Annotated in this window: 33 protein-coding genes; 7 read left to right on the top strand and 26 right to left on the bottom strand. The window is 70.8% G+C overall.

Going from position 1 to position 41,234, the window contains the following annotated elements; all coding sequences use genetic code 11:
* The 15 genes from ACWEFL_RS32400 to ACWEFL_RS32330 all read right to left on the bottom strand — a co-directional run.
* Window positions 1-176, bottom strand: a 176-nt coding sequence (locus ACWEFL_RS32400) for a flavodoxin-dependent (E)-4-hydroxy-3-methylbut-2-enyl-diphosphate synthase (RefSeq protein ID WP_451719669.1), incomplete at its 3' end; no start/stop codon positions are given.
* A 4-nt stretch (window positions 177-180) separates the two neighbouring features.
* Window positions 181-1,203 carry an adenosyl-hopene transferase HpnH gene (gene hpnH / locus ACWEFL_RS32395; RefSeq protein ID WP_451719642.1) on the bottom strand — a complete coding sequence of 341 codons (1,023 nt, stop codon included), beginning with the start codon at window positions 1,201-1,203 and terminating at the stop codon, window positions 181-183.
* Window positions 1,204-1,208: 5 nt separating this feature from the next.
* Window positions 1,209-1,862, bottom strand: coding sequence for a phosphorylase family protein (locus ACWEFL_RS32390; RefSeq protein ID WP_451719639.1), 654 nt, complete (start codon window positions 1,860-1,862; stop codon window positions 1,209-1,211).
* On the bottom strand, window positions 1,862-3,886 hold the full coding sequence (shc, locus tag ACWEFL_RS32385) for a squalene--hopene cyclase (protein ID WP_451719637.1): 2,025 nt from the start codon (window positions 3,884-3,886) through the stop codon (window positions 1,862-1,864). The genes ACWEFL_RS32390 and shc overlap by 1 nt, the downstream gene beginning before the upstream one ends.
* 181 nt (window positions 3,887-4,067) lie before the next feature.
* Window positions 4,068-5,135, bottom strand: coding sequence for a polyprenyl synthetase family protein (locus tag ACWEFL_RS32380; protein ID WP_451719666.1), 1,068 nt, complete (start codon window positions 5,133-5,135; stop codon window positions 4,068-4,070).
* A gap of 65 nt (window positions 5,136-5,200) precedes the next feature.
* Window positions 5,201-6,586, bottom strand: coding sequence for a hydroxysqualene dehydroxylase HpnE (hpnE, locus tag ACWEFL_RS32375; protein ID WP_451719634.1), 1,386 nt, complete (start codon window positions 6,584-6,586; stop codon window positions 5,201-5,203).
* 112 nt (window positions 6,587-6,698) lie between these two features.
* Window positions 6,699-7,637, bottom strand: coding sequence for a presqualene diphosphate synthase HpnD (hpnD, locus tag ACWEFL_RS32370; RefSeq protein ID WP_451719631.1), 939 nt, complete (start codon window positions 7,635-7,637; stop codon window positions 6,699-6,701).
* Between the two features lie 8 nt (window positions 7,638-7,645).
* A complete protein-coding gene (gene hpnC, locus ACWEFL_RS32365; RefSeq protein ID WP_451719628.1) occupies window positions 7,646-8,632 on the bottom strand; it encodes a squalene synthase HpnC in 987 nt (328 codons plus the stop codon).
* A gap of 463 nt (window positions 8,633-9,095) precedes the next feature.
* Entirely contained in the window at window positions 9,096-9,887 is a 792-nt protein-coding gene (locus tag ACWEFL_RS32360) for an ABC transporter ATP-binding protein (RefSeq protein ID WP_451719626.1), read from the bottom strand.
* A complete protein-coding gene (locus ACWEFL_RS32355) occupies window positions 9,880-10,809 on the bottom strand; it encodes an ABC transporter permease (protein ID WP_451719623.1) in 930 nt (309 codons plus the stop codon). Before ACWEFL_RS32355 ends, ACWEFL_RS32360 begins: the two co-directional genes overlap by 8 nt.
* A 101-nt stretch (window positions 10,810-10,910) precedes the next feature.
* Window positions 10,911-11,756, bottom strand: coding sequence for a glycosyltransferase family 2 protein (locus ACWEFL_RS32350; RefSeq protein WP_451719663.1), 846 nt, complete (start codon window positions 11,754-11,756; stop codon window positions 10,911-10,913).
* 35 nt (window positions 11,757-11,791) lie between these two features.
* Complete coding sequence (locus tag ACWEFL_RS32345; RefSeq protein ID WP_451719620.1) at window positions 11,792-12,571, bottom strand: CDP-alcohol phosphatidyltransferase family protein; 780 nt, start codon at window positions 12,569-12,571, stop codon at window positions 11,792-11,794.
* Window positions 12,549-13,610, bottom strand: coding sequence for an iron-containing alcohol dehydrogenase family protein (locus tag ACWEFL_RS32340; RefSeq protein WP_451719617.1), 1,062 nt, complete (start codon window positions 13,608-13,610; stop codon window positions 12,549-12,551). Before ACWEFL_RS32340 ends, ACWEFL_RS32345 begins: the two co-directional genes overlap by 23 nt.
* Window positions 13,598-14,335, bottom strand: a complete 738-nt coding sequence (locus tag ACWEFL_RS32335; RefSeq protein ID WP_451719614.1) for a phosphocholine cytidylyltransferase family protein — start codon at window positions 14,333-14,335, stop codon at window positions 13,598-13,600. The genes ACWEFL_RS32340 and ACWEFL_RS32335 overlap by 13 nt, the downstream gene beginning before the upstream one ends.
* A complete protein-coding gene (locus ACWEFL_RS32330) occupies window positions 14,332-16,215 on the bottom strand; it encodes a DUF5941 domain-containing protein (protein ID WP_451719660.1) in 1,884 nt (627 codons plus the stop codon). The genes ACWEFL_RS32335 and ACWEFL_RS32330 overlap by 4 nt, the downstream gene beginning before the upstream one ends.
* 225 nt (window positions 16,216-16,440) lie before the next feature.
* Here ACWEFL_RS32330 and galE point away from each other — a divergent pair, with 225 nt between their 5' ends.
* The 3 genes from galE (at window position 16,441) to idi (ending at window position 19,860) form a co-directional block, all read left to right on the top strand.
* A complete protein-coding gene (gene galE / locus ACWEFL_RS32325) occupies window positions 16,441-17,424 on the top strand; it encodes a UDP-glucose 4-epimerase GalE (RefSeq protein WP_451719611.1) in 984 nt (327 codons plus the stop codon).
* 635 nt (window positions 17,425-18,059) lie between these two features.
* Window positions 18,060-19,013, top strand: coding sequence for a cation diffusion facilitator family transporter (locus tag ACWEFL_RS32320; RefSeq protein ID WP_451719609.1), 954 nt, complete (start codon window positions 18,060-18,062; stop codon window positions 19,011-19,013).
* A 253-nt stretch (window positions 19,014-19,266) separates the two neighbouring features.
* Window positions 19,267-19,860: an isopentenyl-diphosphate Delta-isomerase gene (gene idi, locus ACWEFL_RS32315; RefSeq protein ID WP_451719606.1), complete on the top strand. Its 594-nt coding sequence runs from the start codon at window positions 19,267-19,269 to the stop codon at window positions 19,858-19,860.
* On the opposite strand, the gene ACWEFL_RS32310 is transcribed toward idi, so the two are convergent.
* Together ACWEFL_RS32310 and ACWEFL_RS32305 are read right to left on the bottom strand one after the other, a co-directional pair.
* Window positions 19,826-20,380 carry an ATP-binding protein gene (locus ACWEFL_RS32310; protein ID WP_451719603.1) on the bottom strand — a complete coding sequence of 185 codons (555 nt, stop codon included), beginning with the start codon at window positions 20,378-20,380 and terminating at the stop codon, window positions 19,826-19,828. The genes idi and ACWEFL_RS32310 overlap by 35 nt on opposite strands.
* Before the next feature lie 281 nt (window positions 20,381-20,661).
* Complete coding sequence (locus ACWEFL_RS32305; RefSeq protein ID WP_451719657.1) at window positions 20,662-21,228, bottom strand: HdeD family acid-resistance protein; 567 nt, start codon at window positions 21,226-21,228, stop codon at window positions 20,662-20,664.
* A gap of 67 nt (window positions 21,229-21,295) precedes the next feature.
* Here ACWEFL_RS32305 and ACWEFL_RS32300 point away from each other — a divergent pair, with 67 nt between their 5' ends.
* On the top strand, window positions 21,296-22,072 hold the full coding sequence (locus ACWEFL_RS32300) for an enoyl-CoA hydratase/isomerase family protein (protein WP_451719600.1): 777 nt from the start codon (window positions 21,296-21,298) through the stop codon (window positions 22,070-22,072).
* Between the two features lie 237 nt (window positions 22,073-22,309).
* Window positions 22,310-24,673 (top strand): Tex family protein, encoded by a 2,364-nt coding sequence (locus ACWEFL_RS32295; protein WP_451719597.1) that lies wholly within the window; start codon window positions 22,310-22,312, stop codon window positions 24,671-24,673.
* A gap of 49 nt (window positions 24,674-24,722) precedes the next feature.
* Here ACWEFL_RS32295 and ACWEFL_RS32290 read toward each other — a convergent pair whose 3' ends face one another.
* From ACWEFL_RS32290 to ACWEFL_RS32265, 6 genes are all read right to left on the bottom strand, one after another.
* Window positions 24,723-26,360, bottom strand: coding sequence for an ABC-F family ATP-binding cassette domain-containing protein (locus ACWEFL_RS32290; protein ID WP_451719594.1), 1,638 nt, complete (start codon window positions 26,358-26,360; stop codon window positions 24,723-24,725).
* 64 nt (window positions 26,361-26,424) lie between these two features.
* Window positions 26,425-28,149 (bottom strand): BCCT family transporter, encoded by a 1,725-nt coding sequence (locus ACWEFL_RS32285; protein ID WP_451719592.1) that lies wholly within the window; start codon window positions 28,147-28,149, stop codon window positions 26,425-26,427.
* 84 nt (window positions 28,150-28,233) lie between these two features.
* Window positions 28,234-29,514, bottom strand: a complete 1,281-nt coding sequence (locus ACWEFL_RS32280; protein ID WP_451719590.1) for a M14 family metallopeptidase — start codon at window positions 29,512-29,514, stop codon at window positions 28,234-28,236.
* A complete protein-coding gene (locus ACWEFL_RS32275; RefSeq protein ID WP_451719587.1) occupies window positions 29,511-31,490 on the bottom strand; it encodes a Xaa-Pro dipeptidyl-peptidase in 1,980 nt (659 codons plus the stop codon). Before ACWEFL_RS32275 ends, ACWEFL_RS32280 begins: the two co-directional genes overlap by 4 nt.
* A gap of 213 nt (window positions 31,491-31,703) precedes the next feature.
* Window positions 31,704-32,198 (bottom strand): F0F1 ATP synthase subunit B family protein, encoded by a 495-nt coding sequence (locus ACWEFL_RS32270; protein ID WP_451719585.1) that lies wholly within the window; start codon window positions 32,196-32,198, stop codon window positions 31,704-31,706.
* Between the two features lie 214 nt (window positions 32,199-32,412).
* Window positions 32,413-33,456: an AraC-like ligand-binding domain-containing protein gene (locus ACWEFL_RS32265; RefSeq protein WP_451719583.1), complete on the bottom strand. Its 1,044-nt coding sequence runs from the start codon at window positions 33,454-33,456 to the stop codon at window positions 32,413-32,415.
* Between the two features lie 569 nt (window positions 33,457-34,025).
* Between ACWEFL_RS32265 and ACWEFL_RS32260 the strand changes: the two genes are divergently transcribed.
* Together ACWEFL_RS32260 and ACWEFL_RS32255 are read left to right on the top strand one after the other, a co-directional pair.
* Window positions 34,026-35,039 carry an AraC-like ligand-binding domain-containing protein gene (locus tag ACWEFL_RS32260; protein ID WP_451719581.1) on the top strand — a complete coding sequence of 338 codons (1,014 nt, stop codon included), beginning with the start codon at window positions 34,026-34,028 and terminating at the stop codon, window positions 35,037-35,039.
* Window positions 35,040-35,181: 142 nt separating this feature from the next.
* A complete protein-coding gene (locus ACWEFL_RS32255) occupies window positions 35,182-35,949 on the top strand; it encodes a MerR family transcriptional regulator (RefSeq protein ID WP_451719579.1) in 768 nt (255 codons plus the stop codon).
* A gap of 247 nt (window positions 35,950-36,196) precedes the next feature.
* Here ACWEFL_RS32255 and ACWEFL_RS32250 read toward each other — a convergent pair whose 3' ends face one another.
* Genes ACWEFL_RS32250 through ACWEFL_RS32240 form a run of 3 tightly spaced genes read right to left on the bottom strand, consistent with a single transcriptional unit; the run spans window position 36,197 to window position 40,839 of the window.
* Window positions 36,197-38,374, bottom strand: a complete 2,178-nt coding sequence (locus tag ACWEFL_RS32250) for a 3-hydroxyacyl-CoA dehydrogenase NAD-binding domain-containing protein (RefSeq protein ID WP_451719576.1) — start codon at window positions 38,372-38,374, stop codon at window positions 36,197-36,199.
* Window positions 38,375-38,426: 52 nt separating this feature from the next.
* The gene (locus tag ACWEFL_RS32245; RefSeq protein ID WP_451719573.1) at window positions 38,427-39,662 is read right to left on the bottom strand and encodes an acetyl-CoA C-acetyltransferase; all 1,236 of its coding nucleotides are present in this window, start codon (window positions 39,660-39,662) and stop codon (window positions 38,427-38,429) included.
* A gap of 37 nt (window positions 39,663-39,699) precedes the next feature.
* Window positions 39,700-40,839 carry a CaiB/BaiF CoA transferase family protein gene (locus ACWEFL_RS32240; RefSeq protein ID WP_451719570.1) on the bottom strand — a complete coding sequence of 380 codons (1,140 nt, stop codon included), beginning with the start codon at window positions 40,837-40,839 and terminating at the stop codon, window positions 39,700-39,702.
* Between the last annotated feature and the right edge of the window lie 395 nt (window positions 40,840-41,234).

The following is a 41,234-nucleotide window of genomic DNA, read 5'->3' as shown; positions in this document are numbered from 1 at the left end:
TGCAACGTCGCCCCCACATCGGACGTACGCGTCGTCGTCATCGACTGCACCGACACCGGCGCATCCCCACCCACAGCCACCGACCCGACCTGGATGCGCCGCGAGGGGCGGCGCATCGCGAGCGGCCGGGGCGGCGGCACGGGGAGACCCAGTGAAACCGGCTCTCCGACCCCCATCACGTCACCCTCGGTTTCCTGAGACGGTCTCACGGGCCGCCCTGATGGACTCCTTGAGAGATCCCATCGTGGCGAGGACGGCGGTGGGCTCGTAGCCGCAGTGCGCCATGCAGTTGGCGCAGCGCGGGTCCTTGCCGCGGCCGTACTTGCTCCAGTCCGTCTTCTCGATGAGCTCACGGTAGGTGGGCACGTATCCGTCGCTCATCAGATAGCAGGGGCGCTGCCATCCGAACAGGGAGTAGTTCGGGATCGCCCACGCGGTGCAGGGGAAGTCCGCCTTGCCCTCCAGGAAGTCGAGGAAGAGCGGGGAGTGGTTGAGCCGCCAGCGTCGCCGGTTGCCTCCGGCGAAGGACTTCTTGAACAGTTCACGGGTCTGTTCCACGCCGAGGAAGTGCTCCTGGTCGGGCGCCTTCTCATAGGCGTACGCGGGCGAGATCATCATCTCGTCCACCTTGAGGTCGTCGTTGAGGTAGTTCAGCACCTCGATGACGGTCTGCGGGGTGTCCGTGTTGAAGAAGGTCGAGTTGGTGGTGACCCGGAAGCCACGGCTCTTGGCCTCCTTGATCGCCGCCACGGCCTCGTCGAACACGCCCTCCTTGGCGACCGACTCGTCGTGCCGCTCCCGCAGTCCGTCGATGTGCACGGCGAAGGCGAAGTACGGGGAGGGGGTGAATTTCTCGATCTTCTTGCGGAGCAGCACGGCGTTGGTGCAGAGGAAGACGTATTTCTTCCTGGCCACCAACTGCCTGACGATTTCGTCGATCTGAGGGTGCATCAGCGGCTCGCCGCCGGCGATGGAGACCATCGGGGCACCGGACTCCAGCACCGCCCCGACGGCTTGTGCGACCGGCATCCGCTGCTTCAGCACCCCGGCCGGGTGCTGGATCTTCCCGCAGCCCTCGCATGCGAGATTGCAGGCGTAGAGGGGTTCCAGCTCGACGATGAGCGGGAATTTCTCGCGCCTGCGCAGCTTCTGTTCGAAGAGGTAGGTCCCGACCCGGATGGTCTGACGGAGCGGCATGGCCATCTAGCTCACCTCCTGGGGAGCAGCAAAGAACGGTGCCATTCATGGAAAGCGGGAAGTACGGCACGAAGAACGCGGAAAGCCGATATTCCACCGCGCACCGTGCCGATACGGACCAGTTCATGCTCTGGAGCGTCCACGACCACCCGTACGGCCGCAACCGGACGGGGTCCGGTCTCCAGCGCGCAGCGGAGGGTGACGGCGGATTCCATGTCGACCGCGATCGCCCCGGTGGCGCGCAGTTCGGCCCGCTCGGGGCCGCGGACGACATGGTCCGAGCCGGTCAGCGGACCGGTGTGCACGGTACGGCCGGGCACGGCCCGTGAGACGGCTTCGGCCAGCAGTTCCGTGTCCGTGCAGCGGGTGGATCCGCCGCCCAGCCGGGTCTCCCCGGCGATCACCAGATCGCCCGGGTGCATGCCGGGTGCGAGTCCGGCGCAGAAGCCCGACGCGACGACCGTCGCGTGGCGCAACGGTTCGCCCCGCAGCGCATCCCGTACGGCGCGCTCCGCGTTCCGCGGGCCCATGCCGGTGCGAAGCACGGTCACGGGGCCGTGCGCCGCGCTCCGGTCGCCGCCGCGCAGGGCCAGCTTCTCGATGCCGAGCGCACAGGCGATCAGGAGCGGTGCGGTGGGGACCGGAGGCCCCGAGGAGGCGTCCATCAGCTCCCCTTGCCGCTGCGGCCGATGGAGGGTTCCCCGTACACGTAGCGGCCGAGCGCGGTGAGGGGGAAGACCTGTCGGTAGAGGTGGTAGTTGATGGAGAAGTCCCAGGGGAAGCCGGTCCCGGTGAAGTAGGGCTCGTCCCAGGAGCCGTCCGCGCGCTGGGTCTCGGCCAGCCAGGCGACGCCTCGCTCGACCGCCTTGTTCTCCCGCTCCCCCGCCGCGAGCAGGGCGATCAGGGCCCAGCCGGTCTGCGACGCGGTGGACGCGCCGTGCCCGATCCAGTCGTCCTGGTCGTACGAGCGCAGATCCTCGCCCCAGCCGCCGTCCGCGTTCTGCACGGATTCGAGCCAGCGGACCGCGCGGCGGATCGCGGGGTGGGTGGCGGGGATCCCCGCGGCGGTCAGGGCGGGGAGCACCGAGCCCGTGCCGTAGATGTAGTTGACGCCCCAGCGTCCGAACCAGGCGCCGTTCGGCTCCTGTTCGGCGAGCAGCCACTCGATGCCGCGCCGGGTGCCGACGTGATGGGCCCGGCCCTCGTGGGCGAGCATCTCGACGACGTGCGCGGTGACATCCGACGACGGCGGGTCCACGACCTTGCCGAAGTCGCAGAACGGCAGCCGGTTGGGGAACTTGCTGGTGTTGTCGGCGTCGAAGGCGGCCCAGGCCCCGTTCCCGGACTGCATGCCCAGCGTCCAGCGTCCGGCCCGTGCGACGGCGGCGTCCACACGCGACGGATCGGGGTGCCTGACCCTGCGCAGGGCGAGGATGACCTCGGCGGTGTCGTCGATGTCGGGGTAGTTGTCGTTGTGGAACTCGAACGCCCAGCCGCCGGGGGCGAGACGGGGCCTGCGCACGGCCCAGTCGCCGGGTCGTACGATCTCCTCCCCGAGCATCCAGTCGGCGGCCCTGACCAGCGCCGGATGGTCGGCGGGGAGGCCCGCGTCGGCGAGCGCGATGGTGGTGAGACAGGTGTCCCAGACGGGTGACTGGCATGCCTCGATCATCCGGACGGGGGTGCCGGCCGGACCGTCGTCGCGCCAGACCGCGAACCGGTCCAGGGACTCCAGACCGGCCCGCATCACGGGGTGATCGAGGTCGTAGCCGAGCAGGTGCAGCGCGATGATCGAGTACACGGCGGGCGGCTGGATGCCACCCCAGCAGCCGTCGTTCTCCTGGCGCTCGACGATCCAGCGCGCGGCCGAGTTCATCGCGGCCTCGCGCACCTTGCGCGGTGCGACGCGGTGGTAGAGGTGGAGCGCCTTGTCCGCGCGCTGGAAGAAGCCGTCCCAGCTGGCGGCGGGCGCGGTCGGCCGGGGCGGGTTCGGGTTGCGGGGGTCGGTGTGCAGTTCGTCCAGGGTGAACGGCGCGGGTCGTACGGGCCGCTTCGCGGAGACGACGGTGAGCGGCACGATGGTCTGCCTGGCCCAGCAGCCGAAGTCGTAGATGTTCAGCGGGAACCACTTGGGCAGGAAGATCATCTCGGGCGGGAGTTCGGGGAGGTCGTCCCACTTCCACCAGCCGAAGAGCGCGAGCCAGATCCTGGTGAAGACCCGGCTCGCCGCGATACCGCCCCGCTCCCTGACCCAGGCGGAGGCCCGGACCATATGCGGATCGTCGGGGCGGTCGCCGGCCAGCCGGAGGGCGACATACGCCTCGACCGTCGCGGAGAGGTCGCCCGGTCCGTCGTAGAAGGTGGCCCAGGGGCCGTCGTCGCTCTGCTCGCCCCTGATGAAGCGGGCCGCGGCGTCGGTGGTACGGGGGTCGCTGATGCCGAGGAACTGGCGGAGCAGCAGATCCTCGGCGTCCATCGTCACATTGGTCTCGAGGTCGCCCTTCCACCAGCCCTGGGCGTCCTGTCTGGCGAGCAGATACTCCACGGAGCGTTCCGCGGCCCGCCGCGCGATCGCCGGTGGATCGCTCGCGGAGGTGCTTCTCGGTGTCGGTTGGATGAATGTTGTCTCACTGGCCGCGGCGGTGCGGGCCCTGACGGGCCCGCTGCTTCCGTCGGTCGTCGCTGTCATGGCTTCCCCTTTGGTGCAGGTGGACGTGCTCTGCTGTGCTGGGGTCTCCGTCGACTGGTGAAACGGTTATCCGGTCACCAGTCGGCGACTGCGATGCGTATCGAGGACGCGATAGCGATCATCTCTTCCATAGGGGTCCCGCTGTCGGCGGCGGGACGGGCAGGGGAACTTCCGGGGAGGGTCATCTCTTCCGTACGACGACGAAATCGGCGAGCGCGACCAGCTGCGCCCGGACCCGCTCCGGCATATCGATGCCGTTCAGGGCATCGACGGCGATGGTGTGCTGACGGCGGGCCTCCTGGGAGGTCCACTCCCGGCCGCCCGCCTGTTCGATGAGTGCCGCCCTCGCGGCGAACTCCTCCTCGGAGAAACTGTCGAAGTCGGTGCTCTTCGCGTCGGCGGCGAGCAGTTCCCCGAGGCGTCGGGAGGCCGGTCCGCCCGCGGCGAGCGCGGCGACGACCGGAAGGGACTTCTTGCGCTGACGCAGATCGCTCCAGGTCTGCTTGCCGGTGGCCCCGGGGTCGCCCCAGATGCCGAGGAGATCGTCCACGGCCTGGAAGGCGAGCCCGAGGTGGTAGCCGTACTTCTCCAGCGTGTCGGCCACGCGGTCGTCGGCTCCGCCGAGGACCGCGCCGATGGAGACGGCACAGGCCAGCAGTGCGCCGGTCTTGTTGCCCTCCATCTCCAGGCACTCCTCGACGGTGACCCGCTCACGGTGCTCGTAGGCGATGTCCTGGGCCTGGCCGTCGATGAGCTTGCGGCTCGCCGTGGTCAGCCTCCGCGTGGCGCGCCCGGCCTCCACGGTGCCCAGTTCCAGCAGGACTTCGCTGGCCAGCGCGAAGAGCGCGTCGCCGACGAGAATCGCCTGGGCGGGGCCGTGGACCTTCCAGACGGTGTCGCGGTGGCGGCGCTGCTCGTCGCCGTCCATCAGATCGTCGTGCAGAAGCGAGAAGTTGTGGACCAGTTCCACCGCGACCGCGCCGGGGATCCCGGCCTCGGGACCGGCTCCCGCCGCCTCGGCGGACAGCAGCGCGAGCGCGGGGCGCACGGCCTTGCCGCCGTCGCCGTCGGCGGGCCGGCCCTCGGCGTCGATCCAGCCGAAATGGTAGGCGGCGACGGTGTTCATGGGAGGAGCGAGGCGGTCGACGGCGGCACGGAGCACCGGTGTCGACAGGGTCCGCCCGCGCTCCAGCAGCGCGGTGATGTCCACGCTGTTGGCGATGTCGTCTGCCGGTTTCGCCGAAGGCACAGTCGGCACGGTCTCTCCCATTTTTTCGATTGCTCCGATTGCTCCGGTTACTCCGGTACTGAGGCTCACGCCGCCTCCTTGAGCGGATGTTCATGGGGGCGTCCGAGGGCGGAGAGCGCGGCGCCCGCGGCGGTGAAGCCGCTGCGTACGGCGCCCTCCATGGTGGCGGGCCAGCCGGTGGCGGTCCATGCGCCGGCGAGATACAGGCCGGGCGCGCGGGTGCGCGCGCCGGGACGCAGCCTGCCGACGCCCGGAGCGGGCGCGAAGGTGGCCGTGCGCTCGCGGGTGACGAAGAAGTCGCGTACCCGGGCGTCGCGGACAGGAGGCAACAGCCGCTCCAGCTCGGGCAGATACCGCTCGCGCAGTTCGGCGACGGGTGCGTCGATCTCCTGCTGGGCGGCGGACTGGGAGAGGGCCAGATACTGGCCGTCCTTGAGCCCGGACGCCTCCGTACGGTCGAAGACCCACTGGACCGGGGAGCCGAGCGCGGCGAAGAAGGGCCGGCGCAGCACCTTGCGGTCGAGGACGACGTGCATGTTGAGGATCGGGGCGGTGCCGATCTCCAGGAGCCGGTCGGGAGCGTCGAGCGCTCCTTCCGGCAGGAGGGAGTGGGTCTCCCGCTGGGCGGTGGCGAGGACGACGGTGTCCGCCCGGAGCAGTTCGCGGTCCGTCTCGACGTGCCAGTCTCCGTGCTCCGCGCGGGAGACGGTCCGTACGCGGGAGGAGACCTCGATCCGCACGCCCGCGGAGTCGAGGGCCTTCCGGGCGAGGGTGTCGTGGAGTTCGCCGAGCGGAACACGGGCCCAGCCGATGTCCGCGGCTCCCGGGGAGGAGAGCAGCCCGGTCTTGAAGACCATGGCGGCGAGCCCCGTGGACGCGTTGGGCGCGGTGGCGTTCAGGGTCGCCACGCCGACGAGGTCCCAGAGGGCCTCGATGGCGCGTCCCGACTGGCCGTGGCGGCCGAGCCAGGTCGCGAAGTCGATGCCGTCGAGTGCCGGATCGGCGGGGTCCAGTCCGCCGAGCGCGAGGGCGGCGCGCCCCACGGACGCGCGCTCGGCGAGGGAGAGATGCGGATAGCCGGCGAGGCTGGCGGCGAGATGGAGGGGTACGGGCAGGGCCGTGCGACGGAGCCGCCCGAGGCGGGCCCGGCCGGGCCGGGCGACATCGAGTACGGGAACGTCCAGCCGGTCCTGCACCGGGGCGAGGTGCGCCCCGCCGATCCGCTCCAGGAACCACCGGTAGGCGGTGCAGCAGCGCAGATACACGTGCTGGCCGTTGTCGACGGTGAGGCCGCCGCGCTGGAAGGAGAAGGCGAGGCCGCCCAGTCGCGGGCGGCCTTCGACGAGCGTGACGCCGACTCCGGCGTCGGCGAGCTGGAGTGCCGTGGTGACGCCGGCGAGGCCGCCGCCGACCACGACCGCGTGCCTGGACCGCATACCGTCGTCCGTCATGCGACCTCCCCTCGGGCCGTCGGGTTCTGGGACGCCGTGTCAGGACGAACGGTTGCGCGCCCGTCATTTGTGTACGGATGGTGCATCGGTCGCACGGTGTGCGCTCGGGTCATCAGGCACGCCCCCTGAGTGTCTGCCGGGTGATGTGCCGGGCGTCGAGACCGGAGAGACCGCGGACCGCGACGTACGCCTTCTCCCTGCCGGGCAGGGAGACCCGGCCGCGCAGCACCGCCTCGGGGTCGCGTTCGATGCGGTCGAGCAGCCGTCGGTAGATGCCGGCCATGGCGGCGACGCACGCTCCGCTGCGGCGGTCGAGCATGGGCAGCAGCCGGTATCCCTCGGCGAAGAGGGCGCGGGCGCGCCGCACTTCGAAGTGGACGAGCCCGGCGAAGTCGGAGCCGCGCGGCGGGGTCGTGGTGTGGAAGCCCTCGGAGCAGCCGAACTTGGCGAGGTCGTCGGCGGGCAGATAGGTGCGCCCGTTGGCCGCGTCCTCACGAACGTCCCTGAGAATGTTGGTGAGTTGCAGGGCGAGGCCGAGGGTGTCGGCGTACTCGGCGGCGCGTTCGGTGCCGCCGGCTCCGTCGTGGGTGCCGAACACGCCGAGCGAGAGCCGCCCGATCGCGCCCGCGACGCACCGGCAGTACGCCTTGAGGTCGTCCCAGGTCTCGTAGGTCTCGCCGCGGACGTCCATCAGGACGCCGTCGATGAGTTCGTCGAGTCCGTCGAGCGGGATCGGGAAGCGGTGTGCCGCGTCGGCGAGTGCCACGGCGACGGGGTCGGTGTCGTCCTCGGCGACGGCGCCCCCGCGGACGCGCTCCAGCAGTTCGCGGGTCGCTTCCAGCCGTCCGCGCTTGGCGTCCGCGGTGAGCGTGCCGTCGCCGATGTCGTCGACCCGGCGGGAGAACGCGTACAGCGCGGACATGGCCTGCCGCTTCTCGGTGGGCAGCAGCCGGATGCCGTAGGCGAAGTTACGGGCCTGCCGGCCGGTGACGGCCTCGCAGTAGCTGTACGCGGCCTGCACCGGCGCCGATACGTTGCTCGGTCCCTCCATCGTCCGGCTCACACCTCTCTACGCGCTTTTCGCAAGACGGCCGCGGCTTCCCGCAGCAGGATCGCCTTGGCAGGTTTGGGTGGTCCGGGCAGTACGTCGTGTCCGGCGGCGGTGATCGCGGCGAGGGCGGCCCGCCCGCCGCCGACGAAACCGGCGAGCAGGAGCCGCAGTCTGCCGTGGACGCTGCCCACCAGCGGTGTGCCCTCGTCCAGCAGCAGGCGGGCGCGTTCTGCCTGGAAGGCGATCAGGGCGCGTACGGACGCGCCCGCGGTCGGGGCCGACAGATCGGCCTCGGTGACGTGGAATCGGCGCATGTCCTCGGCGGGCAGATAGATACGGTCGCGGGCGAGATCCTCGGTCACGTCCTGGAGATGCTCGATGATCTGGAGCGCGGTGCACACGGCGTCGGAGCGGCGCAGTCGCTCGGGAGTGGCGGTCCCGGTGACCTGGAGCACCAACTGTCCCACGGGGTTGGCGGACAGCTCGCAGTAGGCGGCGAGTTCTCCGTAAGTCTCGTAGCGCCGCACCAGCTGGTCCTGGCGGTTCGCCTCGATCAGGCCGAGGAAGGGGCCGGGGGTGAGCGCGCGGCGGCGCACCGTCGGTCCGAGCGCGCGCAGCAGCGGGTGCCGCGGCGGCCCGTCGCCGGAGGCGTCGAACACACGGCGCAGATCGGCCTCGAAGGCATCGAGCAGAGCGAGCCGGTCGGCCGGGGCGGCCGCGTTGGCCGGGTTGGCCGGGTCCGCTTGGGCCGCTGGATCCGTGGGAAGCAGCGGATCGACGCCGAGATAGCGGGCGTCCGCGCCGCCGGGCGCCAGATCGCCGTCGCCGATGTCGTCGACGAGGCGCGCGTACCCGTACAGGGCCATCAGATCGTCTCGCCAGGCACGCGGCAGGAAGAAGGGCGCCACGGGGAAGTTCTCGTGCGCCGCTTTGCCGAGGGTGGCGCGCGCGGGATCCGCCGGGGACGACGCGCGCTGCTGTCGGATGCCGGTCATGCGGGTCCGCCTGGCACGGGGACGGCAAAAGCCTCGCGGAGCTGGAGATTTTCGATCATTGCCGTCACATCTCCCGTTCTACACTGCCGATCCAATCCATCCTATTTCGGACACGCCGCCGGTGTTCCCGACTGCACGGGGACCGGCCTCCCGACCGGGCGGACGCCCGCCCATGGGGATATCGCCCCACATGCCGCGATTCGGCACCGCTACAGCTTACGTTGTACAACGCCCGCTGATACGTCAGGGTGTTCCGGTCATTACAAGAACATCGCATCGGTGGTCAACATTCCCTCCAGGGGCGGGTCTTGACGTCGGTTCGACGCCCCGGGCCCGTCGCCCGGTCATCACGCCCTCGTCCAGCAGGACGCGGCGAGGCCCCCGTCCGGATGCCACGGCGGGGGCCTTGATCGGGGCCGGATCGCTCTCGGACCCCGATCGTCACTGCGTGCCGGTCGCTGTGTTACTTGCGCGACTCTTCCTCGTACGCCTTGATGACCTGGTCGGTGGGGCCGTCCATCTGCAGGACGCCCTTCTCCAGCCAGAGGACGCGGTCGCAGGTCTCCTTGATGGAGCCCATGCTGTGACTGACCAGGAAGACCGTGCCCGCCTCCTTGCGCAGTTCGCGGATGCGCTGCTCGGAGCGGCGCTGGAACTTGCGGTCACCGGTGGCCAGCGCCTCGTCGATCATCAGGACATCGTGATCCTTGGCGGCCGCGATGGCGAATCTGAGCCGTGCGCCCATGCCCGAGGAGTAGGTGCGCATCGGCAGGGTGATGAAGTCGCCCTTCTCGTTGATGCCGGAGAAGTCGACGATGCCCTGATACCGCTCGCGGATCTCCTCGCGTGACATGCCCATCGCCAGGCCGCCGAGGATGACATTGCGTTCACCGGTCAGATCGCCCATCAGCGCGGCGTTCACACCGAGCAACGACGGCTGACCGTCCGTGTACACCTTGCCCTTCTCGGTGGGGAGCAGCCCGGCTATGGCACGCAGCAGTGTCGACTTGCCGGAGCCGTTGGTGCCGATCAGGCCGATCGCCTCGCCGCGGTACGCGGTGAAGCTGACGCCGCGCACGGCGTGCACCGTACGGACACCGCGCTCGTCCTCCTTGCCCCGGCGCCGCTTGAGGATCCGGCTGAGCGCCGCGGTGGCGCTGCCCTTGCCGCCGGCCGCGCCGCGCACTCGGTAGACGATGTGCACATCGTCGGCGATGACGGTGGGGGTCCGTCCGGGATTGATGTCCTCAGCCACGCCCGTACCGCTCCTCAGCCTTCCAGAAGTACACGAAGCCCAGAACGCCGAACAGGATCGCCCAGCCCAGGGCGAACGCCCAGACGTGCGGGGGCAGGTTCTCGGAGCCGTAACCGTCGATCAGCGCGAAGCGGATCAGGTCCATGTAGATCGCCGCCGGGTTCCACTGGAGCAGATCGGCGATCCACGCCGGTTTGCCCTCCAGCATCACCGGGATGGAGAACATCACGCCGGACGCGTACATCCAGGTCCGCATGATGAACGGCATCAGCTGCGCGAGGTCGGGGGTCTTGCTGCCCAGTCGCGCCATGATCAGCGCGAGGCCGGTGTTGAAGCCGAACTGCAGGGCGAGCGCGGGCGGGATCAGCAGCCAGGCGAGCGACGGGTAGCTGCCGAAGGAGACCGCGATGATCACCAGGACGACCATGGAGAACAGCAGCTGCTGGAGCTGCTGGAGCGCCAGGGAGATGGGCAGCGAGGCGCGCGGGAAGTGCAGGGCGCGCACCAGCCCGATGTTGCCGGAGATGGAACGGACGCCGGCCATCACCGAGCTCTGGGTGAAGGTGAAGACGAAGACGCCGGTCACGAGGAAGGGGATGAACGTGTCCTTGCTCATGCCCCTTCCCGAGTTCAGGATCAGCCCGAAGATCAGGTAGTACACGGCGGCGTTGAGCAGGGGGGTGACCACCTGCCACAGCTGGCCGAGTTTCGCCTGGCTGTACTGGGCCGTCAGCTTGGCCTGCGAGAACGCCAGGATGAAGTGGCGCCTGCCCCACAGCTGCCTGACGTACTGGACCAGCCCCGGCCTGGCGCCGCTGACCGCCAGACCGTACTTCGCGGCCAGCTGTGCCGGGGACAGTCCGTCGTCGGCGGACGGCCGTGCGGTCGTCGAGACCGCACCGTCTTGGGTTGTGTCACTCACAAGTGGAAACTTTCGTCTTCGAGATGCGCGGCGGTTGGGGCGCGGCTACGGGCTTCGCCGGATACCCGGTGTACGCCAGAAGCTCTCAGGGCCCAAGCTTGTCAGATCACAGGAGGGCGGCCCAGTCTGGTGAGCCGCCACACAGTACGCCACTTCATGGGGCGGCGCGGACCGCAGGGGGTCCGCCAGCCCTCCCGGAATCCTCCCAGCCATGCCTTCAGCGCGGGCGCGGAGGGACGCCGGGCGAGTGTGAGGAGCAGCCAGACGCCGAGATAGAGCGGCACCAGCGGCGCGGGCAGGTTGCGGCGCGCCAGCCAGACCCGGTTGCGGGCCACCAGGCGGTGGTAGAGCGCGTGCCGGGACGGCGGTGTCGTCGGGTGGAACAGCACCATGTCCGAGCGGTAGTCGATCATCCAGCCCGCGTCCAGCGCCCGCCAGGCGAGGTCCGTCTCCTCATGGGCGTAGAAGAAGGCGTCGGGCAGTCCCCCGACCTCGCTGAGGACCTTGGTGCGTACGGCGTTGGCGCCGCCGAGGAAGGTCGTCACCCGCGAGGAGCGCATCGGGTCGGAGGCGCGGAGCCGGGGCACATGACGGCGCTGGGTGACCCCGGTCACCGGGTCCGCGATCCGGAAGCTGACGATGCCCAGACGCGGATCGGAGGTGAACGCCTCGCGCACCAGTTCGGCCGTGTCGGTGCGGGGAAGGAGCCCGTCGTCGTCGAGGAAGAGCAGCGCGTCGACCTCGCCGCCGCCGGGACCGAACGCCTCGATGCCGACGTTCCGCCCGCCGGGGATGCCGAGGTTCTCCGGCAGATCGACGGTCCGTACGCCCTCCGGCACCCCGGTGACGGGCGCGCCGTTGCCGACGACGACGACCTCGATCGGGTCGCCGTCCTGCTGAGCGACCGAATCCAGCAGTGCGCGCAGATCGTCGGGGCGGTCGCCCATGGTGATGACGACCGCGCCGAGCTTGAGGCCGGCCGTCACTTGAGCCTGCTGGAGGCGAGGATGGACACCAGGTGCAGCAGCGTCTGGACGACGGCGATCCCGGCGAGGATCGCGATGCCGAGGCGGGTGAAGAACAGGTCGCCCTGGATCGCGTCGAGGATGGCGGCGGCCAGGATGAACAGGCTGGCCTCGATGCCGCCGACGAGCCGGTGGAACTTGAGAGCGGCGGCGGCCCGGCGGGCGAGCGCCAGTCCCGAGGACCGGGGCACGGACGCCTCGTCCTTGACGGCGGGCAGCCCGCTGCGCTGGCGGGCCACGTCGACGAGGTCGGTCTCGGCCTTGATCAGGATCGCGCCGAGGGCGGCGACCGTACCGAGGAACGCCCACAGCCACTCGGGACGTCCGGCGCCGAAGACGTCCGCGCCGCGGACGCCGAAGCCGACGAGGAGGGCGGCCTCGCAGAGGTAGTGGCCGATCCGGTCGAGATAGACGCCGGTGATCGAGGTCTGCTTCCGCCAGCGGGCGACCTCGCCGTCCACGCAGTCGAGCAGCAGATAGACCTGGAACAGCACGACCGCGAGGATCGCGCCGGTCAGCCCCGGAATCAGCAGTGCCGCGCCGCCCAGCACGCCCACCACGACCATGAGATAGGTCAGCTGGTTGGGCGTGATCCTGGTGTTCACCAGGTACGGGTCGACGCGCAGCGAGATCTCTCGCATGTACAGGCGGCCGGCCCAGTGCTCGCCGCTTCTCCGGTCCTTCACTCCCTCCGGGTGAACGACCGGGCGGAGTTCAGCTACGGATGGTCTTGGCATAGTCGGCGTACGCGTCCCTGATCTGATCGGTGGTGAGGTCAAGGTGCTCGAGAATGGTGAAGCGGCCGGGCCGGGTCTGCGGCGCGTACTCGACCGCCCGGACGAACTCGTCAGCGGTGAAGCCGATTTCATCGGGCAGCACGGGCAGTCCGTGCCGGCGCAGCGTGTCGGCGAAGAGCCCCGACTGTTCGGGGGCTCCGCGCAGATGCATGGCGAAGGCCGCGCCGAGGCCGACCTGTTCGCCGTGGCTGGCGGCGCGCTGCGGGTACAGCAGGTCGAAGGCGTGGCTGATCTCGTGGCATGCGCCCGACGACGGTCTGGTGTCCCCGCTGATCGACATCGCGATGCCGGTGAGGACGAGGGCCTCGGCGAGGACGGTGAGGAACGCGTCGTCGCCGACTCCCGCGGGGTGGCGCAGTACGGACTCCCCCGCCGTGCGGGCCATGGCGGCGGCGAGTCCGTCGACGGGTTCGCCGTTGACGCGGTGGGAGAGTTCCCAGTCCGCGATCGCCGAAAGGTTGGAGATCGTGTCGCCGATCCCGGAGCGGATGAACCGGGGCGGGGCGTCACGGATCACCGCGAGGTCGATGACCATGGCGATCGGCATCGGGAGCCCGTACGAGCCTCGGCCGTTGTCGTTGTCGAGCGTGGCGACCGGGGAGCAGATGCCGTCGTGGGCCAGGTTGGTGGCGACGGACACCATCGGCAGTCCGACACGGGCCGCCGCGTACTTCGCCACGTCGAGGATCTTGCCGCCGCCGAGACCGACGACGGCGTCGTACCGCTTGCCCTTGATGGAGTCGGCGAGCGCGACGGCCGCGTCGATCGTGCCGCCGTCGACCTCGTACCAGTCCGCGCCGGGCAGGGCCGGGCAGAGCCTGTCGCGCAGCGCCCGTCCGGAGCCGCCGCTGATGGCGACGGCGAGCTTGCCGGAGGTCGAGATGCGCTGGTCGGCGAGGATGGCCGCCAGATCGTCCAGCGCGCCCGGCCTGATGTCGACGACGACCGGCGACGGGATGAGCCGGGTCAGTACTGGCACGCGATCTCACGGCCCTTCGCGAGGTCGTCGTGGTTGTCGATCTCCACCCAGGTGACGTCCCCGATAGGGGCGACGTCCACGGTGAAGCCGCGGTTCACCAGCTCCTGGTAGCCGTCCTCGTAGTAGAGGTCGGGGTCGCGCTCGAAGGTCGTCTTCAGCGCGTCGGCCAGTTCGACGGCGGCCTCGGGCTCGATCAGGGTGACGCCGATGTACTCGCCGGTCGCGGTGGCGGGGTCCATCAGCTTGGTGATGCGGCGGACGCCCCTGCCGTCCTCGGTGATCACCTTCATCTCCTCGTCGGCGAGGTTCTTCACCGTGTCGAGGGCGAGGATGATCTTCCGGCCGTCGCCGCGGGCGTCGAGCAGGGTCCGCTCGACGGAGACGGGGTGGACGGTGTCGCCGTTGGCGAGGATGACGCCCTGCTTGAGCACGTCACGGGCGCACCACAGGGAGTACGCGTTGTTCCACTCCTCGGCCTTGTCGTTGTCGACGAGGGTGAGCTTGAGACCGTACCGGGCCTCCAGGGCCGCCTGGCGCTCGTACACGGCCTCCTTGCGGTAGCCGACGACGACGGCGGCCTCGGTGAGGCCGATCTCGGCGAAGTTGCCGAGAGTGAGGTCGAGGACGGTGCGTTCTCCGTCGACCGGCACGAGGGCCTTCGGAAGCGTGTCGGTGTAGGGGCGAAGACGCCGTCCGGCACCGGCTGCCAGTACGAGGCCGATCATGCGGGTTCTCCTTCGTCATGGACGGCTGGCGCGGCGGAGGACACCCAGAAGCGGATGCTCTCCACCAGCACAACCAGGGCGACGGCGACCGCGATCGCCGTCAGCGCGATGGTGAAGTCGGTGGGGGCGACCAGGGCGGCCAGCAGCGTGACCGCCAGGATCCGGCCCTCCTGCCCCCCGGTGGCACGCACCAGCCAGCGCGGCGGCGCGCCCGTGCCGCCGCGAATGCGGTACACCGTGTCGTAGTGATGGTAGGCGACGGCCGCCACCAGGCCGAAGGCCGCGGGCAGGGCACCGTTCACATCGGCGCGGACGGCGAGCGCCAGGACCGTGCCGTACTCGGCCGCCCGGAACACCGGCGGGACGAGCCAGTCCAGGGCGCCCTTCAGGGGGCGGGAGACGGCGAGGCCCGAGGTGACGACGTAGACGAGGGCCGCGACGACGGGCGCGTACGAGCCGTAGTCGCCGAACGCGGCGGCGGTGACCAGGGCCGCGCCGCCGAGGAGGGCGAGCAGGGGCGCGGCCGTCGCGGGCAGTCTCCGGGCCGGGCCGCGGGCCGCGCGGGCGACGGTCTCGGCGAGCGGGCCGGAGTCGGCGAGGTCGGCCAGCGCACGGGCCGCCCGGTCGGTCCGGCGGGCCTTGCGGGTCAGGGAGCGGAGCAGCCGTCCGGCGGTGGTGTAGCAGGCGGCGAACGAGCAGCCGATGAGGAGCGCGTAGAAGACGATCCGGGGGGTGGCGACGGCGGTGAGCACGGCGATCATCGCCCAGCGCTCGCCGATCGGGAGCACGATCATGCGCCGGACCCAGACCGTCCAGCCGACTCCGTCGAGCCGGTCGGAGAGCGCGGCGGTGGGGCTGGTGTTGGAGACGGCGTCGTGGTTGGCCTCGTTGAAGGAGAAGTCCACGACATGGCGGCAGGTCTGGAGGACCATCGCGCCCAGCGCCAGGGCCCAGACGTCGTCGCCTCCGCGGGCGGCTCCGAGTGCGAGGCCCGCGTAGTAGGCGTACTCCTTGGCGCGGTCGAAGGTGGCGTCGAGCCAGGCGCCCATCGTCGAGTACTGGAGGGAGTAACGGGCCAGCTGCCCGTCGGTGCAGTCCAGGACGAAGGAGAAGAGCAGGAGCGCTCCGGCGGCGATGAATCCGCCGCGGGTGCCGGTGGCCGCCGCCGCGGCGGCGATCAGCGCGGTGACCAGGGACGCGGTGGTGACCTGGTTCGGGGTGAGGCCGCGCCGCGCGCACCAGCGGGCGAGGTAGCGCGAGTAGGGGCTGATGCAGTACGTGGTGAAGAAGCCGTCGCGGGCCTTCACGGCGGACCGCAGCCGTACGGCCTCCTCGTCGACGGCCGCGACGGCCTGCCGGGCCTCGTTTCGGGCCTGGGGGTCGTCGGGCACGGTGGCGACGAGGGATCCCAGCTCGGGGCGGTGCACCTGCCGGCCTTCGGCGTCGAGCGCGTCGGCGAGCGCGTCCGGCAGGGAGGTGCGGGAGCGCCGGGGGGTTTGGACCGCGCCCTCTTCGGCGACGCCCACCGCCGCCGCGGAGGGCGCGCCGGCGGCCAGGGGGGTGCTTTCCGGCCGGACTCCTGCCGCGGCGTGGGGCAGGGTTCGCGCCAGCGCCGCCCGCGCTTCGGGCCGCGCGGTGAGCGCGCCGGGGATCGCGGCGACGGGGAAACGGGGGTCTGTCAGCGCCAGGCGCAGGGAGTGGACATGTCCGACGAAGCGCGCGTCGACGACGGCGACGCGATCGGCGGCCGGCACGGCGGCGAGCAGCGCGGAGGTCTCGTCCGGGCCGGCTGAGACCCGTACGTCGAAGCCCAGGGACCGCAGATCGCCCTCAAGCGACGATCCGGGCACGGGCGGACCGGTGAGGATGGCGGTCGACAGACGGACTCACTCCTTGGAACCGAGGGTGCGGATGCGCGACGGCTCGGCCCGGTGCACGGGCGGCGGCTCGTCGGCAGAGGCTATCGGATGTGTTCAGGCGGGAGTTCACTGGCTGTTCCGCCCCGCTCGACACGGCGGAGCCCCCGGAAGGGCCCGCCGGAGATCATCATCCTTGATGAGAGGCTCGGCCCACAAACCGCGCCCGGTGACCCTAGGCTGGCGGTCATGACTTGGCTGATCACAGGTGGAGCGGGGTACATCGGCGCGCACGTGGCGCGGGCCATGACAGAGGCGGGTGAGAGGGTCGTCGTCCTCGACGACATCTCGTCGGGGGTCGTCGAACGGCTTCCCCAGGATGTTCCGCTTGTACGGGGGACGGTCTTGGACCGCGATGTGCTGGACCGCACTTTCGCGGAGCACGGCGTCACGGGTGTGGTCCATCTCGCGGCGAAGAAGCAGGTCGGGCAGTCGGTCGAGCAGCCGCTGCACTACTACCGGGAGAATGTGCACGGGCTGACCGTGCTGCTGGAGGCGGTCGTCAAGGCCGGTGTGGAGCGATTCCTCTTCTCGTCGTCGGCGGCGGTGTACGGGGTTCCGGATCTGGAGACGATCCCCGAATCGGCCCCCTGTGTGCCGATCAATCCGTACGGCGAGACCAAACTGACCGGGGAGTGGCTGGTACGGGCGGCGGGTCGGGCGCACTCCATCTCGACGGCCTGTCTGCGTTACTTCAACGTGGCGGGCACGGCCCGTCCCGAACTGTCGGACACCGGGGTTTTCAACATCATCCCGATGTTCTTCGACCGGATCACGCGCGGTGAGGCCCCGCGGATCTTCGGCGACGACTATCCGACCCCGGACGGGACCTGTGTGCGCGACTACATCCATGTCGCGGATCTCGCCGACGCCCATCTCACCGTCGCCCGCAGGCTGGCCGGGCAGCGGGACGCGGGGGACCTCACGGTCAACATCGGCCGGGGTACGGGGGTCTCGGTGCGGGAACTCGCCGATCTGGTGAGTGAGGTCACGGGGTACGACGGCGAGCCGGTGATCGAGCCGCGCCGCCCCGGCGACGCCGCGAAGGCCGTCGCCTCGGTCGAGCTGATCGGCGAGGAGCTGGGCTGGACGGCCCGGCGCGGGGTGCGCGAGATGGTCGAGTCGGCGTGGGAGGGCTGGCGTCTGCGCCACCCGGAGGCCCACGGGCGGTGATCGCGTTCCCGGAGCCGGGGCCGGACGTCGTCCGGCCCCGGCTCCGGTGTTCCGGGGACGAGTCCGGGGCTCCCGCGCGGATCCGTTCCCCGAGCCCGCGGACGAACGGCTCCGCGGGCCGACGCGCCGACGGCAGCCCTCGGTCTCATGGACGGTACGGAGGCCGGACGGGCCGGCACGAGGGCCGGACGGGCAGACGGGCGGGCGGACCCGCAGACCGGCAGACCGGCAGACCGGCAGACCGGCGGACCGGCGGACCGGCACGAGGATCGAACAGGCACGGCCGGACCGGGCCGACACGAGGGCCGGACGGGCGGAGGTCGCGGGCGGTCCGGGCGGCCCGGACCGTTTCCGTATGGCTCCCCATGCCCCGGCCACCCGAATGGCTCCGCGCATCCGATCGGCTTCGAGCCCCTTCCCGGATGCTCCGAGCATCGGTCCGGTGGCCTTCCGGCGCTTCGGCACGGCAGGGCGCCCTCCGCCGGGCGGGCGATCTCCAAGCTTCTGACCTGCGACTCGTTTCCGCAGGTCAGGCAATATGACAACGGTGTTCAGTGCCGTGTTGCCTATACCCCCCACCCGTAGTTCACTGAGGTCTCGGTAGAGCGGATTCCGACGATCGGAAGGCACCTGTCATGGGGGTTGGGCACGACCACGGGCACGGCCACGGGCACTCACACGGGGGCCCGCCGCCGACCGGCACCGCCGCCGCCGCCTACAAGGGGCGGCTGCGGATCGCCCTGGCGATCACCTTGAGCGTGATGGTCCTGGAGATCGTCGGCGGTATCGTCACCGGCTCGCTCGCCCTGGTCGCGGACGCCGCCCACATGGCGACGGACGGCGTCGGTCTCGCGATGGCGCTCCTCGCCATCCACTTCGCGAACCGCCCGCCGAGCGCGAACCGCACCTTCGGTCTCGCGCGGGCCGAGATACTCGCGGCCCTCGCCAACTGTCTGCTGCTGCTGGGCGTCGGCGGCTATGTGCTGTTCGAGGCCGTACAGCGGTTCATCACCCCGGCCGAGACCAAGGGCGGGCTGACGATCGTCTTCGCCCTGATCGGCCTGGTCGCCAACATCATCTCCCTGAGCCTGCTGATGCGCGGCCAGAAGGACAGCCTCAATGTGCGCGGCGCCTATCTGGAGGTGCTGAACGACGCGCTCGGCTCGGTCGCCGTCATCATCTCGGCCGCGGTCATCCTCACCACCGGCTGGCAGGCGGCCGACCCGATCGCGTCCCTGGTCATCGGCCTGATGATCGTGCCGCGGACGGTGAAGCTGCTGCGCGAGACGTTGAACGTCCTGCTGGAGGCGGCCCCCAAGGACGTCGACATGGAGGAGGTCCGGGCGCACATAGTCGCACTGCCCGGAGTGGAGGACGTACACGATCTGCACGCCTGGACGATCACCTCCGGGATGCCGGTGCTCTCCGCGCATGTGGTGGTGAGCCGGGAGACCCTGAGATCGGCCGGGCACGAGAAGATGCTGCACGATCTTCAGGGGTGTCTCGGGGATCACTTCGACGTCGAGCACTGCACCTTCCAGCTGGAACCCGTCGGCCACGCGGAGCACGAAGCCCAGCTCTGTCACTGACCGGACCTGGCCCCCGGGGATCCCGCGTTCGGCCTCCTCGGGTCCGGCCCCGCACCGAGGATTTCCCCTGTGCGCAGTGGGGCACGATCGGGGGTGTCCGAGACCCTTCGGGGTCTGCCACGGATGCCGGTCGCGGTCCGGTGCCGGTCTCTCGGCGGGGACATGCCCGAGCCGCCGAAGTGAGGACAAGCCGCTTTTGTACGGCAGACTGGGCAGGCCCCTCAGGGCCGAGCACCGAATGCGAAGGATGGTTATGCCGACCTCTCCAGCCACCGCCCCGAACACCACGTCGAACGGCGCACCCCGAGCGATCCTGCTCGAACTGGTCGACGAGCACGGCAACACCATCGGCACGGCGGAGAAGCTCGCGGCCCACCAGGCGCCGGGGCAGCTGCACCGGGCGTTCTCCGTGTTCCTCTTCGACGAGGAGGGACGGCTGCTGATCCAGCGCCGCGCGCTCGGGAAGTACCACTCCCCCGGAGTCTGGTCGAACACCTGCTGCGGACACCCCTACCCCGGTGAGGCCCCCTTCGCGGCGGCCGCCCGGCGCACCTACGAGGAGCTGGGGGTCACGCCCTCGCTGCTGGCGGAGGCGGGCACGGTCCGCTACAACCACCCGGATCCGGACTCGGGCCTGGTGGAGCAGGAGTACAACCATCTCTTCGTCGGCATGGTCCAGGCCACCCTGCGCCCCGATCCGGACGAGGTCGGCGAGACGGCCTTCGTCTCCGCCGAGGAACTGGCGGAGCGGCACGCGTCCGCGCCCTTCTCGGCGTGGTTCATGACGGTACTGGACGCGGCACGCCCGGCCATCAGAGAGCTGACGGGCCCGACCGGCGGCTGGTGACCAGAGTCGGCGGCGGCATCGGTCCCGGCAGGGGCAGGGTGCCGCCGCCGCGCTGGTTCGGCGGCCCGGCCGACGGTCTGAGCGGCATCTCGGCCCAGATGACCTTTCCGCCGCTCGCGGTGTGCTCGACATCGCAGGATCCCCCGGCCTCCCGCGTGATCTCCCGTACGAGCAGCAGCCCCCGGCCTCCGGTCCGGCCGCAGTCCGTCTCCAGCGCCTTGGGGCGGTAGGGGTGGCCGTCCTCCACGGAGACCCGGATCCACTCGGCGGCGATGGCGACCTCGACGGCCACCTCGGGCGAGAGCACGGCCGCGTGCTTCACCGCGTTGGTGACCAGTTCGGAGACGATCAGCAACAGGCCCTGGACCGTGTCGTTCCGCCCCGGCACACCCTGCCGGCGCAGCAGATCGCGTACGGCGTGCCGCGCCTCGGGCACGGAGGCGTCGACCGTGGGTGCGGTGAACCGCCAGACGCTCTCGTACGCCGACGGCCGGGCCGGGACGCTCCCGCCGCTCTCCATAGTCCGGCACCCACCCTCGGCTCGACTTCCCCTGGCCATCGGGTGACAAGTCTTGACAGCGAGCCGGTCCGGACCGTGATCCTGAACAGAAGTCAGCATCAATCGACCTAGTTTGACCGCGTACGCGCGACCTCGTCGGTCGTACGACTGTGCCTGGTCCATTCCCCGGTCCAACCCGGTCCCCCGCCGGCCCCCTGCCGCCCCCTCGCCGCACCTGCGTGGGACCTTGTCGGACGGCCGGTGACGCCCCGAGACCCGGCCCGGCACCCTGGCCCGCCCGCTCAGTCAGGATCGACGACCATCCGCACGATGCGGCGTCCGCCCACACCGATGGCGATCAGCCCGAGGCCGTCGAAGAGCAGCGCCAGCGAGAAGAAGAGGCCCAGGACATAGCGGCTGCTCTCCGGCCAGTTGCCGAGCACCAGGATGCCCAGCAGGATTCCGATCGCTCCCTGGAGCAGGGTCCAGCCGAACTGCGGGCCCTTCACGACCAGGCTGCCCACCAGCCGGAAGAGGCCGCCGGTGAGGAAGAGCAGGGCGGCGAACAGCGTCAGCGCCTCCGCCGAGCCATGGGGATGGCGGATGACGACGATCCCGGCGGCGATGTTCAGCGCGGCGACCACCACGGCCAGCCAGAAGAAGTCGCTGCCGCGCGACTCGATCGCGTGCACCAGGCCGACCACGCCGCCGATCAGCAGCAGCCAGCCGAAGAGCAGCATCGAGGTGAGGGTCGCGACACCGGTGTAGACGAGACCGACGATTCCGGCGAGAACGAGAATCCCGCCGAGCACGGCCAGCAGGCCGAAACTGCGCTTGAGTCTTCTGGGCTCCTCGGTGGTACCGGGCATCGCCATTTACTCCTCCTCGCACCCCTTCTTGATCGTAAGTCCGTATGCGCCGGATAGCATCCGGCACATGGAGTCAGCCCACCCGGAGCCGCGGGTGACGCACACCGTCGCCGACGGCGTCGCCACCGTGGTCATCAGCAATCCCGCCAAGCGCAATGCCATGACCTCCGGCATGTGGCGCGCGATCCCGGAGCTGCTCGGACGGCTCGCCGGGGATCCGGCCGTCCGTGTGCTGGTGCTGACCGGCGACGGGCCGACCTTCTGCGCGGGCGCGGACATCTCCTCCCTGCGGACGCCGGACTCCGAAGAGTCCCCGCAGGCACTGGCCGTCCAGGCCGAGGAGGCGCTCGCCGCCTTTCCCAAGCCGACGCTCGCGGCGGTACGCGGCTACTGCGTCGGCGGCGGCTGTCAGCTGGCCGCCGCCTGTGATCTGCGGTTCGCCGAGGCCGATGCGCTGTTCGGGGTGACCCCGGCGAACCTCGGCATCGTCTATCCGGCCTCCTCGACCCGCCGGCTGGTCTCGCTGGTGGGGCCGTCGGCCGCCAAGTATCTGCTCTACTCGGGCGAACTCATCGACACGGAACGCGCCCTGCGCACCGGCCTGGTGGACGAGACGCTGCCCGTCGGCGCGCTGGGCAGGCGGGTCGCCGAGTTCACCCGGATCGTCGCGTCGAAGTCGCAGCTCACACAGGCCGCGGCGAAGGAGGCGGCGTCCGGCCGCACGGACCGGGACGGGTACTGGCGGGAGCGGGCGGCGGAACAGGCCCGCGAGGGCGGTGAGACCGTGGAGGGCGTCACCGCCTTCCTGGAACGGCGCGCGCCGCGTTTCACCTGGAGCGTCTGACACTCCGCCGCCACGACGGGACCTCATCGGCCCCGCCCCGCCGCTCGGTGACGAGGCGTGCCGGGCATCCCGGTCCCGGCCGGCCTCGCCGCCCGATCGGCGTCCGCCGCCGCTCCCCGGCTCCCCGTACGACGCGATTCCTCCTGGCCACGTACGGCGGCCTGCGGTTCTCGACGTGTGCGTTTGGCAGAATGCAGGCTCAAGCACAGCCAGCACGAGAAGGCGAGTCGGGGAACCGTGACGATGTCCATCGAAGGCAGGATCGCCGAGGAACTCGGGGTACGCGAGCGGCAGGTCGAAGCGGCTGTTGGGCTGCTGGACGGCGGGTCGACCGTGCCCTTCATCGCGCGGTACCGCAAAGAGGCGACCGAGATGCTCGACGACGCGCAACTGCGCACGCTCGAAGAGCGGCTGAGGTATCTGCGGGAGCTGGAGGAGCGGCGGGCGTCGATCCTGGAATCCGTGCGCGAGCAGGGCAAGCTGGACGAAGCGCTGGAGGCGCAGATCCGTGGCGCGGACACCAAAGCGCGCCTTGAGGACATCTATCTGCCCTTCAAGCCCAAGCGGCGCACGAAGGCCCAGATCGCTCGCGAAGCCGGTCTCGAACCGCTGGCCGAGGGGCTGCTGAGCGATCCCTCGGTGGAACCCCTGACCGCCGCCACCGCCTTCGTGGACGCCGACAAGGGCGTGGCGGATCCGGCGGCGGCGCTGGAGGGCGCACGGGCGATCCTCACCGAGCGTTTCTCGGAGGACGCCGATCTCATCGGCGAGCTGCGGGAGCGGATGTGGACGCGCGGCCGGCTCGCCGCGAAGGTGCGGGAGGGCAAGGAGGAGCCGGGCGCGAAGTTCTCCGACTACTTCGACTTCAGCGAGCCGTTCACCGAGTTGCCCTCGCACCGGGTGCTCGCGATGTTCCGGGGCGAGAAGGAGGACGTCCTCGATCTCGTCCTGGAGCCGGAGGAGCCGGCCGCCGAGCCCGGCCCCTCCGCGTACGAGCGCATGGTCGCACGGCGCTTCGAGATCGCCGACCGGGGACGGCCCGGCGACAAGTGGCTCGCGGACACGGTCCGCTGGGCCTGGCGGACCAGGATCCTCGTCCACCTCGGGATCGATCTGCGGCTGCGGCTGCGCACGGCGGCCGAGGACGAGGCGGTGCGGGTCTTCGCCGCGAACCTGCGTGATCTGCTGCTCGCCGCGCCCGCCGGGACACGCGCCACGCTGGGGCTGGACCCCGGCTTCCGTACCGGGGTGAAGGTGGCCGTCGTGGACGCGACCGGGAAGGTCGTCGCCACCGACACGATCTATCCGCACGTTCCGGCGAACAAGTGGGACGAGTCGCTGACGAAGCTGGCCCGGCTCGCCGAGGAGCACTCGGTCGATCTCATCGCGATCGGCAACGGCACGGCGTCCCGCGAGACCGACAAGCTCGCGGGAGAGCTGATCGCCAGGCGCCCCGAGCTGAATCTGACGAAGGTGATGGTGTCGGAGGCGGGCGCGTCCGTGTACTCGGCGTCCGCGTTCGCCTCGCAGGAACTGCCCGGTCTCGATGTGTCGCTGCGCGGTGCCGTCTCCATCGCACGCCGCCTTCAGGACCCGCTCGCCGAGCTGGTGAAGATCGACCCCAAGTCGATCGGTGTCGGCCAGTACCAGCACGATCTGTCCGAGGTGAAGCTCTCGCGCTCGCTGGACGCGGTCGTCGAGGACTGTGTGAACGGGGTCGGCGTCGACGTCAACACGGCGTCCGCGCCGCTGCTTTCACGGGTCTCCGGCATCAGCACGGGCCTCGCGGAGAACATCGTCGCCCACCGGGACGCCAACGGGCCCTTCCGGGCGCGTACCGCGCTGAAGGATGTGGCGCGGCTCGGTCCGAAGGCGTACGAGCAGTGCGCGGGCTTCCTCCGGATCCGGGGCGGTGACGATCCGCTGGACGGGTCCAGCGTGCACCCGGAGGCGTATCCGGTGGTCCGGCGCATGGTGAAGACGGCGGGCGGCGAGGTCGCGTCGCTGATCGGCAACACCGGAGCGCTGCGGTCCCTGCGGCCGGATGATTTCGTCGACGAGAAGTTCGGTCTGCCGACCGTGACGGACATCCTGCGCGAGTTGGAGAAGCCGGGGCGGGACCCGCGGCCCGCGTTCAAGACGGCCACCTTCAAGGAAGGTGTCGAGAAGATCGGCGATCTGACCTCGGGTCTGATCCTCGAAGGCGTCGTCACCAATGTCGCCGCGTTCGGGGCGTTCGTGGACATCGGCGTCCACCAGGACGGGCTGGTCCATGTGTCCGCCATGTCGAAGACGTTCGTGAAGGACCCGCGCGATGTGGTGAAGCCCGGCGACGTGGTGAAGGTCAAGGTCCTCGACATCGACATCCCGCGCAAGCGGATCTCGCTGACGCTGCGTCTCGACGACGAGGCGACGCCCAGGGCCCAGGGCGGAGGCGGTCAGCGCGGGGAGGGCGACGGACGGGGTGAGCCCAGGCAGCGGGGCGGCCGTCCGCAGCAGCGGGGCGGCGGTGGCCGTGGCCGAGAGCGTCAGGCTCCTCCCCCGGCGAACAGCGCGATGGCGGACGCGCTGCGACGGGCGGGGTTGACGGGCCGCGGGTGAGCTGCGCTCGGCCGGGCTGGGGCACCCGGGGTGCCCCAGCCCGCCACTCTCAGAAGACGACCAGCTTGCCGCTCGTCATCTCGACGCGTCGGTTGACGTGCACCGCCTCCAGCATGCGGCGGTCGTGGGTGACCAGGAGCAGCGTGCCCGGATAGGCGTCGAGCGCCGACTCCAGCTGTTCGATCGCGGGCAGGTCGAGATGGTTCGTCGGCTCGTCGAGTACGAGGAGGTTGACGCCCCGGCCCTGGAGCAGGGCGAGCGCGGCGCGGGTGCGCTCGCCCGGGGAGAGTGTGGTGGCGGGGCGGAGCACATGGGCCGCCTTGAGGCCGAACTTGGCGAGCAGGGTGCGGACCTCCGCCGGTTCGGTGTCGGGGACGGCGGCGCAGAAGGCGTCGAGCAGGGACTCGGTCCCGTAGAAGAGACCGCGTGCCTGGTCGACCTCGCCGACGACGACGCCCGAGCCGAGGGAGGCGTGGCCCGCGTCCAGTGGGAGGCGGCCCAGCAGGGCGGCCAGAAGCGTCGACTTGCCCGAGCCGTTGGCTCCGGTGATGGCGACCCTGTCGGCCCAGTCGATCTGGAGCGAGGCGGGCCCGAAGCGGAAGTCCCCGCGCCGGACCTCGGCGTCGCGGAGGGTCGCCACGACGGAGCCGGAGCGCGGGGCGGCGGCGATCTCCATCCGCAGGTCCCACTCCTTGCGGGGTTCCTCGACGACTTCGAGGCGCTCGATCATGCGCTGGGTCTGGCGGGCCTTGGCGGCCTGCTTCTCGCTGGTGTCGCTGCGGAATCCGCGTACGAGCTTGTCGTTGTCGGACGCCTTGCGGCGGGCGTTCCTGGTGCCCTTGTCCATCCAGGATCGCTGCATCCGGGCCCGGCCTTCGAGGGCCGACTTCTTCTGCGCGAACTCCTCGTACTCCTCGCGGGCGTGCCGCCGGGCGGTGTCCCGCTCGTCGAGGTAGGCCGTGTATCCGCCGCCGTACAGGGTGATCTGCTGCTGGGCGAGGTCGAGTTCGAGGACCTTGGTGACCGTGCGGGTGAGGAATTCACGATCGTGGCTGACGACGACCGTGCCCGCGCGCAGTCCGCGTACGAAGCTCTCCAGGCGTTCCAGACCGTCGAGGTCGAGATCGTTGGTGGGCTCGTCGAGCAGGAAGACGTCGTAGCGGGAGAGCAGGAGTGAGGCGAGGCCGGCGCGGGCGGCCTGGCCGCCGGAGAGCGCGGTCATCGGGTGGTCGAGGCCGACGGTCAGGCCGAGCGTCGCGGCGACTTCGTCGGCGCGCTCGTCGAGGTCGGCCCCGCCGAGGGCGAGCCAGCGTTCCAGGCTGACCGCGTACGCGTCGTCGGCGCCGGGAGCGCCGTCGACGAGTGCCTGTGTCGACTCGTCCATGGCGGTCTGCGCGGCGGCGACACCGGTCCGGCGGGCGAGGAAGTCCCGTACGGTCTCGCCCGGCCGCCGCTCCGGCTCCTGCGGGAGATGGCCGATGGCGGCGGTGGGCGGCGAGAGCTTCAGCCCGCCCTCCTCGGGCCGGTCGAGACCGGCGAGCATCCGCAGCAGGGTCGACTTGCCGGCCCCGTTCGCACCGACGAGCCCGATCACATCGCCGGGTGCGACGACGAGATCGAGGCCGGAGAACAGCGCACGGTCGCCGTGTGCCGCGGCGAGGTCCTTGGCGACAAGAGTTGCAGTCATCAGATGACCGATCCTAACCGGGGCGCGGACACGGTCGCGGATCGCGTGGCGGCGGGGCGTCTCCTCACCGCGCCTCCCCCGCGTCGCCCGCGTCGCCCGCGTCCGCCGTGCCCGGTCCGATGCGGATCTCGAAGTCGCCGTCGTACCGCTCCTGCCCCGCGATGACGGCGGACTCGACGACCTCCGCGCACTGTTCGCCCCGGACGATCAGCGGATCACGGCGGAGATCGCGCATCAGGGCGACGCACATGCCCACCATCACGATCACGAAGGGCGCGGCCACCAGGATCGTCAGGTTCTGAAGGCCCGCGAGGGCGTCGCCCTGGCCGTTGCCGATGAGGAGCATGATCGCGGCGACCGCGCCGGTCACCGCACCCCAGAAGACGACGACGAGCCGGGCCGGTTCGAAGGCGCCGTGCTGGGACAGTGTGCCCATGACCAAGGATGCCGCGTCGGCGCCGGAGACGAAGAAGATGCCGACGAGGATCATCACGAGCACGCTCATCGCCGTGGCGATCGGGTACTGCTGGAGCAGCGCGAAGAGCTGGGCCTCCGGGGTGGACTCGTCGCCGAGCCGGCCGCGTTCCCGGAGCTTCATCGCCGTGCCGCCGAAGACGGCGAACCAGACGAGGCTGACGGTGCTCGGCACCAGGATGACCCCGCCGACGAACTGACGGATCGTCCGTCCACGGCTGATCCTGGCGATGAACATGCCGACGAACGGCGTCCATGAGATCCACCAGGCCCAGTAGAAGACCGTCCAGCTGCCCAGCCAGTCGGGGAGGTTCTTCCCGCCCGTCGCCTCGGTGCGCCCGGCGAGCTGGGGCAGATCGCCGAAGTACGAGGCGATGGAGGTGGGCAGCAGATCGAGGACGATGACGGTCGGTCCCGCGATGAAGACGAAGAGGGCCAGCAGCAGCGCCAGCACCATATTGGTGTTGGACAGCCACTGGATGCCCTTCTCGACGCCGGAGACCGCGGAGAGGACGAACGCGGCGGTCAGCACGGCGATGACGGTGACGAGCAGTCCGGTGCCGACCTCGTCCAGCCAGCCCAGTTCGGTGAAGCCGCTGCCGATCTGCAGGGCCCCGAGGCCGAGGGAGGCGGCGGATCCGAAGAGGGTGGCGAAGATCGCCAGAATGTCGATGAACCGGCCGATGCCGCCCTGGCACCGCTTCTTCCCGATCAGTGGTTCGAACACGGCGCTGATGGTCTGCCGTCGCCGTCGGCGGAAGGTGCTGTACGCGATGGCGAGCCCGACGACCGCGTAGATGCCCCAGGGGTGGAGCGTCCAGTGGAAGAGCGTGGTGGCCATGGCGGTCTGCATGGCCTCCGCCGAGTCGGCGGGGTGGGTGCCGGGGGGCGGGGAGACGTAGTGGGCGAGCGGTTCGCTCACCCCGTAGAACATCAGGCCGATGCCCATACCGGCGCTGAACATCATCGCGACCCATGAGACCGTGCGGAACTCGGGGGTCTCGCCCTCGTCGCCGAGCGGGATCCTCCCATAACGGCTGATGGCGAGCCAGAGCGCGAAGACCACGAAACCGGAGGCCGCCAGGACGAAGGCCCACCCGGCGTTGTGGATCAGCCCGGTCAGCAGGGAGCCGCTGATGTCCTGGAGCGCTTCGGTGGCGAGAGAGCCCCAGATGACGAACGCGACGGTGAGGACGGCGGTGACCCCGAAGACCACCCGGTCGGTCGTGGGGGGCTCGTGCCCGTGGAGAGGACCGGGGAGACCGGCCGTCACAGGCCCGGCCCCCCGGTCGTCCGGCTGCTGTCCGTGCGACACGAATGGCACCTTTCGAGGGGGTATACGAGACAGATCACTTCTGTCCCCGTTACCCCCTACCACAGGCGGCCCGTGTCGCCGGGCTCAACAGGCTGTGACGGGCTGTCCCGTTGTGAGGTGGTACGTCGCCCGTGCGTCCAGCAGCAGGGGGATCAGTTCCCGCTGGGACTGGCGCAGGGGGACGAACGCTCCGTCGCCGTCGCGCTTCGACCCGACCCCGTGCAGCGCCAGTTCGTCCCCCACGTCGGCGAACTGGTCGGCGCTGAGGCGGTAGCCGCACGGCGGGTCGGCGAGTGTCTCCTCGGGGGTCGCGGGGTCGTTGTCCGCACCGCCGAGATAGACCGGGCCACGGTCCTGGAATCCCGCGAGCCGCGCCGCCTTCGTCGCCGCACCGATCCGGCCGCGGCGTTCGTCCGCGAAGGACAGCAGCCCGTCCAGCGCGGCGAGTTGACTGTCGACGCGACGCCGGTTGTTCACCGACTCGTCCGCCTTCTCCTCCTGGGTGAGGGGGTCGACCCGGCTCTCGATGAGGAGTCCGAGCGCGTTCTTGACGCCCGAGGCGTTGCGCAGGATGCGTTCCTGGCCGTCGCCCGCCACTTGCCTGACGGGCTCGCCGGTGACGGGGTCGGTCCAGATCCCGTAGGTGCCGGCGGTGTATCCCTCCTCGTGCGCGGCCGGGCGGACATAACTCTCCGAGAGGGTCTTCGACTCACGGTGGACCCCGGCGTCGGTGTTGAGGTTGCGCGGCCAGAGGTCGAACAGATCCTTGTCGTAGTACCGGGGTGTGGCGCTGTACTCGTGCAGGTCGTACACGACGTCCGGGCGTTCGTCCCGGATGACCGCGGCCATCGCCCGGCCTTCGGCCGTCTTGAGCGCGATGTGGTCGCGGTTGATGTCCACCCGGTCGGAGTTGCCGCGCGTGTCTGCCGCCCTTCCGTCCGGGTTGGCGGTGGGCACCACGAGGATCCGGGTACGGGAGAGCAGCCGGCGCGTCTCGCGGTCCTTGGCGTATCCGAGGTCGCGGATCGTGGAGAGACAGGCTTCCCGGCCGGACGGCTCGTCGCCGTGCTGGGAGCAGATCAGCAGAACGGTGCTGTCCGCGTGCCGGTTTCCGATGCGTACGAGCTGGAGCGGACGCCCCTGCTTCGTCGTACCGACCCGGCCGACCGAGACCCGGTCGCTGCCCCGGTCGACGGCGGCGAGGAAGGTCTGCTCCTCGGGCTGGCCGGTCCAGCGCGCGCCGTCGCTGATCTCGAAGCCGGTGCGCGGCACACCGTGGGACGCCTCGGCGGGAAGGGTGACCAGGGGGACGGCGAGGGTGGCCGCCGCCGCGCCGAGGAGGAGGGTGCGGATTCGGGTCGTCATCGGCTGTCGCCTCCCGGTATCGGTCGGATGGGGCGCGGTTCGCTCACTCCGTCGAGCAGCGGGGCCTCCCGTCGCGCGGGCGTTGCCGCGGTGCCCGCCGTGGCGCGTTCGAAGGCGGGGACGCCGCCGACGACCGGCAGTTCGGCGGAGGTTCTGGCCAGATCGAGGGTGAGCGAGGGGGTGTCGGCGGGCGGGTCGATGAGGTCCCTGTCCGTGCCGGCGACGATCAGGGCGAGCCGGTGGCCGGCAGGGACCACATGGTCGCTCGCGTGCAGATCGAGGGTGATCGTGTACGGCCTGCCGGGGGTCAGCGGGCGGCCCTCGGCATCGGAGGCGTGGTTGCCGAGGTCGGCCCAGCCCCTGCTGAAGACGGTGTAGTCGACGGCCTTCGTCCGCGCCCTGGTCTCCTTGAAGCAGGCGCTGTCGCCGGGTGCGGACGCGCCCCAGCAGGTGCGCTCGGGCAGGGTGGTGATGCCTTCGCCCGACGCCCCGTAGTCGCGGATGGTGTCGGGGCCGAGGTCGACGAGGACGGCGGAGAGATGCGCGCTGCGGGTGGTCGGGGTGGCGGTGATCGTCACCTTGGACGAGCCGGAGAGCCGCAGTCCGCGGGCGAGCGGCTCGGTGACGAAGCCGGTCTTGGCCGGGGTCGTCCGGTCGATCGCCGCTGCCCAGTCGGTCTCGTCCTGGGTGCGGTCGTCGGTGAAGGTCTCGGTCGCACCGGGGCGGGCGCGCTTCAGCGAGAGTGTGCCGACGCCGGGTTCGGCGCCCTTGCCGGGCCGCAGCACGGTGGCGTCGGTGGCGCGCGGCGGCCAGACGCGGTCGGTGGACCACTGGTCGGGGGCGCGCTCGATGTCGGCCATGGGTTCGCGTTCGATCCCGTTGTCGTATCCGAGGAGGTAGTGGTCGAACCACCGGTGGAGGGTCTTCACCCACTCGGCGCGCCGGAAGTCGAACGGGTCGACATGGCCGACCTGGGAGAGCCACACTTTGCGCTCCACGCCCTCGTCGGCGAGGGCGTCCCACCACTGGCCGAAGTGCTTGCTGCGGACGTTGAGGTCCTGCATGCCGTGGACGGCGAAGACGCTGGCCTCGACCTTGTCGGCGTCGGGCAGATAGTCCCGTTCGCTCCACAGGCGGGTGAGGTCTCCGGAGCGCGGGGCCCCGTCGATCAGGCGTTGTTGGACGGCCTGGCAGCGGGTGCGGGCGTCGGGGCTCTCGACGTAGTTGGAGAGCCACTCCGGTCCGGAGTCGTAGAGGGGCGCGCCTTTGGCGAAGTAGTAGTCGTACCAGGAGGAGATGGCGCCGATCGGGACGATGGTCTCCAGGCCCTCGACCCCGGTGGCGGCGACACCGTTGGCGATCGTGCCGTCGTAGCTCTTGCCGATCATTCCGGTTCTGCCGTTGGTCCACGCGGCGCCCGCGCGTTCGGAGCCGGTACGGGTGGTGTAGCCGTGGGCCCGTCCGTTCAGCCAGTCGACGACGGCCTTGGCGGACTGGATGTCGGAGCGTCCGCCGACGTCGACGCAGCCGTCGGAGCGGTTGGTCCCGGCGAGGTCGACGGCGACGAAGGCGTAGCCGCGCGGGACGAAGTAGTTGTCGTAGTAGAGCGGGAACTGAACGGGGTTCCCGTTCGCGTCGTACGTCTTGCGCTGGCTCTCGTTGCCCCGCCCGCAGCAGGAGTAGTACGGGCTGGCGTCCATGATCACCGGGATCTTCCGCCCGCTGCGGGCGGTCTCCCGGGGCCGGACGATATCGACGGCGACCCGGTCCTTCCTTCCGTCGCCGTCGGCGTCGAGTCGGGTGTCCACCCATACGGATTCACGGATCGCGTTCTCGTACGAGTAGACGGGTCTGCTCTCCAGAGCCGGGGCGCTGTGCGCGCCCGTCGGGGAGAGGGTCATGGTCATCAGGGCGGCAGTCGCCGCCGCCATGAGCGATCTGTACGTCAAGCGGGTACCCCGCGTACGTATCGACATGGGCGGAAGGTACTCCTGTCAACTCCTTTGCAACAGAGGGCGATCAGGGCATCACTGCGACGCGTGGGGCGTATGGGTGGGGTTGTCTCGGGCGGGGGCCGGCCCCCGACGGGTACGGGAAGGCCGCGCCCGCTCCGACGGCGACCCGCGCGGCGCTCCGGTCGGCGCTCCGGTCGGCGGGTGGCCGTCGGCGGGGTTCCCGGTGAGCGGACGTCAGTCGTTGCGGCGGGGGGCGTCCTGCGGGGCGGGGAGGGGTTCGCCGACGACGCGCTCGGCGAGTGCGCGCGCCCAGGCGTCCACGTCCGAGCGCAGCGCCGCCTCGGCCACGATCCGCTCGGCCTCGATGGCGGCGGCGCCGTCGGCGAGGATCCGCTCGCGCTCCCGCATGCCCTCGGCGCGGGCGGCCGTGATCAGCTCCATGCCCTTCTCGGTCGCCGCCTGGCGGGTGCGCGCGGCTTCGTGGCGCGCCTCGGCGAGGATGGCCTCCCGCCGGGCGCGGACCTCCTCCGCCTCCGTGCGCACCTCTTCGGCCTGCTCCGTGACACCCTGGGTCATCCGCTCCCGCTCCGCGATCACGCGGGAGGCACGGGGCAGCAGCCGCTGGGAGAGCACCAGATAGACCAGGGCGAAGGACACCACTCCCACGACGAGGCCCCAGGCGGTCGGATTGAGCGGACCGAGATCAAAGGGAAAGATGCCGCCGTTCATAACCTCGACCTGCCTTTGCCGTGTCTGAACTGTCCGTTGGGGAGAAGAGCCCGTCCGCGACGGCGGAGTGGGGCCGATCCTACCGCCGCGGAAAGCGGACGCCGAGTGTCTGCCGTCCGAAAACCGCGGCTGCTCGGATGTGACTCGCACACCCGTCCCCGGCGGTCGGCCGTCCGGCGGCGGCCGCGTCCTGCGGGGTCAGGGGCGAGGCGGGTCAGCCGGGTGGGCTCCCCGCCTCGTCCCCCGGTCGTGGGCCTGTCGTCGTCTCCGCGTGCGCGGCGGTCGTCAGCAGCCCGTGCTGCGCTGCCCGTCGGCGGTAGGCGCGCGGAGGCTCCCCGTACACGGACCGGAACACCCGGCTGAAGTGCGCCTTGTTCGGGAGGCCCCAGCGCGCGGCGATGGCGTGGATCGATCGCTCCGCAAGCCGCGGGTCGGCGAGATCGCGCCGGCACCGCTCAAGCCGTTCATGCCGGATCCAGGCGGATACGGTCTGGCCGTCCTCCTCGAAGAGGGTGTAGAGGGAGCGACGCGACACCTGATGGACGGCCGCGATGTAGTCCGGCGTGAGTGAGGGGTTGGCGAGGTCGCGGCGGATGAACTGACGGATCTGCTCTCGGAGTGTTCGCCTGCGAACCTCCGGGGACAGCCCTGTCTCCGCCTCCGTGGCGTTGCCGAGCACCGACGCGAGAATGCTCGTGGTGACATCGGAGAGAGCGGGGACGTCGGCGGGGGTCAATTCGTGCGCGCGTCCTGTGATGTCTGTCAGCCAACCGGAGAAGACGCCTGCCAGACCACGGCTCAGGGGTATGGGCGTGGCCTGAACCCGTCTGAGGGCCTTGGGCGGCACGAAGAGCATGGTGCGGGGGACCTGAACGACCACGGATACCAGGTCGCCCGCTGGATGGTCGAGGCTCCCGCTGTAGGGAGTGGAGCTGTCCACAAGCACCAGATGCCCCACACCGAGGTTCGCGTCGTGCTTGCCCACGCTGATTCTGCCCTCCCCTCTCCGCGTCAACAGGGCGTGAAAGACCTCCGGGTCCTCCTGGCGTATCAGCGTCGCCGTGCGCGAAAAGGCCAGGCGCGGATGCGTCAGTGTGGAGATCTGAACCTCGCCGAGCCTCAAGGCTTTCACCGATGCCCGGAATGCGCCTTCCTCACGGCTTCGAAAACGGTTGGGTACATGCCACTGCCCGACGATCTCCTCGAACTGGGCGCGCCGTTCTCCGGAGTGCTGTGCGTCTGGACTGAAATCAGTCACCAGGTGTGCCAATCCAACACCTCTCCCATGCCTGTCGATGCCATGCCTGTTGATGCGAGGCTCATAGGTTTCTCGCCCGGGACGTGACGGCCCGGGACGCGTCGAACGTACGGGCTGTCGAAGCAGCCGCGGAAGAACCCGCGGGTCCGGGCCGCGAGTTTCGGCCTGGTTCCGGGTCCGGTGCCGCCCTGGGCAGATGCCGCGTGTCCCCCACCGGATCGCTCCCCCCAGCGGCCGGAACCCGTACCTTTCGGATCAAGAGCGTGGTCGCGCCTCATTGTGGGGTGCCGGGCCGGTACGGACCTTGCCGATGCGTGCACGCGCACAGCCGTTCAGTACACGGTCGGGGTGGACGCCATCCGCGTTGCCGCGTACTGCGGGCCCGTGCGCGGGTGGCGTTGCGCTGTGGCCGGGTCCGGGGCAGGGCCGTGATCCGGCCCGTTCAGGACAGGCTTGGTGGTCTCTGTCGCGGACCGTCCTCGTCCGGCAAGGTCGTCCCCGAGGCGTCGGCGCGGTCCGTCAACCGCTCCGGGGTCTCGTCGGTCAGCCGGTCCCGGAGGGGTGTACGCATGGTTGTGGTGACGGAGTTCAGCACGGAAGACGTGCCCGCGGCGGAGCGGTTCGAGCTGTACGAGAGCACGGCGTCCCGCTGGCACGGGCGCAACGTCCTGCGCAGTGAGCGGGCGGACGACTTCCTGGCCACGCTGCGGATCCTGGACCTCGGCGGCTGCCATGTGACCTCCATGTCCTGTCCGCATCTGCACGTCACCCGGACCTCGCGGCAGGCGGGGTCCGACGGTTCCGAGGTCTTCCAGCTCGTCCTGCTGCTCCGGGGAACAGGGGTGTTCACCCAGAACCGGCAGGAGACCCCGGTGGAAGCCGGGCACCTGCTGGTCATCGACAACTCCCGCCCGTTCAGCGGCTTCCTCTCCCCGGACGGCGGCGCGCTGTCCTCCGTCATCGTCTACCTCCCGCGTCGGCTTCTGTCCCTGCCGCCCAGGACCACGGCAGCGGTGACCGCCGCCGCCATCCCGCTGAACAGCGGCATCGGCGCCGTCACCGCGCACTGGCTCACCGATCTGACCACCCGCGCCCACCAGTTCCGGCACTCCGATGCCAAGGCCCTGGCCGAGGCGACCACAGAACTCCTCACCACGGCCCTCGACCGCCACACCGCGGGCAGCGACGCGGCCCGGCCCGAATCACGCCCGCACGCGCTGCGGACGGAGATCCGGCACTTCATCCGGCGCCACCTCGGCAACCCCGCCCTCACCCCCACCGCCATCGCCGCCGCCCACCACATCTCCGTCGGCTACCTCCACCGGATCTTCCAGGACCAGGGAACGAGCGTCGCCGAGTGGATCCGCACCCAGCGCCTCGAACGCCTCCGCCACGACCTGACCGATCCCCGCCTGCACTCGACGCCCCTCGACACGCTCGCCCGGCACAACGGATTCACCAACGGCACACAGGCCAGGCGTCTCTTCCGCCGCACGTACGACACCACACCCGGCGACTACCGAGACCGGACGCTCGAGGAACGGCGGAACCAAAGCCGTGGGCAGCACCGCGAGGACTCCTGACGGCTCCACCGTACGGACCGGCGCCGACCAGCGGCCCGCGCCTTTCACAGCACCGGTGAGACAGCAATACTGTTGCACCGCGACGCGGTACCGCGATCACGAGCGGACCGGCGCGCGGGCGGGTGGGAAGCGAGGCGCAGGGATGGGGAGCGAGGCCGAGGAGACGGCGTACACCGTGGACGAGCTGGCCGCCAGGGCCGGGGTGACGGTGCGGACGGTCCGGTTCTACGGCACGCGGGGACTGCTGCCGCCGCCGGTGATCGGGCCGCGCCGGGTAGGGCAGTACGGGCCGGATCATCTCTCCCGGCTCGCGCTGATCGAGGAGCTTCAGCACCAGGGCATGACGCTGTCGGCGATCGAACGGTATCTGGAGCGTTTGCCCGCCGATCTGAGCGCGCACGATCTCGCGATCCACCGGGCGCTGGTGGCCTCCTGGGCTCCGGACTCCGCGGAGGCGGCCACGCACGCCGAGTTGGAGCGCAGGGCGGGACGGGCCCTCGGCGAGGACGACGTCGACCGGCTCGGGGCGATGGGCGCGGTCCGGCGGTCCGGCGGGCCGGACGCGTATCTGATCGATCCCGGGCTGCTGCGGCTCGGCGTACAGCTGCTGGACGTGCCCATCTCGTACGAGACGATCCTCGCGGCCCGTACGGTGCTGGTGGAACACACCCGTTCGGCGGCGTACGAGCTGACCCGGCTCTTCCGCGACGAGGTGTGGAACCCGTACCGGGAGCGGGAGTCGGACCCGGAGCGGGTCGCGGCGATGAGGTCGCTGTCCGCCCAGATGCGGCCGCTGGTGGCGCAGGCGCTGGTCACGGCGTTCCAGCGGTCGCTGAAGGAGGAGTTGCGGGCCGCGTTCGGGGCGTCGGAGCCGGACGGCGCCGAACGCGGCCCGCGGGACGGGGGCTGAGGACGGGCCCGCGGTCCCGGCGGGCGCACGACGACGGCCGCGGCACCGCGCCGCGCCGCCGCATCGCCCGGACACCCGGACACCCGGCCCCCTCGCCGCCCCTGACACCCGGTCATACGCACGGTCTTGCGCACGGTCTTGCGCGGTCACGTCCGAAGACGCCCGGTTCCCGGACCGGTCTCTTCCGTCTCACGGTGCACCGCCTCCGAGGCCGTGCACCGATCCACGGGGCGGCAGTGGACCGCTCTCAGGGAGCGTCGGCGAACTCCTCGCCGCGTTCCGCCTTCGCCACCAGCAGCGCGGGCGGCTCGAACCGCTCGCCGTAGCGGGCGGCCAGTTCGCGGGCTCGTGCCACGAAGCCCGGCAGACCGCCGTCGTATCCGTTGATGTACTGGAGCACACCGCCGGTCCAGGCAGGGAAGCCGATGCCCATGATCGAGCCGATATTGGCGTCGGCGACGGACGTGAGCACGTTCTCCTCCAGACAGCGCACGGAGTCGAGCGCCTCGGAGAACAGCATCCGTTCCTTCATGTCGGCGAAGGGGACATCGGTGTCCGCGGCGGCGAAGTGCTCCCGCAGTCCGGGCCACAGGGCCGTGCGCCGGCCGTCGTCGCCGTAGTCGTAGAACCCCGCTCCGCCGGCGCGTCCCGTACGCCCGAACTCGTCGACCATCCGGTCGACGACGGCGTCGGCGGGGTGCACGGCCCAGGTGCCACCGGACTCCTCCACCGCGCGCCGGGCCTCGTCGCGGATCCTGCGCGGGAGGGTGAGCGTCAGCTCGTCCATCAGGGAGAGCACCTTGGCGGGGTACCCGGCCTGCGCGGCGGCCTGCTCGACGGAGGCGGGGTCGACGCCTTCGCCGACCATCGCCACGCCCTCGTCGATGAACCGTCCGATGACGCGCGAGGTGAAGAAGCCGCGGGAGTCGTTGACGACGATCGGCGTCTTGCCGATCAGACGGACGAGGTCGAACGCGCGGGCCAGTGCCTCGTCGCCCGTCCGACCGCCCTTGACGATCTCGACCAGCGGCATCTTGTCGACGGGCGAGAAGAAGTGCAGTCCGATGAAGTCCTCGGGCCGGGCGACCCCTTCGGCGAGGACGGTGATGGGGAGGGTGGAGGTGTTGGAGCACAGGAGCGCGTCCGGTGCGACGACGCCCTGGATCTCCTCGAAGACCTTGTGTTTGAGAGCGGTGTCCTCGAACACGGCCTCGATGACGGCGTCGCACCCCGCGAGATCGGCGGAGTCCGCGGTCGGGACGATCCGCGCGAGCAGGGCGTCCCGCTTCGCCTCGGTCGTACGGCCCCGGGCGAGCGCCTTGGCGAGCAGGCCCTCGGAGTACGCCTTGCCCCGGTCCGCCGCCTCCTGCGAGACGTCCTTGAGGACGACGTCGAGACCGGCGCGGGCGCAGGAGTACGCGATGCCCGCGCCCATCATCCCGGCGCCGAGGACGGCGACCTTGCGGACGGGGCGCGCGGGGATCCCACGCGGCCGGCCGGCCCCGGAGTTGACCGCCTGGAGGTCGAAGAAGAACGCCTGGATCATGTTCTTGGCGGTCTGTCCGGTGACCAGTTCGGTGAAGTAGCGGGCCTCGATGGTCTGCGCGGTCTCGAAGTCGACCTGGGAGCCCTCCACGGCCGCCGCGAGGATGTTGCGCGGGGCGGGGTAGGGCGCGCCCGCGGTCTGCTTCTTCAGGTTCGCCGGGAAGGCGGGGAGGTCGGCGGCGAATCTCGGGCTGGACGGCGTGCCGCCGGGGATCTTGTACCCCCTGACGTCCCACGGCTGCCGGGATTCCGGGTTGGCGTCGATGAAGGCGCGCGCTCTGGCGAGCATCTCGTCGGGGGTGGCGGCCACTTCGTGGATCAGGCCGTTCTCCAGCGCGCGTGCCGGGGAGTACTGGGTGCCCTTCAGGAGGACCTTCAGCAGTGCGTCCGCGATGCCGAGGAGGCGTACGGAACGGGTGAGACCGCCGCCGCCGGGCAGCAGGCCGAGGGTGACCTCGGGCAGGCCGATCCTGGAGTCGGGGGCGTCGAGCGCGACGCGGTGGTGACAGGCGAGGGCGATCTCGTAACCGCCGCCCAGCGCGGTGCCGTTGACGGCGGCGACGACGGGCTTGCCGAGGGTCTCGATCCGGCGCAGGGCGTGCTTGACGCCCATGCCGGCGTCGAACACCCGCTGGGCTTGTTCGGGCCTGAGAAGGATCATGTCCCTGAGATCGCCGCCCGCGAAGAACGTCTTCTTGGCGGAGGTGACGATGATCCCCCGGATGGAGTCCTTCTCGGCCTCCGCCCGTTCGGCGACGGCCGTGATCGCGTCGCGGAACGCCTGGTTCATGGTGTTCGCGGACTGGCCGGGGTCGTCGAGGACCAGGGTGACGACACCGGTTCGGTCCTGTTCCCAGCGGATGGCGGTGCTCTCGGTCATGGTGCGGTTCTCCCGGCGGGTCGTGGGGGCGGAGGGGACTTCGGGGACACGGCTAGGCGCCTTCGGGCGACGGCTGTACGCGTTCGATCACCGTCGCGACGCCCATCCCGCCGCCGACGCAGAGCGTGGCGAGGCCGTACCGCTTGTCCTGCCGTTCCAGTTCGTCGATGAGGGTGCCGAGGATCATCGCGCCGGTCGCGCCGAGCGGATGGCCCAGGGCGATGGCCCCGCCGTTGACGTTGATCCGGTCCAGGGAGAGGTCCATGTCCCGCGCGAAGCGCAGGACGACGCCGGCGAACGCCTCGTTGATCTCGATGAGATCGATGTCGTCGATCGTCAGTCCGGCACGTGCGAGCGCCTTGCGGGTGGCGGGCGCGGGGCCGGTGAGCATGATGGTCGGCTCGGAGCCGGAGACCGCCGCCGAGACGATCCTGGCGCGCGGGGTGAGTCCGTACCGCTCGCCGATCTCCTTCGAGCCGACGGCGACGAGCGCCGCGCCGTCGACGATGCCGGAGGAGTTGCCCGCGTGGTGGACATGGTCGATCCGCTCGACCCAGTGGTACTTCTGGAGCGCCACGGCGTCGAAGCCGCCGAGGTCGCCGATGCCCGCGAAGGAGGGCTTGAGGGCGGCGAGGCTGTCGGCGGTGGTGCCGGGGCGCAGGTGCTCGTCGTGGTCGAGCACGACGAGGCCGTTGCGGTCGCGCACGGGGACGACGGACCGGTCGAAGCGTCCGTCCTTCCACGCGGCGGCGGCCCGCTCCTGGGAGAGGGCGGCGTACTCGTCCACATCGCGGCGGGAGAAGCCCTCGATGGTGGCGATGAGGTCGGCGCCGATGCCCTGGGGGACGAAGCCGACGGAGAAGTTGGTCATCGGATCGGCGAACCAGGCGCCGCCGTCGGAGGCCATCGGCACCCGTGACATCGACTCGACGCCGCCGGCGAGCACCAGGTCCTCCCACCCCGAACGGACCTTCATGGCCGCCATGTTGACGGCTTCGAGGCCCGAGGCGCAGAAGCGGTTCTCCTGTACTCCGGCGACGGTGTCGGGCAGTCCCGCCGCGATGGCGGCGATACGGGCGATGTCGGAGCCCTGATCGCCGACGGGCCCCACGACGCCGAGCACGATGTCGTCGACCGCGGCCGGGTCGAGTCCGGGGAAGCGGCCGCAGATCTCGTGGATGAGGCCGACGACGAGATCGATCGGCTTGGTGCCGTGCAGGGCGCCATTGGGCTTGCCGCGTCCGCGCGGGGTGCGGATCGCGTCGTAGACATACGCTTCGGTGCTCAAGGCGACGGCCTTTCGAGGGGTGAAGAGGGTGTGGGGGTCAGCTCGTGGCGAGTGAGGGCACATCCCAGTCTCGTGCCACGTCGGCCGTGTCGGCGCCCGGCACGGCCGGTCCCGTGCGGATGGATCCCGGTGTGGCGGAGAAGCGGGGCGCGGGTCCGGGCTGGGTGATCCCGCCGTTGTCGACGAAGGTGGCGCGGGCCGCGAGATGCGGGTGCGCGGGCGCTTCGCCGAGTGAGAGCACCGGGGCCACACAGGCGTCCGAGCCTTCGAAGACGGCTGTCCACTCCTCGCGGGTACGGGTCTTGAACCGGGCGGCGACGGCGGCCCGGAGTTCCTCCCAGCGGTCGAAGTCCTTACGGGCGGGCACCTCGTCCGCGATGCCCAGCAGCCGGATGAACTCGTCGTAGAACCGAGTCTCCAGCGCGCCCACCGCCATGTACCGGCCGTCGGCGGTCTCGTAGCAGCCGTAGAAGGGGCAGCCGCCGTCGAGGAGATTGGTCCCGCGCTCGTCCCGCCAGCCGCCCGCGGCCATCATCGCGTGGATCATGGTGGTGAGATGGGCCGTGCCGTCCACGATGGCCGCGTCGACGACCTGGCCCGTGCCGCCTTCGGCGCGGGCGTGCTGGAGGGCCGCGAGGACGCCGATGACGAGATAGAGCGAGCCTCCCGCGTAGTCCCCGAGGAGGTTGGCGGGGACTGTCGGGGGCTCACCGGACGCACCGATCATGCCGAGGGCGCCTGTGACGGCGATGTACGCGATGTCGTGTCCGGCGCGCTGGGCGAGCGGGCCGTCCTGGCCCCAGCCGGTCATGCGCCCGTACACCAGTCGCGGATTGCGGGCGAGGCACTCCTGCGGTCCCACGCCGAGCCGTTCGGCGACGCCGGGGCGGTATCCCTCGATGAGGATGTCGGCGCGCTCGACGAGGTCGAGCACACGGGCCGGTCCGTCCCCGGTCTTGATGTCGAGGAGTACGGAGCGCTTGTTGCGATTGGTGAGGTCGTACGCCGGGTCGATCGCGAGCCCGGAGCCGCCGGGCCTGTCGACGCGTACGACGTCGGCGCCGAGATCGGCGAGGTGCATGGCGGCGAAGGGACCGGGGCCGATGCCGGCCAGTTCGACCACCCGCACCCCGCTGAGCGGGCCGTTCCGTGTCGTATCGGTCGAGGTCGGCGTCATCTTCTGGCCCCCAGCGTTGATGTGACACAACTGATGTAACACCAGTGATGGTAGGAACGCGTTCCACCGCTTACAAGGGTTTCCCTCGGCGAGCGCCCGGATTCACCGGACGACCGGAGCAACGGCCCGGCGGAATGCTGTGCTCCGCTCGGTTGCCGCTGGGCTACGCGGCTTCTTCCCGGGCGCGTCGGCGCGCTGGGGTCTGCCGTTCGGATCAGGCCGGATCGGGGAGCGGGGCCGTGCCGTGCGGAGCAAGTCGGGCGAGCCGAAGAGGCGCGCGGGTCGCGTGCGTCGGGCAGGTGCCTGCCTGGCGGGTTCGCCGCCGGGCCGCGCTGGGAGGGTGCGTCGGATGGGTGCTGCGTCGGATGGGTTGGGGTGTCTCCCGGCGAGTGAGC

This window comes from Streptomyces sp. NPDC004838 (genome assembly GCF_053600955.1).
This window is presented reverse-complemented; position numbering and strand designations above follow the sequence as displayed.

Excerpts from the sequence above, each read along its gene's own strand:
- hpnH (WP_451719642.1), bottom strand. The coding sequence starts at position 1,203 with ATGGCCATGCCGCTCCGTCAGACCATCCGGGTCGGGACCTACCTCTTC.
- ACWEFL_RS32390 (WP_451719639.1), bottom strand. The coding sequence starts at position 1,862 with ATGGACGCCTCCTCGGGGCCTCCGGTCCCCACCGCACCGCTCCTGATC.
- shc (WP_451719637.1), bottom strand. The coding sequence starts at position 3,886 with ATGACAGCGACGACCGACGGAAGCAGCGGGCCCGTCAGGGCCCGCACC.
- hpnE (WP_451719634.1), bottom strand. The coding sequence starts at position 6,586 with ATGACGGACGACGGTATGCGGTCCAGGCACGCGGTCGTGGTCGGCGGC.
- hpnD (WP_451719631.1), bottom strand. The coding sequence starts at position 7,637 with ATGGAGGGACCGAGCAACGTATCGGCGCCGGTGCAGGCCGCGTACAGC.
- hpnC (WP_451719628.1), bottom strand. The coding sequence starts at position 8,632 with ATGACCGGCATCCGACAGCAGCGCGCGTCGTCCCCGGCGGATCCCGCG.
- ACWEFL_RS32350 (WP_451719663.1), bottom strand. The coding sequence starts at position 11,756 with ATGGGCGACCGCCCCGACGATCTGCGCGCACTGCTGGATTCGGTCGCT.
- ACWEFL_RS32345 (WP_451719620.1), bottom strand. The coding sequence starts at position 12,571 with ATGCCAAGACCATCCGTAGCTGAACTCCGCCCGGTCGTTCACCCGGAG.
- ACWEFL_RS32335 (WP_451719614.1), bottom strand. The coding sequence starts at position 14,335 with ATGATCGGCCTCGTACTGGCAGCCGGTGCCGGACGGCGTCTTCGCCCC.
- galE (WP_451719611.1), top strand. The coding sequence starts at position 16,441 with ATGACTTGGCTGATCACAGGTGGAGCGGGGTACATCGGCGCGCACGTG.
- ACWEFL_RS32320 (WP_451719609.1), top strand. The coding sequence starts at position 18,060 with ATGGGGGTTGGGCACGACCACGGGCACGGCCACGGGCACTCACACGGG.
- idi (WP_451719606.1), top strand. The coding sequence starts at position 19,267 with ATGCCGACCTCTCCAGCCACCGCCCCGAACACCACGTCGAACGGCGCA.
- ACWEFL_RS32310 (WP_451719603.1), bottom strand. The coding sequence starts at position 20,380 with ATGGAGAGCGGCGGGAGCGTCCCGGCCCGGCCGTCGGCGTACGAGAGC.
- ACWEFL_RS32305 (WP_451719657.1), bottom strand. The coding sequence starts at position 21,228 with ATGCCCGGTACCACCGAGGAGCCCAGAAGACTCAAGCGCAGTTTCGGC.
- ACWEFL_RS32300 (WP_451719600.1), top strand. The coding sequence starts at position 21,296 with ATGGAGTCAGCCCACCCGGAGCCGCGGGTGACGCACACCGTCGCCGAC.
- ACWEFL_RS32290 (WP_451719594.1), bottom strand. The coding sequence starts at position 26,360 with ATGACTGCAACTCTTGTCGCCAAGGACCTCGCCGCGGCACACGGCGAC.
- ACWEFL_RS32280 (WP_451719590.1), bottom strand. The coding sequence starts at position 29,514 with ATGACGACCCGAATCCGCACCCTCCTCCTCGGCGCGGCGGCGGCCACC.
- ACWEFL_RS32275 (WP_451719587.1), bottom strand. The coding sequence starts at position 31,490 with ATGTCGATACGTACGCGGGGTACCCGCTTGACGTACAGATCGCTCATG.
- ACWEFL_RS32270 (WP_451719585.1), bottom strand. The coding sequence starts at position 32,198 with ATGAACGGCGGCATCTTTCCCTTTGATCTCGGTCCGCTCAATCCGACC.
- ACWEFL_RS32260 (WP_451719581.1), top strand. The coding sequence starts at position 34,026 with ATGGTTGTGGTGACGGAGTTCAGCACGGAAGACGTGCCCGCGGCGGAG.
- ACWEFL_RS32255 (WP_451719579.1), top strand. The coding sequence starts at position 35,182 with ATGGGGAGCGAGGCCGAGGAGACGGCGTACACCGTGGACGAGCTGGCC.
- ACWEFL_RS32250 (WP_451719576.1), bottom strand. The coding sequence starts at position 38,374 with ATGACCGAGAGCACCGCCATCCGCTGGGAACAGGACCGAACCGGTGTC.
- ACWEFL_RS32240 (WP_451719570.1), bottom strand. The coding sequence starts at position 40,839 with ATGACGCCGACCTCGACCGATACGACACGGAACGGCCCGCTCAGCGGG.